The 57,671-nt window shown below is 60.9% G+C and carries 49 protein-coding genes and 2 pseudogenes; 28 read left to right on the forward strand and 23 right to left on the reverse strand.

Features of this window, described 5'->3' with window-relative positions; all coding sequences use genetic code 11:
- Positions 1–193: 193 nt before the first annotated feature.
- From mobA to P9230_RS00040, 8 genes are all read left to right on the forward strand, one after another.
- A complete protein-coding gene (gene mobA / locus P9230_RS00005; RefSeq protein WP_278118293.1) occupies positions 194–826 on the forward strand; it encodes a molybdenum cofactor guanylyltransferase MobA in 633 nt (210 codons plus the stop codon).
- Entirely contained in the window at positions 823–1,338 is a 516-nt protein-coding gene (gene mobB / locus P9230_RS00010) for a molybdopterin-guanine dinucleotide biosynthesis protein B (RefSeq protein ID WP_095780505.1), read from the forward strand. Before mobA ends, mobB begins: the two co-directional genes overlap by 4 nt.
- 153 nt (positions 1,339–1,491) lie before the next feature.
- Positions 1,492–2,277 (forward strand): ABC transporter substrate-binding protein, encoded by a 786-nt coding sequence (locus P9230_RS00015; protein ID WP_278116849.1) that lies wholly within the window; start codon positions 1,492–1,494, stop codon positions 2,275–2,277.
- Between the two features lie 79 nt (positions 2,278–2,356).
- Positions 2,357–3,073, forward strand: a complete 717-nt coding sequence (locus P9230_RS00020; RefSeq protein ID WP_066992752.1) for an ABC transporter permease — start codon at positions 2,357–2,359, stop codon at positions 3,071–3,073.
- Positions 3,070–3,894, forward strand: coding sequence for an ABC transporter permease (locus P9230_RS00025; RefSeq protein WP_067319992.1), 825 nt, complete (start codon positions 3,070–3,072; stop codon positions 3,892–3,894). The genes P9230_RS00020 and P9230_RS00025 overlap by 4 nt, the downstream gene beginning before the upstream one ends.
- Positions 3,895–4,011: 117 nt before the next feature.
- Complete coding sequence (locus tag P9230_RS00030; protein ID WP_127325069.1) at positions 4,012–4,881, forward strand: NAD(P)-dependent oxidoreductase; 870 nt, start codon at positions 4,012–4,014, stop codon at positions 4,879–4,881.
- A 6-nt stretch (positions 4,882–4,887) separates the two neighbouring features.
- Positions 4,888–5,592: a DNA alkylation repair protein gene (locus tag P9230_RS00035; protein WP_278116852.1), complete on the forward strand. Its 705-nt coding sequence runs from the start codon at positions 4,888–4,890 to the stop codon at positions 5,590–5,592.
- Positions 5,593–5,659: 67 nt separating this feature from the next.
- Complete coding sequence (locus P9230_RS00040) at positions 5,660–6,232, forward strand: DUF3299 domain-containing protein (protein ID WP_278110870.1); 573 nt, start codon at positions 5,660–5,662, stop codon at positions 6,230–6,232.
- Positions 6,233–6,274: 42 nt separating this feature from the next.
- Here P9230_RS00040 and P9230_RS00045 read toward each other — a convergent pair whose 3' ends face one another.
- The 4 genes and pseudogenes from P9230_RS00045 to P9230_RS00060 all read right to left on the reverse strand — a co-directional run bounded on the left by P9230_RS00045 (position 6,275) and on the right by P9230_RS00060 (position 8,872).
- Positions 6,275–6,766, reverse strand: coding sequence for an Lrp/AsnC family transcriptional regulator (locus tag P9230_RS00045; RefSeq protein ID WP_067319982.1), 492 nt, complete (start codon positions 6,764–6,766; stop codon positions 6,275–6,277).
- Positions 6,767–6,874: 108 nt separating this feature from the next.
- A pseudogene (locus P9230_RS00050) lies at positions 6,875–7,580 on the reverse strand (uracil-DNA glycosylase family protein).
- Entirely contained in the window at positions 7,520–8,131 is a 612-nt protein-coding gene (locus tag P9230_RS00055; RefSeq protein ID WP_095780510.1) for a glutathione S-transferase, read from the reverse strand. Before P9230_RS00055 ends, P9230_RS00050 begins: the two are co-directional and overlap by 61 nt.
- A 117-nt stretch (positions 8,132–8,248) precedes the next feature.
- On the reverse strand, positions 8,249–8,872 hold the full coding sequence (locus P9230_RS00060; RefSeq protein ID WP_278054388.1) for a thermonuclease family protein: 624 nt from the start codon (positions 8,870–8,872) through the stop codon (positions 8,249–8,251).
- 75 nt (positions 8,873–8,947) lie between these two features.
- Between P9230_RS00060 and P9230_RS00065 the strand changes: the two genes are divergently transcribed.
- Positions 8,948–10,468: a HAMP domain-containing sensor histidine kinase gene (locus P9230_RS00065; protein ID WP_278054387.1), complete on the forward strand. Its 1,521-nt coding sequence runs from the start codon at positions 8,948–8,950 to the stop codon at positions 10,466–10,468.
- Positions 10,469–10,504: 36 nt separating this feature from the next.
- Positions 10,505–10,969 carry a GNAT family N-acetyltransferase gene (locus tag P9230_RS00070; RefSeq protein WP_278118295.1) on the forward strand — a complete coding sequence of 155 codons (465 nt, stop codon included), beginning with the start codon at positions 10,505–10,507 and terminating at the stop codon, positions 10,967–10,969.
- 108 nt (positions 10,970–11,077) lie between these two features.
- Here the strand turns inward: P9230_RS00070 and P9230_RS00075 are convergent, their stop codons facing one another.
- Positions 11,078–12,073, reverse strand: coding sequence for a nicotinate-nucleotide--dimethylbenzimidazole phosphoribosyltransferase (locus P9230_RS00075; protein WP_278116855.1), 996 nt, complete (start codon positions 12,071–12,073; stop codon positions 11,078–11,080).
- Between the two features lie 162 nt (positions 12,074–12,235).
- Between P9230_RS00075 and P9230_RS00080 the strand changes: the two genes are divergently transcribed.
- Positions 12,236–12,466, forward strand: coding sequence for a DUF1289 domain-containing protein (locus P9230_RS00080; RefSeq protein ID WP_066992723.1), 231 nt, complete (start codon positions 12,236–12,238; stop codon positions 12,464–12,466).
- A 28-nt stretch (positions 12,467–12,494) separates the two neighbouring features.
- The gene (locus P9230_RS00085; RefSeq protein WP_066992721.1) at positions 12,495–13,199 is read left to right on the forward strand and encodes a TIGR02281 family clan AA aspartic protease; all 705 of its coding nucleotides are present in this window, start codon (positions 12,495–12,497) and stop codon (positions 13,197–13,199) included.
- Positions 13,200–13,294: 95 nt separating this feature from the next.
- On the opposite strand, the gene dusA is transcribed toward P9230_RS00085, so the two are convergent.
- The gene (dusA, locus tag P9230_RS00090) at positions 13,295–14,293 is read right to left on the reverse strand and encodes a tRNA dihydrouridine(20/20a) synthase DusA (RefSeq protein ID WP_278116857.1); all 999 of its coding nucleotides are present in this window, start codon (positions 14,291–14,293) and stop codon (positions 13,295–13,297) included.
- A gap of 115 nt (positions 14,294–14,408) precedes the next feature.
- On the opposite strand from dusA, the gene P9230_RS00095 reads away from it, so the two are divergent.
- On the forward strand, positions 14,409–15,470 hold the full coding sequence (locus P9230_RS00095) for a site-specific integrase (protein WP_278116860.1): 1,062 nt from the start codon (positions 14,409–14,411) through the stop codon (positions 15,468–15,470).
- A gap of 235 nt (positions 15,471–15,705) precedes the next feature.
- Here P9230_RS00095 and P9230_RS00100 read toward each other — a convergent pair whose 3' ends face one another.
- Positions 15,706–15,879 (reverse strand): hypothetical protein, encoded by a 174-nt coding sequence (locus P9230_RS00100; RefSeq protein ID WP_278116862.1) that lies wholly within the window; start codon positions 15,877–15,879, stop codon positions 15,706–15,708.
- A 1,416-nt stretch (positions 15,880–17,295) separates the two neighbouring features.
- Between P9230_RS00100 and P9230_RS00105 the strand changes: the two genes are divergently transcribed.
- Complete coding sequence (locus tag P9230_RS00105) at positions 17,296–17,526, forward strand: hypothetical protein (protein ID WP_278116864.1); 231 nt, start codon at positions 17,296–17,298, stop codon at positions 17,524–17,526.
- A 214-nt stretch (positions 17,527–17,740) separates the two neighbouring features.
- Here the strand turns inward: P9230_RS00105 and P9230_RS00110 are convergent, their stop codons facing one another.
- Positions 17,741–19,507 carry an adenylate/guanylate cyclase domain-containing protein gene (locus P9230_RS00110; RefSeq protein WP_278116866.1) on the reverse strand — a complete coding sequence of 589 codons (1,767 nt, stop codon included), beginning with the start codon at positions 19,505–19,507 and terminating at the stop codon, positions 17,741–17,743.
- A 316-nt stretch (positions 19,508–19,823) separates the two neighbouring features.
- Between P9230_RS00110 and P9230_RS00115 the strand changes: the two genes are divergently transcribed.
- Complete coding sequence (locus P9230_RS00115; RefSeq protein ID WP_278116868.1) at positions 19,824–21,575, forward strand: adenylate/guanylate cyclase domain-containing protein; 1,752 nt, start codon at positions 19,824–19,826, stop codon at positions 21,573–21,575.
- Between the two features lie 309 nt (positions 21,576–21,884).
- Here the strand turns inward: P9230_RS00115 and P9230_RS00120 are convergent, their stop codons facing one another.
- From P9230_RS00120 to P9230_RS00135, 4 genes are all read right to left on the reverse strand, one after another.
- A complete protein-coding gene (locus P9230_RS00120; protein WP_278116871.1) occupies positions 21,885–23,225 on the reverse strand; it encodes a (Fe-S)-binding protein in 1,341 nt (446 codons plus the stop codon).
- Positions 23,226–23,577: 352 nt separating this feature from the next.
- Positions 23,578–26,940 carry an adenylate/guanylate cyclase domain-containing protein gene (locus P9230_RS00125; protein ID WP_278116873.1) on the reverse strand — a complete coding sequence of 1,121 codons (3,363 nt, stop codon included), beginning with the start codon at positions 26,938–26,940 and terminating at the stop codon, positions 23,578–23,580.
- A gap of 243 nt (positions 26,941–27,183) precedes the next feature.
- Positions 27,184–27,636: a DUF4440 domain-containing protein gene (locus tag P9230_RS00130; protein ID WP_278116875.1), complete on the reverse strand. Its 453-nt coding sequence runs from the start codon at positions 27,634–27,636 to the stop codon at positions 27,184–27,186.
- 538 nt (positions 27,637–28,174) lie between these two features.
- Positions 28,175–28,690 (reverse strand): hypothetical protein, encoded by a 516-nt coding sequence (locus P9230_RS00135; protein WP_278116877.1) that lies wholly within the window; start codon positions 28,688–28,690, stop codon positions 28,175–28,177.
- A 425-nt stretch (positions 28,691–29,115) separates the two neighbouring features.
- Here P9230_RS00135 and P9230_RS00140 point away from each other — a divergent pair, with 425 nt between their 5' ends.
- From P9230_RS00140 to istB, 3 genes are all read left to right on the forward strand, one after another.
- The gene (locus P9230_RS00140) at positions 29,116–29,418 is read left to right on the forward strand and encodes a hypothetical protein (RefSeq protein ID WP_278116879.1); all 303 of its coding nucleotides are present in this window, start codon (positions 29,116–29,118) and stop codon (positions 29,416–29,418) included.
- Between the two features lie 112 nt (positions 29,419–29,530).
- Positions 29,531–31,090 carry an IS21 family transposase gene (gene istA, locus P9230_RS00145; RefSeq protein WP_278118297.1) on the forward strand — a complete coding sequence of 520 codons (1,560 nt, stop codon included), beginning with the start codon at positions 29,531–29,533 and terminating at the stop codon, positions 31,088–31,090.
- Entirely contained in the window at positions 31,032–31,766 is a 735-nt protein-coding gene (gene istB, locus P9230_RS00150; protein WP_278116881.1) for an IS21-like element helper ATPase IstB, read from the forward strand. Before istA ends, istB begins: the two co-directional genes overlap by 59 nt.
- Before the next feature lie 142 nt (positions 31,767–31,908).
- Here istB and P9230_RS00155 read toward each other — a convergent pair whose 3' ends face one another.
- The 4 genes from P9230_RS00155 to P9230_RS00170 form a co-directional block, all read right to left on the reverse strand.
- On the reverse strand, positions 31,909–32,100 hold the full coding sequence (locus tag P9230_RS00155) for a helix-turn-helix domain-containing protein (RefSeq protein WP_278116883.1): 192 nt from the start codon (positions 32,098–32,100) through the stop codon (positions 31,909–31,911).
- Positions 32,101–32,502: 402 nt separating this feature from the next.
- Positions 32,503–32,997, reverse strand: coding sequence for a response regulator (locus tag P9230_RS00160; RefSeq protein ID WP_278116885.1), 495 nt, complete (start codon positions 32,995–32,997; stop codon positions 32,503–32,505).
- Positions 32,987–35,674: a PAS domain S-box protein gene (locus P9230_RS00165; RefSeq protein ID WP_278116887.1), complete on the reverse strand. Its 2,688-nt coding sequence runs from the start codon at positions 35,672–35,674 to the stop codon at positions 32,987–32,989. The genes P9230_RS00160 and P9230_RS00165 overlap by 11 nt, the downstream gene beginning before the upstream one ends.
- A gap of 434 nt (positions 35,675–36,108) precedes the next feature.
- Positions 36,109–37,884 carry an adenylate/guanylate cyclase domain-containing protein gene (locus tag P9230_RS00170; protein ID WP_278116890.1) on the reverse strand — a complete coding sequence of 592 codons (1,776 nt, stop codon included), beginning with the start codon at positions 37,882–37,884 and terminating at the stop codon, positions 36,109–36,111.
- A gap of 591 nt (positions 37,885–38,475) precedes the next feature.
- Here P9230_RS00170 and P9230_RS00175 point away from each other — a divergent pair.
- On the forward strand, positions 38,476–38,868 hold the full coding sequence (locus P9230_RS00175; protein WP_278116891.1) for a hypothetical protein: 393 nt from the start codon (positions 38,476–38,478) through the stop codon (positions 38,866–38,868).
- Between the two features lie 92 nt (positions 38,869–38,960).
- Here the strand turns inward: P9230_RS00175 and P9230_RS00180 are convergent, their stop codons facing one another.
- Positions 38,961–39,122 (reverse strand): hypothetical protein, encoded by a 162-nt coding sequence (locus tag P9230_RS00180; RefSeq protein ID WP_278116893.1) that lies wholly within the window; start codon positions 39,120–39,122, stop codon positions 38,961–38,963.
- 223 nt (positions 39,123–39,345) lie between these two features.
- Positions 39,346–40,908, reverse strand: a complete 1,563-nt coding sequence (locus P9230_RS00185) for a winged helix-turn-helix domain-containing protein (protein WP_278118299.1) — start codon at positions 40,906–40,908, stop codon at positions 39,346–39,348.
- 239 nt (positions 40,909–41,147) lie between these two features.
- On the opposite strand from P9230_RS00185, the gene P9230_RS00190 reads away from it, so the two are divergent.
- From P9230_RS00190 to P9230_RS00200, 3 genes are all read left to right on the forward strand, one after another.
- Positions 41,148–41,453, forward strand: a complete 306-nt coding sequence (locus P9230_RS00190) for a hypothetical protein (protein WP_278116895.1) — start codon at positions 41,148–41,150, stop codon at positions 41,451–41,453.
- A gap of 529 nt (positions 41,454–41,982) precedes the next feature.
- Positions 41,983–42,654, forward strand: coding sequence for an ankyrin repeat domain-containing protein (locus P9230_RS00195; RefSeq protein ID WP_278116896.1), 672 nt, complete (start codon positions 41,983–41,985; stop codon positions 42,652–42,654).
- A 36-nt stretch (positions 42,655–42,690) separates the two neighbouring features.
- The gene (locus tag P9230_RS00200) at positions 42,691–43,188 is read left to right on the forward strand and encodes a YHS domain-containing (seleno)protein (protein WP_278116899.1); all 498 of its coding nucleotides are present in this window, start codon (positions 42,691–42,693) and stop codon (positions 43,186–43,188) included.
- Positions 43,189–43,223: 35 nt separating this feature from the next.
- On the opposite strand, the gene P9230_RS00205 is transcribed toward P9230_RS00200, so the two are convergent.
- Positions 43,224–45,413: a tetratricopeptide repeat protein gene (locus P9230_RS00205; RefSeq protein WP_278116901.1), complete on the reverse strand. Its 2,190-nt coding sequence runs from the start codon at positions 45,411–45,413 to the stop codon at positions 43,224–43,226.
- Between the two features lie 287 nt (positions 45,414–45,700).
- Here P9230_RS00205 and P9230_RS00210 point away from each other — a divergent pair, with 287 nt between their 5' ends.
- Positions 45,701–45,946 carry a hypothetical protein gene (locus P9230_RS00210; RefSeq protein WP_278116903.1) on the forward strand — a complete coding sequence of 82 codons (246 nt, stop codon included), beginning with the start codon at positions 45,701–45,703 and terminating at the stop codon, positions 45,944–45,946.
- A gap of 132 nt (positions 45,947–46,078) precedes the next feature.
- Here P9230_RS00210 and P9230_RS00215 read toward each other — a convergent pair whose 3' ends face one another.
- On the reverse strand, positions 46,079–46,990 hold the full coding sequence (locus P9230_RS00215) for an ankyrin repeat domain-containing protein (RefSeq protein WP_278116905.1): 912 nt from the start codon (positions 46,988–46,990) through the stop codon (positions 46,079–46,081).
- Between the two features lie 152 nt (positions 46,991–47,142).
- On the opposite strand from P9230_RS00215, the gene P9230_RS00220 reads away from it, so the two are divergent.
- Positions 47,143–47,484, forward strand: coding sequence for a hypothetical protein (locus tag P9230_RS00220; protein ID WP_278116906.1), 342 nt, complete (start codon positions 47,143–47,145; stop codon positions 47,482–47,484).
- Between the two features lie 693 nt (positions 47,485–48,177).
- Here P9230_RS00220 and P9230_RS00225 read toward each other — a convergent pair.
- Together P9230_RS00225 and P9230_RS00230 are read right to left on the reverse strand one after the other, a co-directional pair.
- On the reverse strand, positions 48,178–48,546 hold the full coding sequence (locus P9230_RS00225; RefSeq protein ID WP_278116908.1) for a hypothetical protein: 369 nt from the start codon (positions 48,544–48,546) through the stop codon (positions 48,178–48,180).
- A 182-nt stretch (positions 48,547–48,728) separates the two neighbouring features.
- A pseudogene (locus tag P9230_RS00230) lies at positions 48,729–48,965 on the reverse strand (adenylate/guanylate cyclase domain-containing protein); the annotation flags it as partial.
- A gap of 192 nt (positions 48,966–49,157) precedes the next feature.
- On the opposite strand from P9230_RS00230, the gene P9230_RS00235 reads away from it, so the two are divergent.
- On the forward strand, positions 49,158–49,346 hold the full coding sequence (locus P9230_RS00235; protein WP_128203316.1) for a DUF1059 domain-containing protein: 189 nt from the start codon (positions 49,158–49,160) through the stop codon (positions 49,344–49,346).
- Here P9230_RS00235 and P9230_RS00240 read toward each other — a convergent pair.
- Complete coding sequence (locus P9230_RS00240; protein ID WP_278118301.1) at positions 49,343–49,687, reverse strand: IS1 family transposase; 345 nt, start codon at positions 49,685–49,687, stop codon at positions 49,343–49,345. The two genes, P9230_RS00235 and P9230_RS00240, sit on opposite strands and share 4 nt — an antisense overlap.
- Positions 49,688–50,469: 782 nt before the next feature.
- Between P9230_RS00240 and P9230_RS00245 the strand changes: the two genes are divergently transcribed.
- From P9230_RS00245 to P9230_RS00255, 3 genes are all read left to right on the forward strand, one after another.
- Positions 50,470–53,853 carry an AAA family ATPase gene (locus tag P9230_RS00245; RefSeq protein WP_278116912.1) on the forward strand — a complete coding sequence of 1,128 codons (3,384 nt, stop codon included), beginning with the start codon at positions 50,470–50,472 and terminating at the stop codon, positions 53,851–53,853.
- Between the two features lie 13 nt (positions 53,854–53,866).
- Positions 53,867–55,183, forward strand: coding sequence for an extracellular solute-binding protein (locus P9230_RS00250; protein ID WP_278116914.1), 1,317 nt, complete (start codon positions 53,867–53,869; stop codon positions 55,181–55,183).
- A gap of 266 nt (positions 55,184–55,449) precedes the next feature.
- Positions 55,450–57,627, forward strand: coding sequence for an adenylate/guanylate cyclase domain-containing protein (locus P9230_RS00255; protein ID WP_278116917.1), 2,178 nt, complete (start codon positions 55,450–55,452; stop codon positions 57,625–57,627).
- The last annotated feature ends 44 nt before the right edge of the window (positions 57,628–57,671 follow it).

The following is a 57,671-nucleotide window of genomic DNA, read 5'->3' on the forward strand; positions in this document are numbered from 1 at the left end:
CCCCCCCCCCCCCCCCCCCCCCCCCCCCCCCCCCCCCCCCCCCCCCCCCCCCCCCCCCCCCCCCCCCCCCCCCGCGGCCCCCCCCCCCCCCCCCCCCCCCCCCCCCCCCCCCCCCCGGGGGGGCGGGCCCCCCCCCCCCCCCCCCCCCCGAAAGCGCTGGACCCGACATGGCGCCGGACGGCATATAGGCCCGATGGATCGAAGCGTTGCAGGCATCATCCTGGCGGGAGGCCAGTCGCGCCGGATGGGCGGCGGCGACAAGACGCTGCTTTCGCTGGGCAAGGTCAGGCTGATCGAGCATGTCGCCGCGCGTCTCACACTGCAGGTGGCCACGCTGGTGCTCAACGCCAACGGCGATCCGGCACGGTTTGCCGGCACCAACCTTCCGGTGCTTGCCGATACGATAGAGGACCATGCCGGCCCGCTCGCCGGCATCCTCACCGGCCTTGAATGGGCGGCAGCGGACACGGGCTACCGGTCGCTGGTCAGCGCGGCCGGCGACACGCCGTTCTTCCCTGGCGATCTCGTCGAGCGATTGGCCGTTGCCGCTCGGGCACGGCCGGGCGCGATCGCGGTCGCCAGTTCCGACGGCAGGTGGCACCCGACCTTCGCACTCTGGCCGCTCGGCCTGCGCGATGCGCTGCGCCATTTCCTGGTTGAGGAGGACAATCGACGGGTCTCGGCCTTCATGGAGCGGCATGGTTTTGTCGAGGTGGAGTTTCCGATGCTCGAAGCCGGAGGCGAGCGGATCGACCCGTTCTTCAACATCAACACGCCCGACGATCTTGCGGAGGCCGAGCGTCTGTTGCAAAGCCTTGAGCCATGAGACGCGTGTTCGGCATCACCGGCTGGAAGAACTCCGGCAAGACGACGCTGACCGAAAAGCTGGTCGCCGAACTGGTTCGGCGCGGCTGGACGGTCTCGACGGTCAAGCATGCCCATCATGACTTCGACATCGACAAGCCCGGCACAGACAGTTTCCGCCACCGCCAGGCCGGCGCGATGGAGGTCGCGATCGTCTCCGGCCGGCGCTGGGCATTGATGCACGAACTGCGCAACGAGGACGAGCCAACGCTGGACGACATCCTGGCGCGGCTGGCGCCCTCGGACATCGTGCTGGTCGAAGGCTACAAGCGCGAAGCACACCAAAAGATCGAAGCGAGACGGCTGGAGGCCAAGGACCGGACGCCGCTTTCGATCAACGACCCGAACATCGTGGCTGTCGCCGCCGACTTTCCGGTCGAAGGCGAAAAGCTGCCCGTCTTCAACCTCGACGACACGAAATCGATAGCCGATTTTATCGAGCGCGCGACCGGTCTCGTCAGTCCAGCCAAGTAACGCAGCGGCACACGGCGATTGCCGTTTGCTGTTGTTTTTGCAGTTGCTTTTTTCTTGCAAAGAGTGGGAGTATCCCGCGCAGCGGGCGGTCAAAAAGGCTCCGCCCACAAGAGCCGCACGGGACAGCGGCCATGACAATATGAGAGGATTATCATGCGTATTGCACTGCGTATCGCGCTTGCCGCTTCGGCCGCGCTGCTGACACTTGGCGTTGCCCAGGCTCAGGAAAACACCCTGAGGATCGGCACCGAAGGCGCGTACCCGCCCTTCAACAACCTGACCTCGGACGGCCAGCTGGTCGGCTTCGACATCGACATCGCCAAGGCCCTCTGCGACGAAATGAAGGTGAAGTGCACCTTCGTCGCGCAGGATTGGGACGGCATCATCCCGGCGCTCCAGGCCGGCAAGTTCGACGCCATCGTCGCTTCCATGTCGATCACGCCAGAGCGCCAGGAAAAGGTCGACTTCACCCACAAATATTACAACACGCCGTCGGCGATCGCCGTGCCGAAGGATTCGCCGCTCAAGGGCGTCACCAAGGAGGACCTCGCCGGCAAGACGATCGGCGTCGCCACCACGACGACCCACTTCAACTATGCCTCGAAGACCTACACCGACAGCACGATCAAGGGCTATCCGAGCAGCCCCGAGGAACAGGCCGATCTCGCCAATGGCCGTCTCGACGCCATCGAGGACGACATCGTCGTGCTGCAGCAGTGGCTGGATTCGCCCGACGGCGCCTGCTGCAAGATCCTCGGCCAGCCCTCGCCGCAGCCGGTCGAGATCTTCGGACCGGGCGCCGGCATTGCCGTGCGCAAGGGCGAGACCGACCTGGTCAACAAGCTGAATTCCGCTATCGACGCTATCCGCAAGAGCGGAAAGTACAAGGAAATCAACGACAAGTACTTCAAGTTCGACGTCTACGGCGCCGAGTCCTGATCATTTGCGCCCAGGGCGGTGAGGATCACCTCGCCGCCCTGCCTCCATTCCGGGATCGCCACGGAGACACGCCCCGCCAATGCCAGCCCAAAGCATTTGGACACTTCTCAGTTGGGGACCGGATGGCTGGAGTGACGACATTGCGTCTGGTGTGCTGGTCACGGTCGCGCTGGCGCTTGCGACATTGCCGATAGGCCTGGCGATCGGGTTCTTCGTCGCCTTCGCCAAGCAACACGAAGAGCCCGCGCTCCGGCTCGCAGCCAACATCTACACCACTGTTTTTCGCGGCCTGCCCGAGCTGGTGACGCTGTTCCTGTTCTTCTTCGGCATGCCGCTGCTGCTGCAATATGTCGTCCGCCTGTTCGAGCCCGAGGCGACAATCGACGTGAACAGCTTCATTGCCGGCATGATCGTGCTGGCGCTGATCTTCTCCTCCTACGCCAGCGAAGTCTTTCTCTCCGCCTTTCGCGCCATTCCCAAGGGCCAGTATGAGGGCGGCTACGCCATTGGCCTTTCGAAATGGCAGACGATGCGCCTGGTGATCCTGCCGCAACTGCTGCGCATCGCCTTCCCCGGTCTGGAGAATTGCTGGCTCAGCCTGCTCAAGGACACCTCGCTGGTGTCGGTCGTCAACCTAGCGGAAACCCTGCGCAATGCCGGTGTCGCGGCGCGCGTCACCAAGCATTCCTTCCTCTTTTACAGTGTCGCGGCGCTGGTCTTCCTTGTGCTGGCCATCCTGTCCTCGGTCGCCACCGGCTATATCCAGCGCTCGCTCGGGCGGAGGGAGGCTCGATGAGCGTCAGCCAGGCTATTGCGGTTGACAGGCCACCGCCCCGGGCTCGCGGCTGGCCGCGCGTGCGCATCATAGGCTACGCGCTGGTCTGCCTCTGGGGCCTTTTCGGCATCGGCATCGTGGCCTATCTGGTCCACGCCTGGAACGCCGATTTCTTCGCCAGATACGCGCCGGCCTATCTGCAGGGGCTCGCAACCACCCTGTCGCTGGTCTCCGTTTCGATGGTGGCGGGCGCTATTCTCTCGTTGCCGGTTGCCTACGGCCGGATGTCCAAGAACCGCATCCTTTCCGGATTGGCTTATTGCTACGTCTACTTCTTCCGCGGCACCCCGCTGCTCGTGCAGACCTACCTCGTCTATTACGGCATCGGCTCGTTCCGCCCCGAGCTGCAAACCGTCGGACTATGGTGGTTCTTCCGCGAGGCGTTCTACTGCGGCGTCTTTGCCTTTTCGCTCAACACCGCCGCCTATCAGGCAGAGATCCTGCGCGGCGCCATCGAAAGCGTTCCGCGGGGCCAGTGGGAAGGCGCGGCCTCGCTCGGCCTGCACAAGCTGCAGACGCTGCGCAAGGTGATCATGCCGCAGGCGATCATCGTGGCGCTGCGGCCTTACGGCAACGAGCTCATCCTGATGATCAAGGCTTCCGCGATCGTCGCCATCATCACCGTCTACGACCTGATGGGCAACGCGAAGCTCGCCTACGCAAAATCCTTCGACATCCAGGCCTATATCTGGGTGGCGATCGTCTACCTGGTGCTGGTCGAGATCCTGCGTCACGGCGTCGAATGGATCGAACGCCGGATCACCATTCACCTCAAACGATAGAGCGTCGTCAGCGGACGGGCCTGCACCAGTCGATGCGGCTTTGCGCGCCTTGACGAAAATTTCGCATAGCCTAGACCTTCCGCCACTGAAACCTCTGTTTTGTTGGAAGGCAGGCTTATGGCATCGGTTGCATTTCTCGGTCTTGGCGTCATGGGCTATCCGATGGCCGGGCACCTCAGGAACAAGGGCGGCCACGACATCACCGTCTATAACCGCACGACCGCCAAGGCCGAACAATGGGTCGCCCAGCATGGCGGCAGACTGGCGCTGACACCGGCCGAGGCGGCCGAAGGCAAGGATTTCGTCTTCTCCTGCGTCGGCAATGACGACGACCTGCGCTCGGTGACGACAGGCGCGAGCGGCGCCTTCGCCGCCATGAAGACGGGCTCGGTCTTCATCGACAACACGACAGCCTCGGCCGAAGTCGCGCGCGAATTGGCCGAAGCCGCCGACAAGGCCGGCTTTTCCTTCCTCGATGCGCCGGTGTCGGGCGGCCAGGCGGGCGCCGAGAATGGCGTGCTGACCGTCATGGTCGGCGGCGAGCAGGCCGCCTTCGACAAGGCCAGGCCGGTCATCGATGCCTATGCCCGCATGGTCGGGCTGATGGGACCCGCGGGCGCCGGGCAGCTCACCAAGATGATCAACCAGATTGCCATTGCCGGCCTCGTCCAAGGGCTGGCCGAAGGCATCCATTTCGGCAAGAAGGCCGGGCTCGACATTGAGAAGGTCATCGAGGTGATCTCCAAGGGCGCTGCCGGCTCCTGGCAGATGGAGAATCGCCACAAGACGATGAACGCCGGAAAATATGATTTCGGCTTCGCCGTCGACTGGATGCGCAAGGATCTCGGCATCTGCCTCGCCGAGGCCAACCGCAACGGCGCCAAGCTGCCGGTGACCGCGCTGGTCGACCAGTTCTACAAGGACGTGCAGGACATGGGCGGCAGGCGCTGGGACACATCCTCGCTGCTCGCCCGCCTGGAAAAATAGACAGCGATGGTCCTACCCGATCCGAGCTGGAGCGCCGACGAGATCGTCGCCCATCTGCGTTCGATCGGCAGCGAGAAAAACCGCGCCGGCATGGCGCGATTCGGCATCAACACGAGAACCGCGCTGGGCGTCGGCAATTCCGATCTGCGGCCGCTGGCGCGCAAGCTGAAGAAGAACCAGGAACGGTCGCTGCTCTTGTGGGACACCGACATTCGCGAAGCGCGATTGATGGCCGCTTTCACCGGCGAGCCGAAGAAGCTCGACATCGGTCAATGCCGGCGCTGGGCCGCCGATTTCGACAGTTGGGAGATTGTGGATACCGTTGCCGACCTGTTCGCCCAAACACCGTTCTGGCGTGAGCTGGTCGAGGAATTCGCCAAGGACGAGCGCGAGTTTGTCCGCCGCACCGCCTTTGCCATGCTGGCCTGGGCGGCGGTGCATCTGAAGAAGGAGCCGGACGCGAGCTTCCTCGCTGCTCTGCCGCTGATCGAGACGCATGCGGGCGATCCGCGCAACTTCGTCCGTAAGGCGGTGAACTGGGCGCTGCGGCAGATCGGCAAGCGGTCGGTGGCGCTGCACGCCCCTGCCCTTGCGCTGGCCGAGAAACTGGCGGCGTCGTCCGACAAGACGGCACGCTGGATCGGCAAGGACGCGGTGAAGGAACTTTCGGATGTCAAACAGCTCGAACGGCTCGCGACCACACGACTGTGATCTCAGCGAAGTAAGCTCACGACGCTTTTACTCGCTTCGGAAATGGAGCTGGCGGAGGATGACGACCATGAGCAGGCGTTTCAGATCAAGCGCGACGCTGGCGATCGTGCTTATGCTCGCCACCGCGAGAGCCGACGCCGCGGCCGACGTCGCGCATATCTTCTGGAAAGACTTGCGCCCGGCGACGCAGGCGGTCGCCGAGGACGTCAACCTGCCGATGATCGCGGCAAAACTGCCCGATCACGGTGAGACTCTGTCGCTCAATCTGCAGGACAAGACCGTTCAACTGTCCGGCTACGCCTTGCCGGTCGATCGCGAGGGCGACCTCGTCTACCAGTTCCTGCTGGTGCCTTGGACCGGCGCCTGCAGCCACATGCCGACGCCGCCGCCGAACCAGATCGTGCTGGTAACGCCGGCGCATCCTTACAGGATGGCGGAGGCATACCAGCCGGTCTCCGTCACCGGCGTGCTGAAGCCCGGTATGGAGAAGAGCCAACTCTTCATCCTGGACGGCGTCTTGATCGTGCAGTCCGGCTATACCGTGCGCAAGGCCGAGGTGGCTGATGTCGACAGCGTGCCGGACGCCGTCACGCTCCCGGTCAACTCGCCGTGGAATTTCCTCAACAAAAAGAAGAACTAGGTCTCGCAACTTCGCGCATAGCGGGAAGCGCGAGCGCCATGCTCAGGCCGCGTTGGCCCCCGACTCCTTGTCCAGGATCATGTAGTCGAGCGGGATCTCGGTCGTGTACTTGATCTGCTCCATGGCAAACGAGGACGACACGTCGCGGATCTCGATCTTGGCGATCAGCCGCTTGTAGAAGGCGTCGTAGGCGGCAATGTCGGGCACCACGACGCGCAAGAGGTAATCGACGTCGCCGCTCATGCGGTAGAACTCGACCACCTCCGGAAATTCCTGGATGACCTCGGAGAAGCGCCGCAGCCATTCATGGCTGTGCGAATTGGTGCGGATCGAAACGAAGACGGTGACGCGCACATTGACCTTCTCATGGTCGAGAATGGCCACGCGCCGCTGGATGACGCCCTCCTCCTCGAGCTTCTGGATGCGCCGCCAGCACGGCGTGGTCGACAGGCCGACTTTCTTGGCGACATCGGCGACCGCAAGCGTCGCGTCCTCCTGCAGGAGGCGAAGAATTTTTCTGTCTAGGCGGTCCATGGGAAGGCTCCAGCGGAATAGTTTGGCTATAATCCTTTTTATCAGGCCCTTTCACAAGAAAGAAATTCTGCCAATGCCGGCAAAAGCGAGTGATTTCTTGCAAGATGCCTAATTGAGGCGATAGCGGATTTCCGAGCGCAGGAATGGCAGCAAATCCATTTCAAACCACGGATTCTTCTTCAGCCAGCCGGTGTTTCGCCATGACGGATGCGGCAGCGGCAGCACTTTCGGCCCGGCTGCAGCATCCCAGACAGCGCGCCAGTTTCTGACCGTTTCCGTCAGCGACGGCCCACGCGCCGTGCCCATGTGCCAGGACTGCGCATAACCGCCGATCGTCAGCACCAGATCGATCTGCGGCATCAGCGCCATCAGATCGGCGCGCCAGGCGGTGGCGCATTCGCGCCGCGGCGGCAGGTCGGCGCCCTTGGTGTCCTGGCCCGGAAAGCAGAAACCCATCGGCACGATGGCGAATTTTTCCGTGTCGTAGAACTCGTCGGGGGTGACGCCGAGCCAGTTCCTCAAGCGATCCCCGGAAGCATCGGTGAACGGCATGCCCGAGATGTGGACTTTCGTGCCCGGCGCCTGGCCGGCAAGCAGGATGCGGGCCTTCGACGAAGGCACAAGCACCGGGCGCGGCTGATGCGGCAGGGGCCGGCCGCGCGGCTGCTCGACACAGATGCGGCAAGCCCGCACCTTGGCGGCAAGGCTCTCCAGCGCTTCGCTCATGTCCGGCGGGTTCTCCAAAAACAAGCCTCAAGCAGCAGCGCTTGGCCGGCTGGAGAGCGCTGCGTGCCAGCGCAGCACATTCCCGCATTCCTCAGGCACCTTGATGCGTGCCGGCTTCATGAAATCGATGGCGATCAGCCCGGTGATGTCGGCGACCGAATAGGTGTCGCCGGCGGCAAATTCCCTATCCGCCAACTCCCGGTCGAGGAGATGCAGGAACTCGATGGCCTTCGGCTTGTTGGCCTCGCCCCATTCCGGGATCTGCGGCACCTCCCATTCCTTCATTGCCGGATGGATGTGCCGGAACGCGGCGGCCACGCAGCTCATCAGGTTTAGCTCCAGACGCCTTTGCCACATCTCCACCATGGCCTTGCCGAGCGCGCCTGTTCCGAACAGGGCGGGCTCGGGATGCAACTCCTCGAAATAACGGCAAATGGCGATGGATTCGGTGATGATGGTCCCGTCGTCGAGTTCGAGCACGGGCAGCCGCCGCAGCGCATTGCGCGACGCCACCGGCTCCTTGCGATGCTCCAGCGCGCCCATGTCCACGGGCACCAAAGGGACGGCTAGCCCCTTTTCAGCCAGGAAAACCCGAACCCGCCTGGGGTTGGGCGCCCGGCCGCCATCGAACAGCTTCATTCCAGTCTCCGATCTTCATGCCAATCTTAGGGCGCGCTGCAATGCATGTCGCCCAAAACTGCATAGCGGTTTGGCAAGACCACATGTTGGCAAACAGAGCATCCCCCGAAGCGGGCATCACCAGAAACGAACAAGCTCACGCAACGCATCGCCGAGCGAAGCCAGTGCGCCGTGCTTCCTTTCGACGGGTTGATTGTGATGGCTGTCGCGCCAGTCCTGCGGCTGATCGAAGGAGCCAGCCCAGATGCCCACCTTGGCAGCCCGCGCGACGGCCTCCTCGGTTTCGAAGTCGCCGAAGGCGACGGCCCATCCGGACTGTACCTGCGCGCGGTTGAGGTCCGTGTCGCCCGCCTTGCAGTCGCCGAGCAACCGGCCGTAGCGGTCGCGCTGCCAGCCGCTGCAGGAGACCGGCCTGTCGGCGATCAGCCGCACCAGCGACTGCCGCGCAAGCCTGCCGCAGGCATAATCGGCCCCGTCCTTGCGGCACGTCTGTGTGTATTCCGGCGCGTCGATGCCGCGCATGCGGATGCGCTCGGCGCCAAGCGTGATCGAATCACCGTCCTTGACGATGGCCGTGCCTTGCTCCTGTCGCATCTCGAACCGGTCGAGCCGCGCCGCCACCAGGATGGACAGGCCAAGCAGGACCACGGCCAGCCCGTAATCCAGAAGCCTACGCAAAAGGCTTCGCGGAGGCCGCGGAACATAGCGCCGGCGCGGTCTTCGCGACCAGGAACGGCTCATATGGCAAACAGTCTCTTAATCATTCGAACGTAGCTTAACGAACTGAAAATCGCTGCGCGCAGAAATTGAACTTGCATGCCTTTGCTACGCTCGGACACAGCGGACAAATTCATTGTGGACCGCAGGAAACCGCATCGCAACAGCGATGTGGCTCGCGCGGTGCGCAGGACGCGTGACCGTCTTTCGCAGCAGGCCGGCAGCCTCGATTTCGACCGCGAACTGCTCAAGCTGCATGCACGCGCCATGGTGGTCAGTGCGGCGGCGATTCCTCTGCTTGTGCTTGTAGTAGCGGCCATCGGCCGCTTCGCGGGCCTGGGCAACCAGGTCGCCGTCTGGGCTCTCTTCATGCTGCTTTGCTACGCTATCGTCACTTTCATGGCGCGGCGCGTCGAGCGCGCGGAAGCGGCCGAACTCGACCCTGTGCAGACGCGCCGCGATTTCCTGATCGGCCATTCGCTTTGCGGCCTCGGCTGGGCCTGGTTCGCCTGGCTGGGCTGCTCCACATGCCAGGTCGACCAGTTCCATGTCGTCAAGGCCATGGTGCTCCTGGTCGCCATGGCGACGACTGCTGTGATGGCATCGTCCCTCGGGGGCGCGCTATTGGCGACCTTCGCCGTTCCCGTCGCGGTCTATGTCTATGCCGTCCTGCGCCTGTGGATGCCGATCGAAGGGATCATGGCGGCGCTTCTGGTCGCTGCCCTGCCCTTCTTCGGCTACGTCGCGCGCCATCTCAACCAGTCATCCTGGATGCTGCTCTCCTTCCGCTCCGAGAAGGACGCGCTGATCGCCGAGGTGGAGACTGCCAAATCCATGTCCGACGAGGCCAGGCGGCGCGCCGAGGACGCCAATCTGGCGAAGTCGCGCTTCCTCGCCTCGATGAGCCATGAGCTCCGGACGCCGCTCAACGCCATCCTCGGTTTCTCCGAAGTGATGGCCAATGAAGTGCTCGGGCCGATGAACAACCCGACCTATCGCGATTATGCGCATGATGTGCACGAATCCGGCCAGCATCTGCTCGATCTGATCAATGAGATCCTCGACCTGTCGCGCATCGAGGCCGGCCGCTACCAGCTCAACGAGGAGCCGGTGGCGCTGGTGACGATCGTTGAGGATTGCTGCCATATGATGGAACTGAGAGCCCGCAACAAGGACATCCGCGTCATCCAGGAGTTCGAGACCGCGCTGCCGCGCCTGTTCGGCGACGAGCGTGCCATCCGGCAGATCGCGCTCAATCTGCTGTCCAACGCCATCAAGTTCACGCCGTCGGGCGGCGAAGTGCGTGTGCGCGTCGGCTGGACGGCGGGCGGCGGTCAGTACATCTCGGTCAAGGACAACGGCCCCGGCATACCGGAAGAGGAAATCCCAGTGGTGCTTTCCGCCTTCGGCCAGGGCTCGATCGCCATCAAGAGCGCCGAACAGGGAACGGGCCTCGGATTGCCGATCGTGCAGGGTCTGCTCGACATGCATGGCGGCGAGTTCGAGCTGCACTCCAAGCTGCGCGAAGGCACCGAGGCCATCGCCATCTTCCCGCTGAGCCGAGTGATGGAGGAATTGCCCGCGCTGCCGACCAAGGCTGTCGCCGCCCGGCGGCGTTGAGTCCTTCGGTCCGATATGACAAAATTGCCCCCTGAGATGACGATCACTGATTGGGATCCAAGCCGCACCGAGATCAAATCGGAACGCCTATCCCTCAAGCTATTTACGCCCGGTGATGCCGAAGAGCTTTACGCCTGTGTTACGCCTTCAATCACCCGCTTCATGCAGTGGGAACCGCCACGATCGTCGGCCGCATTTGGCGCGGTCTGGCGGTCTTGGTTAGAACCGATCCTCGACGGATCGGACCTGCATTTCGTTGTGCGGCGTTCGCAAGACGGTCGTTGTCTAGGGCTTGTTGGCCTGCATGCGGCAAACACGGTATCTCCCGAACTTGGAATCTGGCTCAAGGAAGGCGCTCAAGGACAGGGCATCGGCCGGAGGCAATCGCCGCCGTGGTTGCATGGGCGTCGGAGAAACTCGCGCCGGACAGTTTTGACTATCCTGTCGCGGAAGAAAACATCGCTAGCAGAAAGATTGCAGAACGTCTCGGAGGCTCGGTAGTTGGAAGGCGATCCAATCCAAAATATATCGCTGTCGTCTATCGTATTCCCAAGCTCCGGCGTTGACTCCCTACCCCGATAACCTGCAGCCGATTTCTGCACACGTGCTTCAGCCACGAACCGCCGCCGCCATACCGGAGCTCGTGAGCGCCGCGGCCTTGACGAGACCGGCGGCAAGTCCAGCCCCAACTCCTTCGCCGTGACTGACAGCAAGATCGAGCAGTGGCTCGAGCCCAAGCCGTTCGGCGACTTTGGCTTGGCCCGGCTCCGGCGACAGGCTGGCGAGCAGGCAGTGGTCGATCGCGGAAGGATCGGCTTTGTGCAGAACCGCGGCGGCAGCCGTCGCGACGAACCCGTCGAGCAGCACAGGAATCTTCTGCATGCGGGCTGCGAGAATGGCGCCGCAGATTGCCGCGAACTCGCGCCCGCCGACGCGGCGCAAGGCCTCGAGCGGATCGCCGAGACCGGAGCCGTGGAAAGCAAGCGCCCGGTCGACCGCTTCGGCCTTGCGCGCCATCATCGCCGTGTCCGCCCCCGATCCAGGTCCAACCCAGTCGGAGCCCTTGCCGCCGAAGAGGGCAGCGCTGAGCGCGGCCGCGATGGTTGAATTGCCGACGCCCAGATCGCCAAGACAAAGAAGATCGGCGCCGCCCGCGACCGCTTCCATGCCGAAGGCCATGGTGGCGGCGCAGCCGCGCTCATCGAGGGCCGCTTCTTCCGTGATGTCCCCGGTCGGAATATCCAGCGCCAGGTCGAAGACCTTCAGGCCGAGATCGTTGGCGATGCTGATCTGATTGATCGCTGCACCTCCGGCGGCGCAGAGTTCGACGGCATTGGCGGTCGCCGAAACCGGCCGCGGCGAAATGCCATGCCGAACGGCACCGTGGTTGCCGGCAAAGATCGCCACAAGCGGACGATTGACGGCCGGCGGCGCACGCCCGCTCCAAGCGGCGAGCCATGCCGCGACATCTTCAATCCGGCCAAGCGAAGCTTTCGGCTTGTCGGCCTTGGCAAACAGGGTGCGAACGCGGGTTTCGGCGGCGGCGTCCCCCGGCGGCAGCGTTGCCAGCAGAGTGCGGAAATCGTCGAAAGGCTTTGTGGTCATATCGAATGCGGTCTCTTTGCAGGAACAGCCAGCGGCATAGCCGCCTTCACCGCCTGGGACAACCGCCCGGCAATGCCGCGAAAGCGCCGGTCGACGGCGCATCGCGAAGGGCTTGCATTGGCGTTGCGGTTGCACCATGTGGAGTGAAGGCAAGAGAACAGCATGACCGCCATCGAGTCTCCCTGCATACTCGTCTGTTCCATCGACATGAAAACCGGCTTCTGTTTCGGTTGCGGCCGCACGCGCGATGAGATCGCCGGGTGGATCGCGATGACGCCGGAAGTCCGGCGTGCAGTCATGGCCGAGTTGCCGGCGCGGCTGGAGACGGTCGAACGCCGGCCCCGCCGCGAGACGCGGCGCGCCCGCATGGCGCGCGAGCGCGGCGTGCTGTGAAAGAGCTGGCTGTAAGAAAGGGCTGGCCATGAATCGTCTGTTCTGGGTCGTCATGCTGGTGATCGGCGCCGGCTTGATCCTGCTGATGATGAATGATTCCGCCGGCCGCACCTTCGGCATCGAGAACAACGATTTCAGCAGGCTGATCTGGGTTGGAGTCCTGGTGGCGGTAATCGGCGCCAGCCTTATTCGCTCTGGCCGGCCGCTCGGTGACATGGCGCGCAACTTCGGCGTCTGGGCGGCAATCGTGCTGGCGCTGATCGCCGGCTACCAGTACCGCTACGAGCTGCAGGATGTTGTCAGCCGCGTCACCGCCGGCCTTGTTCCGGGAAGCCCCTTGGCGCTTGGCGTCGATAGTGGCCGTGCCACCGTGACGCTCGACAAGGCCGGCAATGGCCATTTCGAGGCGCGAATCCTCGTCAACGGCAGGCCGGTGCGCACGGTGGTCGACACCGGCGCGACCAGCACGGTGCTGACGGCGGAGGACGCCCAGGCGGCCGGCTTCAACCCAGCGGCGCTCAGCTACACCGTGGACGTCTCGACCGCCAACGGCATGGCGCGTGCGGCAACGGTCAGGACCGACGAGATGGCGATCGGCGGCATCGTGCGCAAGGATATGCCGGTGATGGTCGCGGCGCCCGGCATGCTCGAGCAAAGCCTGCTCGGCATGAACTTCATCGGCTCGCTGTCGGGTTTCGAGGTGCGGGGTGACCGGATGATCCTGCGCGACTAGATTCCCGCTTATCCGCCCCGAATTTCGTCTAGACAAACAGATGGAGCGGTTCGCCGTTTCTGTGGAACGGTGAAATGCTCTGCCGCCGATCCGCCTCAAGCGGCTTCGGTTTCCGCCGCCACGAAATCTATTGCCGCGAACGCCGTATTCAGCACCTCTGGCCGGGCGCCGGGTCTGTTGGCGTCGGTGGACAAAATCTGCCGGTAGCGGCGCGCGCCCGGGAGACCGTGGAACAGCCCGACCATATGGCGCGTGACATGGCCGAGCCGTCCGCCCTTCTCGATGTGACGCGCGGCGTAAGCGGCCATGGCGTCCATCAGCGCCTCGTAGTCGAAAGCGACCGGCGCCTCGCCGTAAAATGCGGCATCGATGCCGGTGAGGATGCCGGGCGTATGATAGGCCGCGCGGCCGAGCATGACGCCGTCGACATAAGCGAGGTGCGCCTCTGCCTCGTCAAGGGATTGAATGCCGCCGTTGATGCCGATGAATTGGTTGGCCTTCCTGGTCTTGAGCCGATAGACGCGCGGATAGTCGAGCGGCGGGATCTCGCGGTTTTCCTTGGGACTAAGCCCCTCCAGCCACGCCTTGCGGGCGTGCACCCAGAGCGCATCGGCGCCGGCCGTCAGCACGCCGTCTGCGAGCGTGTCGAGAGCGGGTTCGGGGTCCTGGTCATCGACGCCGATGCGGCATTTGACCGTAACGGGGATTCTCACCGCCGCCTTCATCGCCGCGATGCATTCGGCGACCAGCACCGGCGTCTTCATCAGGCAGGCGCCGAAAGTGCCCGACTGGACGCGGTCGGACGGACAGCCGACATTAAGATTGATTTCGTCGTAACCGAACGCCTCGCCGATCACCGCCGCTTCGGCAAGCTTTCGCGGATCCGAACCGCCAAGCTGAAGCGCAACCGGATGCTCGGCACCGTCGAAGCCGAGCAGGCGCTCGCGTGCGCCATGGATGACTGCGTCCGCCACCACCATTTCCGTGTAGAGCAACGTGCGACGCGTCAGCTGACGGTGAAAGAACCGGCAATGCCGGTCCGTCCAGTCCATCATGGGCGCAACGGCTATCCTATGCTCTTGATTTTTCAGCATTTTTTCTTTAACATCAAATCGTTAGACCCTGTCGAGTGCACACGAATTTACGCCGGAATACGCCCCTTTTCGCCACGTTTCGATCTCTCAGTGCACACGGAGCGCACACGAAAAAATGGCCACCTACACGAAGCTCTCGTCCGGTTCCTGGCGTGTGCAAGTCCGTCGCAAAGGTCGCTACATCAGCGAGACCTTCCTGCGAAGAGACGACGCACGCCGCTGGGCGACCGAAACCGAGCGCCAGGTCGATCGCGGTGAGACGCCGACGAAATCCCGTATAGCGCGCCTGAAAACTTTCGGCGAACTCATAGACCTTCATATCGACGACATGTGCGATGTAGGCAAGTCCCCTCGCCGCTCCAAGGCTGCGGCCCTCGCTATGCTGAAAAGACATCTCGGGAAGTGCAACGTCGCGGCGCTCGATCGCGAACGGCTCATTCGTTTTGGTCGCGACCGGGCCGCCCAAGGTGCTGGACCGATGACTCTTGGCATAGACATCGGCTTTATAAAACTTGTGCTGTCTCATGCTGCGGCCGTCCACGGTCTACCGGTCAAAGTGGAACCCGTCGATCTTGCGCGTATCGCACTTAAGCGCCTCGGCCTTGTCGGCAAAGGATTTGAGCGCGACAGGCGGCCCACGCAGAATGAACTCGACAGGCTAATCGCTCACTTCGATTTAAACCCGCTCCAGATAGCGCCGGTTGGCCGGATTATACGTTTCGCCATTGCAACCGCGATGCGCCAGGAGGAAATTTGCAGCGCTCGTTGGTCCGACCTGGAGAATAGGACGCGGATGCTTCTCATCCGCGACCGGAAAGACCCCCGCAACAAGAAAGGCAACAATCAGCGCATCCCGCTGTTCGCGGCGACTGGATACGATGCGTGGGCCATTGTTGAGGAGCAGCGCGCAAGGCGAAGCAATGACGATGATCGAATTTTCCCATTCAATCACAAGTCAGTCGGGACCGCATTTCGACGAGGGTGCGCTGAGTTGGACATCCACGACCTTCATTTTCACGACTTGCGGCACGAGGCAACGAGCCGCCTGTTCGAAGCTGGGTTCACAATCGAACAGGTGGCGCTGGTTACAGGGCACAAAGATTGGAAAATGCTGCGACGATACACGCACCTAAAGCCAGAGGCTCTTCACGCTATCCACGCGGCGAAGGCTGCATAGTTGAGGTGAGAGTGGTGGCAGCGTTGGTCAGACCGCCCTGGGGTGCTATGATCGCCGAACTCGAAGGAGCGGCGGCTTTGTAAACCGAAGGTCGCGGGCTCGATCCCTGCCAGGGTGCTCGTCCCGCTCTACATCGCCGCAATCGGCCTCGCCATGGCCGCCAGTGCGGTCTGGCTCTTCCGTCGTGGTTTTTCATCATGTGCAGGGCCTGCCTGCTGATCGCGGTGCTCTGTGCCTATTCACTAATGCTCTCGCCGGGCGCATCTAAGCCGACATTTTCGGTCGTCGCGCGCTGCGAGTTCTTGCTGCGAATAATGATGGATGGCTGACCTATAGCCGGCAAGCTGCGGTCGAACAGGCGGAGCCGCTGAAAGTCACGATCGAGTTCGAGACGCGCAACAGAACGCATGCCCCTCGGCTCGTGCGAGTTCGAGCAAGACCGAAGGCATATCAGCTTCATCACGCTTGATGGGCTGCGCAGCCAGGTGCCACCGGGATATATCGTTCTACACAACCCCCCAATTGGTTCTCGCGCGATGTGTCGGCAGCTAGTGTTTCCCCGTAAGGCCAGAAGGAGGGCAATGCCTGACGGAATCCGGCAGGAAAGCGAAAAAAGAAGACTATCGAACGAATAGATCCGACTATCTGCTTGCCCGAAGAAAGGTCGAGCGACTGATGGCCGCAATGAGATACTGGCACTGAAGTCCCTGTGCCTAAGAGGTTGGCGCTTAGCCGCATTGGCCGCAAACCCGTGTGACAGCTTGCCGGAACCGAAGCGGCCAAATCGCCCGGTTCTGTAGCAAACAGCCGACTGCGTGAGTTTAGCGATTACCAGCGAGCGTTCGTCTCCTCGTCCCACACCGCGCACGTATCCCGAATGGGCAATCGCCACCAGTTTGCCGGCTATCGGGCCCTGGCGCGTGAGTTCAGCTGTGGCCGGAAACGCCTATTATGAGCAAGGCATCCAGCCTTTGCGCCGGTCTGGCGTCAGTGCATGGTTGGTGAATTGGAGGTTCCGATCATCGCGGCCGGCGCCGCGGCATTCGTGGCAATAGGGCCGCCCTGCGATTTTGCCGTTAATGAACCAGCCTCGACGCGGCCAATACCGTTTTCAAGCCACCGGCAGTCGTTATGCCCGTTATGAAAAACATACGATAAGTCGCGCCACGTCGTCCCGTTCTTTGCCGGCGTGAATGCCGTAGGCCAAGCAGTGTGCCGTGAAAGCCTGGGTGAGCATGTCCAGATCGTCGGAACTCAGATAGCCCCAGGAAACCAAGCCTCTCGGGACGGCAGGCGGCTTTGGCGCGTGAAGCACGTTCCCTTTCACACGGCGACGATAATAGCTCGTCGCGCCTCGATCCCATCTGACTTTGATCTCTCTGGCATCGGCCAACCACTGTGCGGCCTTCTGAAGTGTCCTTTCGGATCACCCGTTGACCTAGCTGTAAGGTGTTTGATGTTGGCGCGTTCTTATGGACGCGTGAAGAATCGTTGAAGGGCATGACGCACTTCCTTCCCTCGTTCTGGGCGAACGCGCGATAATCACTCCCAACCGTCTGCGTGCCTCTGTTGGGTGCGGACGACCACGGTTAACCACGAAACGTCTATGGTTCCTGTTTAAGAAAATAAAAGCCCGTCGCCGAAGGGGAGGAAGGGCGACGGGCTATCCTGCGATCAATCAGCGGCTACATCCCTGAGGGATCGACCACTTCCCGATACAACTCGCTAGCCTTCAGCGGTGTTCCGAGTCAGACCAAAGGAATCTTGTTTTTTAATATTAGTTGATTCTAAAGTCAGATGTGGGGTGTCGCGTAAGGAGGACAAGATGTCAGGTAAACCAACCTCATTCCCCATTCCCGCCGATGTGCTGGGAAAGCTCCCCGATCAAGCTGCCAGCCATAATCCGCCAACCACCTTTGGCGTGGCTCTTGTGGCCGCCAGCGCGGGCGATCACTTCGCTCCACATGCGGACGTGACGCTGCCAGACGACGCGACGACCGCTCTTGCGGACCACGGCGCTCACATTCCCGCATTTGTGACTGACTTTCTGCTATAACGAAAAGCCCGCCGCCCGCTGAAGGCGAACTCATAGCCATAGGAGCGGATGGGCGTCGCATGACGGCCCGTTAGTACGCCCTGCACCCGCTCCCACCGCATGCCGTCCCCTGGGTGTCAGCTGTCGCCATCAACCCGCCAAGCGTTGCTGACCGATTGGTGAGCCCAAAACGAATATTAGCAGTTTCTTCAGTGACGAACCAGTTGGCAGGTGACTATTCCAGGCCTGCATTTCGTAGGCCTTCGATATATCTGGCACGGTCCTCTGACCGTATCAATGGGTGGTATTTCTCGACCCAGTCGATGCTGAGATTCGGCTGCAGCCGTTTGCATTCGACTAGTCCTTGTCGTGCGGTTTCCAGATCACCGGCCAGTCCTGCGGCTGCTGTGAGTGTACGCCAAGCGGTTCCAAAGTTTGGTCTCATCAGTACGGCCCGACGTTCAGCTCTCACCGCTTCGGCGTAGCGGCCGGCGACCAGATGGCAAAGGCCTTCGACCGAAAGATTGGCTGCTTGGGTTTGGTCAAGGGGGCTCAATCGTCGCGCAATTTCGAGCTGGCGGAGGCCATCTTCAGCAAGCCCCGCATAGCCGTAGGCTACCCCCAAGATTATGTGGACGAATGCAAAGTTCGGGTTACGCTGCAGTGCCTCGTTCAGTTCCTCCACCGCCGGCCCAAATCGTCTCGAAAACGCTGATATGTAACCTGCCGCGAAATGGGCCCATGGGTCGTCGGGATCGAGGTCTATCGCGCCCTGGGCAAGCGCGAGGGCACTGGATATGCCTGACTCAAACTCCAAATTGCCGGAAATTACACGGGTGGCGAAGGCCCACGCGAGCAGGCTGCGAGCGCGTGCATAGTGGGGATCGAGCTCAATCGCTCGCTTCAAAAGGCTGATGCCAGTGTCCTCGTCTTGGATTACCCATGTCCAGATATAAGGCATCGCTCGGACAACGCAGCCCCACGCGTCGAGACTCTCTGGCGCCTTACTTTGAAGGCGAAGGCGTTCAGCTGCGTAAATCTGCGGCTCTATCGCGGCGACAACGCTGTGAGTGATCTCGTCCTGCACTGCGAAAATATCAGACGCGGGGCGGTCATAGCGCTCTGCCCAGATGTGATTGCCGCTGGCCGCGTCAATAAGCTGGCCAGTTACCCGCAATCGATCACCCGCCTTGCGAACGCTGCCTTCCAGTACGTAGCGAACATTCAGCTCGCGCGCGACCTGACGGATATCTGGCGCCTTGCCTTTGTACGCGAAGGACGAATTGCGCGCGATAACGAAGAAGCCCCGCAGCTTGGATAAGGCGGTAATGATGTCCTCCGCGATCCCGTCGCCGAAGTATTCCTGTTCGGTGTCGCCGCTCATGTTCTGGAACGGGAGGACAGCAATCGACGGCTTGTCGGGCAGCGCCAGTTTTCCGCCGGAAGGGTCGGGCACTGTCGACACGCTTGCGATGTGACGGTCTAAGGCCACGCGATAGACTCGCACCGGCCGCGCAATGTTTTTGAGTTCTTTTTCGCCGATATCCTCGAAATCAACCTTCAGCTTGTCGCGCACCTGCTCATATGCCGCACCCGACAGGCAAATCCCGTTAGGTTCGGCGATACCTTCCAGGCGAGCGGCAATATTGACGCCGTCGCCCATCAGGTCACCGTCGCCCTCCTCGACGACATCGCCAACATGGATACCTATGCGGAACTCGATACGTCCATCGGGCGGCACCCCGGCGTTGCGTTCGAGCATGGCGTTCTGCACCTCGATGGCGCATCGGACGGCATCGACCACGCTACGGAACTCGACAAGGGCCCCGTCACCGGTGCGTTTTACCACGCGTCCGATGTGTACCGCGATGGTAGGATCGACCAGGTCGCTGCGGAGTGCCCGCAGGCGGGCGAGCGTCCGGTCTTCGTCCAAGCCAGCCAGTCGGCTGTATCCGACGACATCGGCGGCCAGGATCGCCGCAAGCTTGCGGGTCTCGCTCACGTTGCCCCTCCTTCACCTCCGACATAGCACAGACTCAGGAGGGCTGCTTCATTTAGATCGGCTCGACCTGGAGCCGCCTCGGGTCCGCGGTACCACACAACCGGCGATGTGTGTGTGCTTCCAGGAGGGCCAAGGCCGGGCTGCGTGAGTGACAAGTATGTCGATCGTCTATACGCAACGGCGGCTCTCTGGCTAGACGCGACCTCTAGCGCGGTCGCACTTTATCGGCTCCGGCACTGCACGCTCGCATTGGAGGTAGGACTGGAATACGCTCACCGCCCGGAGCTTCGGCCTACGGAACAGGCAGGACACGAGCATGGAGCGACGCCTCACCGCAATCCTTGCTGCCGACGTCGTCGGCTACAGCCGCCTCATGGGAGCCGACGAGGTTGGCACGCTTGCGCATCTGAAGAGACTTCTCGCCCAAGTGATCGAGCCCAAGATCACAGAGTCGCACGGACGCATCGTCGGTTCCGCTGGCGACAGCCTTCTTGTCGAATTCGCCAGTGCAGTCCACGCGGTGCAGTGTGCGGTCGAAGCTCAGGAGGTATTGGCCGCTCACAATGCAAGTTTGCCCGAAGACAAGCGCATGACTTTCCGCATGGGCGTGAATTTGGGCGACGTGATTGCACAGGACGATACGATCTACGGTGATGGCGTGAACATCGCCGCGCGGCTCGAGAAGCTTGCAGAACCTGGCGGCGTCTGCATCGCGAGCAACGTCTACGAGCAGGTCAAAGGCAAACTGGATTATGCCTACAACGACCTCGGCAGCCATCAGGTCCACAACATCGTGGAGGCGGTGCGAGCCTATCGGGTCAGTCGAGCGAAACCCGCTTCGCTATCCTCCACAAGGGTAGCGCTGACGCTTCCCGAAAAACCGTCCATCGCGGTCTTGCCATTCGACAACATGAGTGGCGACCCCGAGCAGGGCTACTTCGCTGACGGCATGGTCGAGGAGATCATCACCGCGCTATCCCGGACGCGCTGGCTGTTCGTCATCGCGCGCAACTCGAGCTTTACCTACAAGGGCCGGGCGGTGGACATCAAGCAGGTCGGACGCGAGCTTGGTGTGCGCTACGTCCTTGAAGGGAGCGTGCGCAAAGCGGCGAGCAGAGTTCGTATCACCGGGCAGCTTATCGACGCGACAACGGGAGCACATCTATGGGCCGACCGTTTCGACGGCGGGCTAGAGGACATTTTTGACCTGCAGGAGGAAGTGACCCGGAGCGTCGTCGGAGCGATCGCTCCGAAACTGGAACAGGCAGAGATCGAGCGGGCCAAGCGCAAGCCGACCGAGCACCTTGACGCCTACGACTACTATCTGCGCGGAATAGCAAGCCTCCACCAATTGACCAGGGAATCCACCGCGAACGCCCTTCAGTTGTTTTACAAAGCCATCGAACTCGACCCTGAATTCGCCTCGGCATACGGCATGGCCGCGTTCTGTGCTGTCATGCGCAAGGCGAACGGCTGGATGGCCGATCGTGAGCAGGAAACCGTCGAAACAGAACGTCTGGCTCTGAAGGCAGTGGATTTGGGCAGGGATGACGCGGTTGCGCTCTCACTGGGCGGGGAAGCGCTCGCGTTTGTCGTTGGCGACTACAATAGCGGGGCAGCGTTTATTGATCGCGCGCTTGCGCTCAATCCGAACCTGGCTACCGCGTGGCTATTCAGCGGCTGGGTCAGAGCGGACCTCGGTGATACGGAAGGCGCCCTCCAGCGCTTGGCTACCGCGATACGCATGAGTCCAGTCGACCCGTTCATGTTCGATATGCTGAATGCGGTTGCAATGGCTCATCTCTTGGCTGGTCGATTTGAGGAGGCATCATCTTGGGCGGAAAGGTCGCTACGGGAAAAGCCGGACTTTTTGGCGTCGTTGCGCTTCGCCGCTGCAAGCTATGCTCTCGCCGGCCGGACCGAGGATGCGCAAAAGGTGGTGAGGCGAATTCTCGCCCTCGACCCTAGCGAACGAATTTCCAATCTCGCCGAGGTCGTTTCAATCAGGCGCGCGGCCGATATGGCTCTGTTTTCAGAAGGTTTGAGAAAGGCGGGTTTGCCGGAATAGCGCTCCGGGCTGGCGCAGCAAGTTGGGAAAGCACCGGGATCGCAAAAGACAGCCCCGCAGGTTGCGTTGGCCCGGCACAAATCGCCGCAGGACGCCGTACATGAGAGGTCCTGATCCTAACTCGTCGCCTGGGCCGGAGATTGGGGCTCCGCCTGCTCGATATCAAGCCAGTCGGCAATCCGTATCCAAGCTAAGTGTCTGATTGCCCGATGCGTAGAAAGCGCGCCCCACAGCTGACAGCACCGCCTCCTCCGGAACCGACCAAATTGCCACGGTCCCCAAACGATACGTTGGCCAGGAAGCCAAAATTCAACCTGGCGTGCTGGTCTTCAGAGGAAGCGGCTGATCGCCCAAGAGCACCCTGACAACGAAATTACGAGCATCTTGGGGGTCGAGGGAATGCTTTGCTATGAGGTCCCGACACTCGTTGACGATCTGATCGGCGTCTTGCATGACCTTGAGCTCTTTGTAGCGATCGTGCCGATGCAGCCCCATGCTTTCACCAACCACTTCAAGGATATTGATGATGCGGAATGGCCAATCGCGCTCGTGGGCACACAGTTCGCGATGATCGGAATGATAAACCGCAACCAAGGCGTCGACACCCGCAGCACGCGCCGCTTCAAGTTCTCTCAGCTGCAGCTCGCGCTTGAACTTTGGAAGCACACCGACATGCACGCTCTGCAGACCCACAGCCGGCTGGTTCAGATCGACAAGCGAGATTCCGGGGACCATCTTAAGGATTTCGGTGGCGGCCTCCACGATCCCCGCTACGCCAGGATGCTTGTGCAGCGCGACGCGCATCTCGAGCCTGTGCTGGAGATGCGGCTTTAACTGCGCCAGCCGCTGGCCGAGGAATCTTAGGAATGGGTTCATCTCGAACGGGCGGGAGCCGCGCTGTCGTTCTACTGTCGGCAGGATGGTTTCCGTGAATTGAACGTAGCAGGTCGGACACCAGGTGATTACCTGTCCCAACCTAGAGTGCGACAACTTCTCCATCGAGCTCGACCCCATGCGACCGCTCATCTCGGCATCACCGGACTTGAGCTGCACGATGCCGCAACAATGGCTGGGACCGCCCATGACCCGGTAAGTGACGCCGAGCACATCCATGATATCGAGCGCAAGCAAGGCAATGTGCGGCGTCTTCAGCACATTGCAGCCGGTGTAAAACACGAAATCCGCCGGCTCGGCGGGCATGGATACCGACGCTGATTTTTGGCCGAGCCGTTCCAGGACTTCCGTCTCGAGTTGCAAGCGCGACAGCATCGTCACACCGCGGCTGACCTCGCGGTACCTCTCGACGGCTATCATGCGTCTCTCAGTAAGCTCTTTGTCGGACTTCGCAACACCGAGGCGTGCCATTGCGAGGAGAAAGCGCGGATTGACGCCGTAATCGCACGCCTTGATACATTCTCCACTGAGCATGCAAGCGGCTGCCCATTTGCGGGACGCTTCCGGACCGCTACCGTTTCGCACAAGATCGAGAACACCGCCGATGAGGTCTCCGGGCCTCGCGTCCGAGATGCCGGCGGGCGCTACGCTTGGACAAACCTCAACGCACTTGCCACATCGCGTGCAAGCGTCAACCATATCCTGGACACGTTCGCCCAGAGCCGTCTCGAAGGATGTCTCGTTCACCGGGGGCATCGCGCGCTCCTAGCCTGCTGAAGAATGGGCCGTACGCGAGCATTGGCGGCTCGTAAATTAGCATAAGAACCGGCAATCTTGAAGGACAGGCGTTCGTCCTCCGCCGCACTCGCTCGACCGTGCGAAGTGAGGTCCGCAGCCTAATGGAAAGAACTTAAAGTACTCCAGCATGAAGTACTGGATATCACGACCTGCGTACGGGCAGAATAAAGATCACAATCATCTGAAGGAGGGCTTGCGTCGGCGGGCTTGCCGGAATGACGGGAGCCGGGTGGCAATCGCGGCCGCGTCATAATCCTTCAACAATGTCTGCTTTCCGGCGTCGTGCGTCTCACTCCTCGTTCCACTACAGTTAGTCTAGACGGGGGCGCTTGCGTCGCATTTGACACAGCAAGTCCAGCGCCCTTTGCGCTGCGATGAGGTCGACGACTGGATATCTGGTTTCAAACGCCTCGATCACGGATCGTAGCCGCGTCTCGGCGTCATTGACGCGACCTTGTCGCGCGAGAACTGGTGCTAGTTGCGTTGTGGCGCGCAGCTCGAAGAATCTTGCTTGCTGCCGACGGGCAGTAGCAATCGCTGTTTCGAATAGGCGCGCGGCACCAGCTAAGTCACCACTGTCCGCGGCGATTTGGCCACGGAGCCGCATGCATTCTGCCAGATAGCTCGCTTCGTCTGTATCGAAAACGAGGGTATCGACATCATCAAGCATCTGCGATGCCTCCTTGAGGCGACCGGCCCGCAGAAGAAGATCGCAAAGTTCGCATGTTTTCTCAGGTGTATGAAATACGACGCCCTGCCCACGCCAAACGATCATGCTCTCTCGGACGTCATCGATACCTTCGTCCAGTTCTCCTAGATGCGAGCGGGCATGGCCGCGCCACCTGATGCCGCTGCTTCGACGGGCCGTGTAGCCATGCAGTTCGCAAATCTCGATGATCTTCGTAGCGTTATCGAGTACTTCCTCGTATTGACCGAGCAGCGCGCACAATTGGCACTGCACGAGAAGATTCCACGCGAGGTCGAAAGGCTTATCGAGCTGGTCGCAATTGCGCATCAGGCGCTCTTTCTCTTCGACTGCAGCATCAAAGAAACCCAATATGATGAGCGATTCGCTGAAATATGCTTGGGCAGAGACACGTTGATCCGCACCGGCGAACGAAATACGATGACTTGGGTCAACCCGATCAATCAGATCTAAGGCCTTCCGCAAGGCCTCCGCTGCCAGAGGCTCTTCTCCCCGGTTGGAATGAGCGATCCCCTTTGTTGCCCAAAGACCACTCAGATGGGCCGTTGGAAGGAGATCGGCACAGTTTTCGAGCTGCTCTTCGGCTATGGTCAGGTAATCCTGATTGCGCCCAGCGGCATAAAAAAATGGAGCGAGTGAAAGCGCAACGTCACATTGCAATTCGACCGATGCAGTCTTCGCGGCTGCAAGACGTGCATCTTCAAGCGTCTTCCCAAGGCGCTCAGAACGATACCCTTCTGCCTGCATCAAGGCATTGGCCAGCGCAAGATGGAGACGTGTCACCCGTTCGGCGCCGCCGGGGACGTCGCCAAGTCTCCTGCTGCAGTCAATAGCACTGGCAAAGTGCGACACGGCCTCCCGGGTAGCCGCTCTGGCCAGAGCGGCCCCTCCCGCCTTTTGCCAGTGATCGACCGCGCTCGCCCAATCCCCCGCTTCCTGAAGATGGTGCGCGAGCAGTTCGGGTTGCGCTTCAGTGATCTCTGGCCACTTTTCCTCCAAACCGTCAGCGACTCGCTTATGTAGCTCCTGGCGTTTAGCGCGCAGCAGCGTGCCATACGCTGCGTCCTGAACGAGCGCATGCTTGAACAGGTATGTGGCCAGCGGCCGCGTCCCGCGGCAGAACACCAGACCGGCGCCGACGAGCTGATCCAATGTGTCATTAAGCTCAGCAGCATCTCGTTGTGCGACCGCTGCCAGCAATTCGTAGGAGAACTCCCGACCGAGAACCGCGCCGACCTGTGCGACCTCCTTAACGGCTGAACCGAGGCGATCGAGCCGCGCCATCAGCGAGGCATGTAGCGTGGCGGGCACGTTCAACGCAGTCGCAGCAGCTTTTGAGAGCAATGTCCTGGCGTTGCCGCCCTCCAGCACAGCCTTGGTCAGCTCCTCGACGAACAGTGGCACCCCATCCGTGCGCTCGATGATCTCCGCGACAACGTCGCTCGGCAGCTCTCCGGTACCGACGACCCGCTGGACCAGCGCAGCGCCTTCACGACGGTCGAGCCGATTAAGAACAAGAACCGTGACGTGCGCCTGCCCCGTCCACGGCGGTTGAAACTCGGGGCGGAACGTGAGGAGAAGCAGCACTGGCAGGCGCTGCACCCGCTCGATGACTAGGTCGAGCAGTTCGCGCGAGCTGGGGTCAATCCAATGCACATCCTCGAAGAGCATCAGCACCGGCGCTCGTCTCGCCAGGACTTCGAGCTGCCGGAGAAGCGCATCGAAGATTTTCTCTTTCTTACGCTGGGGCGTGAGCTGGAGAGGCGGGAAGCGACCTTCGGTCGGCAACGACAACAGCTCGGCCAGCAGCGCCCCGTCCTCCGGCAAAGCCGGGGCGAGCAGGGCCGCAAGCTTATCCAGCTTCCTATCAGGCGGGTCGTCGCGCTCCAACCCGGCAGCACGTTCTAGCTGCGCAATGGTGGGGTGGAACGCGCTGTCTTGATGGTGCGGCGAACAGAAATAGCGCAAGCGGGTGTGTGGCTCATTCTGGATCCGCTCCTGCAACGCGATGGCTAGGCGCGACTTTCCGATGCCAGGCTCGCCGCACAACAGCACCACCCGACCTTCCCCGCTTTTCGCGCGATGCCATTGGCGCTGGAGCATGTCGACCTCCTCCTCACGCCCGACCAGCGGCGTGAGCATCGCGCCATGCAGCGCCTCGAACCGGCTTTCAACAGCGCTCTCACGAGCCACTTGATAGGGATGGATCAGCTCCGGAAAGCCTTTCACTTCCAAGTCGCCAAGGTCGCGGTATTCGAAAAGATCGCCGAGGAGCTGCCGCGTTTGCGGGCCGATCACGACCGCGTCGGGCTCGGCAAGAGCTTGCAGGCGGGCGGCGAGGTTTGGCGTCTCGCCCACGACGCCTCGCTCTTGCCCCTCACCGGCGGTGATCAGATCGCCAACGACGACCTGGCCGGTGGCGATGCCGACGCGAACCCGCAATGCCTCGGACAGCGCGAGTCGTCCGACATTGTCGACGAGAGCGAGGCCAGCGCGCACCGCCTGTTCCGCATCGTTTTCGTGTGCCTGCGGGTAGCCGAAATACGCCAACACGCCGTCGCCCATGTACTTGGCAACAAAGCCGCCGAAGCTGGCGATCGTGTCGGCCGCGCAGCTATGGTACGCCCCGATGATCTCACGCAGATCCTCTGGATCGAGACGCGACGCGAGCGCCGTCGAACCAACGAGATCAACGAACATGACCGTCAGCTGCCGGCGCTCGGCAACCAGTTCCGAGGCGCCAGGTCGAATTTTGGTCTCGACAGTGCTCGGCTTGGAGCGGTCTGTGGGCCGCCCGAGCTCTGAGATTGCCTTGAGGAGCCGCTTGCGATGGCCGAGTAGAATGCCGAGTTGCTGGAGGTCGGTGTCGGTCAACTCGGGCAGAACTTCGGCATCGATCGCGTTGTCGCGAAACGCCTGCTCGTAGTGCTCCAGCCCGAGATGTCGCAACCAAGCGGCAATGTCCACGACAGTTCCCCCAAGGGCCGTACCTCGGCACGCGATATTAACTCAAGTTCCGGGAATTTCGAAGGAGATCGGCTTTGAGAGCTCCGGTACCGCCGCGAGGTGTGACGGCTTACAGCCGCAAGGCCTAGTTTACCCTGTGCTCCCCGGAGTGATCCGCTTGGGTGCCGAGCTGCAAATGACCTCCACGAAATTGGCAAGGGCCGATGATAGTGATCATAAGGCGCCCCCATCGAATGCTAACCTTCATTTCCCGGGATCGGAGTTCCATATGTCCCGGTAGAGCTTCCAGCTGCCGTCCTGTCCCTTCTTCCAAACCACTACATACTTCCCGGTGGCATCCACGAGCTTCGAATCCTTGCCCGGTGCTTTGAGGGAGAAAGTCCCGGACTCAAAAGCGAAATCCCCACTTTCCTGGATCTCACGCGTGGTAAGCGCGAGCTCCGATATTCCCATATCGATCGCGCCCTGCCATAACTTTTGAATATTTTGGCGGCCGTCGACCCGCGCCATATCTGGCGGGAATGCAGCCGCATCATCCGCGTAGTGCGATGCGACCCCGGCTGCGTCCTTACTGTTGTATGCTTTCACGAACTCGGCATTAGCGGATTCAATGGCTTCTTTCACAGACTGGGCCTGGGCAGATCCGAAGCAGAGCAACGTGACGGCACCGACCAGCAGGCAATGCTTGAAAGTCATTTGCTCCTCCCGTGTCGGTCTCTAGTTGGTCCCCGTTGAGGGTATCACACGACCTTCTGGTGGTCGCCCGGCCGCAAGATCATGACGTCGATCTAGTATCCCGCGCATTCCCTGGCGACCGCATCGCCGTGACGGGCAGCGGCCGTGGCCACCACGCTGGCCAGCCGTGCGTATCGTCGTGCACCGAAGTTGCCAAACGGCAATCACGGTCGTCATCACAGAGCACCGGCAGGCCACATGGCCAGTCATACTTTGCGCTGAGGATGCGCGCCCTCAGCTTGCGTTTTAGCATTCACTAATGTGAAAAGCAAACGCGAGGGGCAAAACGGCGACATCCCAATCAGCGATACGACTGTCGATGGCTTCTCGTCATTGACACGGTGTTCTTTACGCCAGTCCCACCGGCTTCGAACCCCTAACCCAGCTCCGGCAGGGTTCGACCAGGGGTCAGGGTAGCGGGATCGGCTTGTCGCTTCAGTGTACGCAAGTAGGCCATCAGGTTAACCCGCTCAGTCTCGTCCGGCACACCAGGGAGCGTTCACTTGTGATGTCTGCTTTTGGAAAGCAGCGGAGGCGGCCTTGACGGGCTGCAATGCGGCGCAAAGCGGAGACCGGTGAAGCTTCGACGCGCTACTGCCAGCGAGACGGCCAACTTTGAGTGGACAGGGGCGCTAACCGGCGCGGCCAGTCTTATGTCTTCGACATCGTCGAGCGAAGAAGAGCCTGAATGTACTGTGGGCAGGTCGAGTTCGCCGCGGGCTTCGATCTCTAAAAGGTATCGGGCCTTGGCGAAGCGATCGCCATCGCTGACCGCAGGATAAGCGCAGACAGCCAGCAGCACTTTGTCCTCCTCCCGGCTTGCCCTGTCGCAGTCACCGCTGCTGCCACCCATTTCATGGACTGCCCTGACGAACCCGACGTATGCCGTCATGTGCGCTTCGATCAGTGCCCGCAACGTGTTGGGAGGCACTCGGAATTGGTGCGGCGGCTCAGGCGCGCGACCCGTTTCCGCCACCGTCGAGGCGAAGACGGCGGCGCCGGAATGGAACAGCAAGGCGCGGCGGTTGATCCTGGACGTGGTGACCTCTCCTCTTCCTTTCATGCCGAGTCATCCCGGGTACCGTAGCACGACGGCTCGCGCACTCATGTCAGGATAGATAGCCCATGGCCGAGCCAGGCGGCTCCGCTTCGGACTCGCCCCTTCTCGGCTTCAACCCCTGCCGATGATGGAGGAACCGCACATTGCATCAAACAACGGATATAATTCAGGAATCATCCTTGCCGCGATGTGCAGGTAGTGCGCACACATTGCGAAATTTCCTTGTAACTCACTGAAATACAACGACCGTACGAGCGCGCAATGTGCGGGCTTTTATCTTGCCATCGCAACTTGGTGAGTAAGCGTCCGGTCCCTGCACCCAATGCGGATAGTGCAAAATCGCAGCATGTGGGGTTCCTTCGTAGCATGGAGGATCTCCGATGAATTTGAGACATTTCGAGAACGCCGCGCGGCAATCCTGGTGGCTGGTTCACATCGAGGCATGGCGTCAGAGCGGTCTGGATCGGACGAACTATTGTCGTCAGCACGGCCTTTGGAAGTGCACGTTCGATCGCTGGCTGAAGTATCTAGCCGGCAAGGAAGCGGCGCGCAAACATGTGGAATATCAGGCGGAATTGCGCCGCCAGAAGAAGCTCGAGGCGCAAGAAAAGCGCCGGCTGAAGCGTGTCCGGCTGCGTTTCAGCGTCAGCACGAACATGCGTCATCGCGGTCTTCAGGTGTGATTTTTCGTGGAATGAGGACCCTGTTTGAGGGGTGATTTTCGTCCAAACGGGACCCCTTAACGATGGGGTCATCAAGATGCCTCCGGTTTGATCGGAGGCATTTGTGTTTTGGATGTTGGTCGTGGAGACGATTGCAAAGATACGGCGCTTGTCGCTGGTGCAGGGGAAGTCGATCAAGGCGATCTGCCGGGAGTTGGGGATCTCCCGGAAGGTGGTGCGCAAGGTTCTGCGTTCGAGCGAGACGGAGTTCCGCTACGAGCGCAAGCATCAACCTTATCCCCGGATGGGCGCCTGGCGTGACGAGTTGGATCGGCTGCTATCGGCGAATGCGGCCAAGTCTCAGCGGGAGCGGCTGACACTGATCCGAATCTTCGAGGAGCTTCGCGGCCTCGGCTATGACGGCAGCTACAGTTCGGTATGGCGGCATGCTCAGAGCTGGGAGGCGGATCGCGGCAGCGCCGCGGCCGAGGCCTACATTCCGCTGAGTTTTGCGCCCGGCGAGGCCTACCAGTTCGACTGGAGCCACGAGATCGTCCTGCTCGACGGCGTGACGGTCACAGTGAAGGTCGCGCACATGCGGCTCTGCCATAGCCGCATGTTCTTCGTGAGGGCCTATCCGCGCGAGACGCAGGAGATGGTGTTCGACGCGCATGACCGGGCGTTCGCCTTCTTCCGTGGCGCCTGCACGCGCGGCATCTACGACAACATGAAGACGGCGGTGGACGCGATCTTCATCGGCAGGGATCGCCGCTACAACCGCCGCTTTGCCCAGATGTGCGGGCATTACCTTGTCGAGCCGGAGGCCTGCACGCCGGCGGCCGGCTGGGAGAAGGGTCAGGTCGAGAACCAGGTTGGTCTGGTGCGCGAGCGCTTCTTCACGCCGAGGCTGCGCTTCAAGACGCTGGAGGATTTGAACGGCTGGCTGGCCGACAAATGCGTCGCCTACGCCAAGGCGCATCGCCATCCCGAGCAGGGGGATCGGACTATCTGGGAGGTGTTCGAGGAAGAGCGCGCCAGCTTCATTCCCTATGCCGGACGTTTCGACGACTTCCACTGCATTCCCGCATCGGTGTCGAAGACCTGCACGGTGCGCTTCGACAACAACAAATACTCGGTGCTGTCGAGCGCCGTCGGCCGGCCGGTCGAGATCCATGCCTATGCCGACCGCATCGTCATCCGCCAGGATGGCGCGGTCGTCGGCGAGCATGCACGCTCTTTCGGCCGCAACGAGGTCGTCTACGATCCCTGGCACTACGTGCCGGTGCTGGCCCGCAAACCGGGCGGCCTGCGCAACGGCGCGCCTTTCCGGGAATGGGTTCTGCCATCAGCCATGGAGAAGGTGCGCCGCAAGCTAAGGGCGGCCGATGACGGCGACCGGCAGATGGTGTCGATCCTCACCTGCGTCCTGACCGACGGATTGAGCGCGGTCGAGGCCGCCTGCCAGGAAGCGCTCGAGCATGGCGTCTCGTCGGCGGCGGTGATCCTCAACATCTTGGCCCGCAGCCGCGATCCGGCGCCGGGCATGATCCTTTCCATTCCCCAGGCGCTGAAGCTGGCTCACGAGCCGGTCGCCGACTGCGCCCGCTATGACAGTCTCAGGAGGACGAACGGCCATGGAACGCACCGAAGTACTGGAACTGATGGGAGCGCTGAAGCTCTACGGAATGCGTAGCGCCTATGACGAGATCATGGGCGTCGCCATCAAGCGACAGCACGAGCCGCCCAGGATCGTCGGTGATCTCTTGCAGGCCGAGATATCGGAGAAGCAGGCCCGCTCCATCAAATACCAGCTCGCGGTCGCCAAGTTGCCGCTGGCCAAGGACATCGAGGACTTCGACTTCGCCGACACGCTGGTCAACGAACCCCTGATCCGCGATCTCGCCGGCGGCGCCTTCGTCGCCGATCAGCGCAACGTCGTCCTGGTCGGCGGAACAGGCACGGGAAAGTCGCATCTGGCGATCGCCATTGCCCGCTCACTCATCCGCAACGGCGCACGCGGGCGTTTCTTCAATGTCGTAGACCTGGTCAACAGGCTCGAGACCGAAGCCCGCTCCGGCCGCCCGGGCCGCATTGCCGATCACCTGACCCGGCTAGACTTCGTCGTGCTTGATGAGCTCGGCTATCTGCCCTTCGCCCAGGCTGGCGGGCAGTTACTCTTCCATCTGGTCTCGAAGCTCTATGAGCGCACCAGTGTCATCATCACCACCAACCTCGCATTCGGCGAATGGCCAAGCGTCTTCGGCGACGCCAAGATGACGACCGCGCTGCTCGATCGGCTTACCCATCATTGCGAGATCGTCGAGACTGGAAACGAATCCTGGCGCTTCAAAAGCCGATCTCAAAGCTGAAGTCGAAAAGCCAATCAGCCGCACCCGATCAGGCTGCGCAACCCAGACCAGCTTCGCCTGATCGGGCGCTAACCGGCGTGCCCTTCACTAACCACAAACCGGGGTCCCTTTTACATGAAAAACCAGGGTCCCGATTCCGTGGTCATTGACACACCATCGCCGGATCGATCGAGGCGCGGCCTGCGATATCGCGTATCGATGCACCGTCATAGCCATGCTCGGCGAACAGTTCTCTGGCAGCGTCGAGGATCGACGTGCGGTCGGATTTGCTCAGCTTTTTCGGCTGATTCGACGATGCCGTGGTGCTGGGAGAACTGCTCGGCGACGTGATCAACGGCGTCCGTCCGGAAAGCGAGCTTGACCTGTATGAGGCCTTCCGTCGCCCTCGGCGCAGGAGGTGATCGAATTGGCGGGAAGATTGACGAACATGGCGATTACTCGCGCCCCGCTGTTGCGCGTCCTGCGCAATGTCGCTTGGTCTGGTCAACAGGATCCCTCCGATCAAGCTCGGGATCACCTTAAAACTTTCAGGCCTCAGTCGAGCAAGAATGGCGACCCTGCCAGCGCACTCGCAGCCTGGCCTGCGCAAACAGCCGACGAGGAGCAAATTCAGGCTCGTCGCCTGAATTAGAGCGGGTTTAGAAAAACACCGGGGGGCAACGCCGGCGTCTGGCCTGCCGGTCAAAGGCCCGCGCGGACATACCTCCCGGCGTGGCCGGGCGGTAGAGCCCCAACCTCAGCTATGCTTTTCGATCTCCTGAAAGCCACTGCGGATGGCATCAATCAGAGTCGCTATCGAATACGGCTTCTGCACCCAGCCGAGCGGCTTGGCAGCTTCCGCTCGAAACCTGACGTCGCGGTCGCCATGGGCAGTTGTAAAGATGCACCGTATACCTAACTCGCGATACAACTCCAGCGCCGCATCGACGCCGTCCCGCTTGCCAAGCAAGCGAATGTCCATCAGGACCAGCGCTGGCTTGATCGAAAGCGCAAGACCAATTGCTTCATCGGCGGTAGTTGCCGGCCCTGCTACCTGGAAGCCAGCGGCATGGAGCCCAGCCTCTATGTCCAGAGCGATCAGATAGTCGTCTTCGACGATCAAGATCATCTGGCTCGGCCTGCTTTCGGCCTGTCCGCCGCTCAGATCGTCTCGAGAGAAGACCACCTGAGGCCTGAAGCCGCTCGCCCCCGCGCTTTGGCTCGACTCGGGTATCGCTGCTTTAGGGCGCAAGGCCATTCTCCTGGGGCATCTGAGAAAAGGTCACGGTGCATCTGGATGGGTGTCGCTTGACTTCGAACCTTCCGCCGATTTGACGCACCAGACCTTCGACGAGTCGCAGGCCCGAGGAAGACGAGCGCACCGAATTCAGTTCGAAGCCGTGGCCCTCGTCCTCGACCTGCACGCTGACATCTTGATCGCTACGTCTGATGGAGACGCGAATGACTCCGCGCCCATTTGCCGACAAGCCATACTTTACGGCGTTGATCAGAAGTTCGTTGATGATAAGCGCCAGCGGCATTGCAATGTCGTTCGGCAGTTTGATTGGATCTACCTCGCAGACCAATTGAACGGCCGGTGGAAACATCTGCTTTGCCGTCTCGCAAACAGCTCCCAGAAAAGGCTCTGCGCCGAAGTTTACGGCGTCGGGAGTGTCATAGAGGACCCTCTGAGCGGCAGCCATGGTCGCCACCCGCTTGCTGGCTTCATCGAGAACGGCTCGAGCTTCCGAACTCTTGCTGGTCCTGGCTGCCACCGAAAGCAGGGACTTCAGCATCATCATGTTGTTCTTCACACGATGGTTGAGCTCATCGAGCAGTATCCGTTGCTGAGTTTCAGCCTGCTTACGCTCGCTCACATCGACCAGCATGTTTATTGCGCCGGTGATGTTTCCAGCGGCATCCCGCATCGGTGTCGGATAGGGAATGAAAGGAATCCTGGTCCCATCCGGCCGCTCGGCAACCGCTTCATATCCCCGGATGGGCCGGCCTTCCCGAAGTGAGACGGCCATCGGACATTGATCGTGAGGAAGCGGCGTACCATCGGGGCAGTAGAGCTTCCATGTCACGCACCATTCGTCGGTCCCAATCACAGGGGTTCGGCCGGCGAGTTGCACAGCCGCCTCATTGAAATAGGTGATCTTTCCGTTGCGGTCGGTCGTGTAGATCGCGGCAGGAATGGCGGCGAGCAGGTCTTCAAGCTGGCGTTGGCTGTCTTGTATCTTCGCTTCGGCGATCTTTTTGTCCGTTATATCCCGGGCGATTTTGGAAGCTCCGACGATGCGGCCTGACGCATCGCGCACCGGCGATATCGTGAGAGAGATATCCACCAGCGTTCCGTCTTTGCGGCGGCGAACCGTTTCGAAATGATCCACCAGTTCGCCGTTGCGGATGCGCCCCAATATCAGCGGCTCCTCATTCAGTCGATCCTTCGGAATGATAGTGGTGATGGACTTGCCGATCATCTCCGCAGCGGTATACCCAAACAAGCGCTCGGCACCGGCGTTCCAGGTCGCGACGATACCGTTGAGATCCTTGCTCACGATGGCGTCGTGGGATGATTCCACGATTGCCGCCAATCGCTGGGTCGCTATCTGTGCCCTGAAGCGCTCAAGGCCGAACCCGAGCTGGCGCGCGATTGTGCGGGCGACTTCAATTTCTTCTGCTGGGCAATCGTGCGGCTCGTCGAAATAGGCCATGAACTTGCCGAGCAGACGCCCACCTTCCATTATCGGCACGAAACAGACCGCACCGATCCCTTCTGTTTGAATTGCCTGCCTCAAACTGCTGGGGAGATTGGCGCGGCCCACATCGGGAATGCATATGGGCTGCGGATCTCGATCCGACGCGGACCACGGCGAATGCCCTTCCACTGCGTCCCGATAGGAGTCCGACAGACCCCGCCAGGCCACAAACTTCATGCGGTCGCCTTCCAACAGCAGAACCGAAGCACGCTCACATCTTAGCCCGCGCTGGATCGCGTCAAGCGCGGCCTCGTAGACATCGTGCCGGGTGTGGGCATGCTGCAGCATTTCCGTCAGTTGATGCAACGCAGCCTGCTCCTCGGCCCTTCGGGCGAGCGCCGCCTCAATCTCTTTTCGCTCGGAGACATCGTGCTGCACGCGTACCGCGTAGCGAAACTTACCGTTGCGGTCGAGAACACTCGAGGACGTTACGACAGCCCAAAACAGCGACCCGTCTTTGCGTACGAACCGCTTCTCGATCGCGTAGCTTTTGATCTCACCGGCAACCTGCTGGCGATATCTCGCGCGATCCGCCTCGACGTCGGCAGGATAGGTCCAGTCGAAAACCGGTCGACCAATCAACTCCTCCTGCGCATAGCCCAGGAGATGGCACAAATGCCCGTTTACCCGCAGCAGCCGGCCCTCCGCGTCAGCCTCCACGATTCCCACGCCGGCGCTGTTATAGGTGAGGGCAAGCCTCTGTTCCTGTTCGCGCAATAACTCTTCCGCCTTGACCTTTTCGGTCACGTCGATGGTGATGCAGCGGGTGTTGAGGAAACGTCCACCGGCGGTGCGCACATTGGATGTTATCTCAACCCAGCGGGCGGAGCCGTCCCTGGCGCGCAATCTGGCGCGATAATGCTGAATGTTCTCGTACTGGGAAAGGCGGCCCAAAATGTCCTCGATTGCCGCGGGATCGGCGTGAACTTCGCGGATGTTGCGGCCGATGTATTCGTGCGGGGGATAGCCGAGCAGGTCCAGTTCGGCTCGATTGGCGCGCAAGATGGTGCCGTCTTTGGCGACAATGTGGAGAGCCACGGCTGCATTCTCGAAGAAATCCTCCAACTCGCTACCGGAGAGCAGGGCCGCACGGTCAGCTTCGACGTTCCCGGTACGCTCGAGGGAACTCGCGCCAGAAATGCCGGAAGGCAAAGCTCGTTGTTCCATGAAATCGTGATATCCCCTTAACTCGTCTTAACAGCTGATCTCTCAATAGGTTCCAACAAAGCTGCCGGCGCTAGGCAGCAAGCCCGGCGTCATGATCATGCCACCATTTCGAAACCGTTTGCCGGGGGCTTACACGGCATGGCGGCCCTGACTTTCCGCCGCTACGGCATCAAATCGTGATTAGAATGGGATACCAAAGCCAAGGATCGAATACGGCGCCCTTCCCGGCCTCGAAGTCTGTCTAGATTTTTAGCATCTGACATTCATTGCGCATCGCTGAGCTTAAGCGACGGTAACGGTCGGCAATAAAGACAATCACTTAATCTTAAAGGCGCATTAGCGCCATTCTGGACGCTGCGTGCCTTCCGCGTCAGCGCCCCATCGCCGCTGAGAACCCAGCGCCATCTGCGGCCTGCAAGTCAGGCGTGTGGGTGTCATTCGGGTAGACCAGAGGCGCGCATTGCTTCGATAAGAGGTCCCGCGAGCACCGGCACGCAACCGATGGCGGAGCACTGACCGGTGCTGCTGAAGTTAGGTTGAAGTTGTGTCACGCGCTCGGCAGCCGCTTTCGCATCCTCCATTCGACCGAGTTTAGCAAGCGCTGCTGCGAGGAACATGTGGGAGACACTGAAACCTGGTTTGCTACGAATGGCCCGTTGCGCGGCCACCGCAGCATCTTCATAGCGACCCCGAAGAAAGTGACCCATGCAAATGCCGTGCAGCGCCGCGGTAATCCACGGATCGAACGGACTAAGTCGGATGCCCCGCTCGCCCCAGTCGATTGCACGCTCTGCTTCCCCTCCCCAGCCCAAAATCAACGCGCCCCAAGAATATGCCCACGCTGCCGACGGGGAGATTGCAAGAGCGGCCTCGAACGTCTCCTGAGCCAGCGTACGGTTATGTTCGACAAGACCAATCGCGATTGCGGCATAGACAAGCGCTGGTGCATCGTCGGGGCCAAGCGCCACTGCAATATGCGCGTGCCGTATCGCCGCTATGCGATTGTCCTCGCGCCTTCCCGCTCGGAGATACAGTATCTCATTGCAAAACGCCGTTTGGCCATGCGCGAGTGCGTAGTTCGGCTCAAGTAAAAGTGCGCGTTCGAGGAGTGGCATTGCCTGCGACGCGCCTTCCGGCATTCCAGTATCCACCAAAGGGGTAGCACGTAGCACAAGGTCGTAGGCGTCGAGATTTTCGGGGCGTTTGCGCTTGGCGCGTTCAATTTCGGCTTGGCGCACGCTGGGCTCGATTGCGGCGACGGTGCTTAGTGTAATCTCATCCTGCAAGGCAAAGATGTCATCAACGGCGCGGTCGTAGCGATCTGCCCATATGTGTGCGCTGGTCTCCGCGTCAATGAGCTGGGCTGTGATCCTTACTCGTTCGGTCGCCTTTCGCACGCTCCCTTCCAACACGTAACGAACACCTAGTTCCCGTCCAACTTGCCTGATGTCAACGGACCGTCCCTTGTATGTGAATGTTGAATTGCGGGCGATCACGAACAGCCATTTAAAACGGGACAGCGCGGTGATGATGTCTTCCACCATACCATCGGCAAAGTATTCCTGTTCTGGATCCCCGCTCATATTCTGGAAAGGCAACACGGCAATGGAGGGTTTGTCAGGGAGCGACAGAGGCTTGAAAATCTCTTCGGAGGGAATTGCCACCCCACCGACAGTGTCACCGAGCCCAGTCGCTGCGTACGTCCTCACCGGCTCTTCGATGTTCTTGAACTGCTTTGCCCCAAGATCAGTGAAGGCGATGGGCAGAACCTTTCTGACTTGCCCATAGGTCTCACCAGAGACGCAAACGCCTCCCGGTTGCGCCAAGCCTTGCAACCGCGCGGCGATGTTAACGCCATCGCCGAACAGATCGCCAGCGCTTACCATCACGTCTCCCACGTGAATGCCGATACGGAAGTTGATGCGTTTATCAGATGACAGTCCGGCATTCGCTTCAGCCAAGGCGGCCTGCGCTTCCACGGCGCACTGCACGGCATCCACAGCGCTCCCGAACTCCGCAAGCACACTGTCCCCCGCCGTATTGGCGATGCGGCCCCTATGATCCGCAATGGCCTTGTCGAGGATCGCACGGCGCTCGGTCAGCGCCTTGAGCGTGCCGACCTCGTCAGCACCCATCAGTCGGGAATAGCCTTCAACGTCAGCCGCGAAGACCGCCACCAGGCGTCGCCGCACATCGCTTGATTCCACCACTGCGTGCCCCTAGGTGCGCCAAGGTATTTTGGCGCAAGCGGCGGCTCAGTCAATCGATCGCCGCGACCCGGCACCAAAATCTCCGCTTTGGGTCATCCGCCACCGGGTCGAACCGACTGGCAAATCCGGCCAAGTCCGCTTTGACGCGCAGAGACCTTCCAAGCTAACCAAGCAGCGGATCTAGTGTCCCACTTTGTTCAAAAGCATCCGCAATTCGGACTTTCCGACCGAGAAAGTTCGAAAAGCTTCCAGGAATCCCAATCGATCGCGAATTGTAGAACTAGTTGACGACCGATGTTGGCCGGAAGCGGAGCGGCGGTTTTGGCTCCTGAGATGAAAGCGGACCTTCGGAAGCGATCGGTTGACCCGATGTCCTGCCTGTCCCGCGTGTTGAGCAGGTAGCCCGGCTTCGCGCTGTGGTTAGCGGAATTTGGCAGACGGCGTGACTACAGCGCGCCTTGTGATATAATGCGTCCCTAGGTTCGAGGAGGCTTCCCTGTTGGGGTCGTTCGCTGGCGTCCGAAAGGTGTATCTCCAGTGAAGTGATCGGCAGCTCACGTTGTTAGGCATTCAGCGAGGGCGGGGACTGTCATGACAGCTTCAGTAAAAGTGCGGCGGCTTCGCGCGGACGCCTCGGGGCTCAGTCGTTTTGACACTTTCGAGATCGAACGGGCGATGACCATTTTTGCGCCGCCCGCCCTTCCTTTCCCGGTCTCGAAGCCTACATCGGCGTCTCGCTTCGTCTTGCTTCAGTTGCCTGCCGGGTGGATTGGAGAACGTCATCCGTCGCCCGCCCGACAGATACTTTTCTGCTTGGCCGGTTGCGTTCGGGTCACTCCGGGGGCCGGCAAGCCCGTCACGGTCGGCGTCGGCGACACGTGGCTTATGGAGGATACGACCGGATCCGGTCATAAGACGGAGGTCATCTCGCACGTGCCTTTCGAGGCGGCTGTAGTTCAAATCCCCGACGAAGAGCTGCGTTAGCAGCGCAACTAGCTCGCTCGGTGTGAAATTGCGCGCCTAGCACTGCTTGATGCGGTTGTCTCGGAAATGCTTGTGTAGCCAGATGATGTCTATCACGACGCTGGCCGGCCAAAGCTTCCCGGTCTGAGAATCTTCGCCTCGCGGACGAGCGAATTCCAATCGAAGCCCCCTGAGCGCCACCAGTTCGATCGCTTGGCTTCGGTGATGCCGGTGTGCTTCGACAGTTTCGAAACGCCATCATTTTGGGGGATCATCAGGCATCTCCCGACGAACGGCATCCAAGGTTTGTTTGGTCGGCCCGCCACAGAAAGCCGCGCCTTGTCGCCGCCGCAATGCCCTGGATGAGCGATCTCAGGGCTGCCCATTCGGCCAGTAGAAACTTCCGGTCACGGCCACGCGCGGCAGCACAACAGCGACGTCCAGGATCGCTGTCCGCTTGCACGCCAGACAGTGGACATACATGCCCCTGTAATCTTATCAATGAGGAAGACCAGCCTTGCGATAACCATCGGCAAAATGGTCCAACACTCCAGCGTCCCGGACCGGTTGGCGCGATGCCCATTGGGTAATGGTAAAGCCGGGATTGTTTGCAAGAAAAACCTGGGCTTCGCGAATTGCTTCGTCGTGCCGTCCGAGTTGGGCAAGGCTCGCCGCGAGAATTCTCCGTGACCCCGTTCTATACGTCGCCTCCGTGCGCAACGTTTTGACGGCCGCTTCATAGTCTTGCGCCGCGTATTGAACCAGGCCTAGTTCCCAGTAATACCAACCCGACGGGTGTGGATTGAGCCGAAATGCCTTCGTTATGAGCTCGGCAGCCTCCTTCGGTCTTCCCGCCATCACGGTCAATTCTGCACGCATAACCATCGCATCGGCATGGTTCGGATCGAGCTCGAATGTTGCGGCGAACTCTTTCTCTGAATCTGCCCAGCGGCCTGCGGAAGCCAGCAGGTAGCCGAAGATCCAGTGATTTGAGCCGTCATTTGGATCGAGCGATACCGCTCTTTCCGCCAGGCTGATGGCCTCTGCCAAGTTCGAATCGGCACTGTCGATGGCGTTGCTCCAAAGCGACCAAAGATTGAAGCCGAGCCACCGAATGGCTTCGGCATAGCCAGGATCCAGGGATATCGCCTGCTTCAACAGAAGGATCGATTCGCGAACCGCTTCCGGAGAACCGCCCATGGATGCAATCAACGCTCTTGCCTTCACGCATAGTTCGTAGGCATCGAGGTTTGCCGGACGATTGCGGACCGGCAGAGGCGTTCTCAACTTGCCGATCAACGCCTCGACGATCTTGCCTGCCACTTCATCCTGTACGGCGAACACATCCTCGATGTTCCGGTCGAAACGATCGGCCCACAGAAGGTCGCCGGCAATCGCATCAACCAGTTGAGCGTTGATGCGAATCCTGCCGCCCGCCCTTCGGGCGCTGCCCTCCAGCACAAATCGGACACCCAGATCGCGCGCAATGACGCGCACGTCGGTCGTCTTGCCCTTGTATGCCAGTGATGATTGCCGTGCGATCACCAAGAGCCCAGCGTATCGCGACAGATCCGTGATCAAGTCTTCGGTTAAGCCGTCGGTAAAGATGCCCTGCTTGGAGTTCCCGTCTAGGTTGGCGAACGGCAGGACCACAATCGAGGCTTTGGCCGGCATTGCGGGATCGGAACGTCTCGTCTTTGCATCTTCAGTCGCATGCACCCGATCTTCGTCGACAAGATATCCCCGCCGCGGCAACGTTCTGATCAACCCGTACGCGCCCGGGCCTAAGGCGCGTCGAATGTCCATGATGCATTGGGCGAGAGATTCATCGGAAACGGTCACCGTCGGCCAGACTGCCGAGACGAGCTCATCTTTGCTCAATATCCTGCCAGCGTTCTCGATCAGGTAGATCAGTAGCGCGAGCGACTTGGGCCGCAACTCGACGTCGGCGCCACCTCGCAGAAGCCGCCCTTGACGAAGATCAAGCACAAGGCCGTCAAACTCAAAAAACATGCATGACCATGTCTGAATGTCGAGAAGTTGTCGACCGGCGAATTCCACCTTTTCCAACTGATGCGGCTTTAGTCCGCCGCTCTTCCGACGTTTCTGCCGATCCAGATACGCTTCGGCCGGTCGGCTCGATCAACCCGCCAGGTTCATCGAGACAAATCGAAATTTCATTTCGATTTAAGGCAAGTTTCATGGGGCTCTCACGACGCCGAACGGCCGAGAGCGGATGATCTCCGGGTTCCCCCAGCGCGAGGTTTGCGACTGGGACATCTCTGGATCGGAGAACATCAATGTCTTCAACCAAAAGTTTCCAGTTGTGGAAAGGCGACCAGCTTCCTGCCCGCCCCCTGTCGGCCCGATTTACCGCAACCGTCGCTCGCGCCGCCAGCTTGCTCATGAAAGGCCCAATCCTGCTATGGCAATTCTGGTGTATGCGCAGCGACTTGGCGGTGCTCGCCAAAATGGATCGGCGTGAGCTCGCCGACATCGGGTTGTTACCGACGGATATCGGCAACGCGCTGGCAAGTATCGGTCCAGACAAGACCGGCATGCTGGCCCGCGTCGTGAACGAGCGGCGCCACCGCAGAGAACAGTAATTGCGGCCCGGGAACAATCCATGCCGACGTCGTGGCCGGTCAGCAGCGAGCCACCCCAACACACGGGTTCGTTCTGCTCCCGGAAGCGGTCATCCGGCCGGAAAACGCTTGATTCCCGAGCTCCCAGAAGGAAAAGTCACGCCGGTTTGTTAAATCCGATGCATACTGCCGGCCGGCCCCGCTGGCTTTTTTTGGCGATGATCGCGCCCTGCCCTTGCACGTCCGCTTTGGTGGGCAGCAGCGCTGACCACACGTAGGAAGACCGACACCGTCGAAACTAAACCGGATCTAGTGCACCACCTTGTCCATGAGCACCCGCAATTCGGGCTGTGGCGCGACCCAGAATGTTCGAAAGCTTTCCAGGAACCCCAGTCGGAGTCCAATTGTCGAACCGTACAACGGCCACTTTGGGCTGACAGCATCGCCGATTACCCTTTGGTGAATGACGGAATCCATAGCCCCCGCGCGACGAATGGAGTAGAGTGTCCCACAAATCGGTCTGCGAGCGAACGTCGCCCGGAGGTTTGTCGTGACCGTCACCAAGCGAATACGGTTGCCGATGGCCTCGCTGAGGGTCAAGCCCGTCAGACTAGCATCGGATCGGCTTATGTGTATTGTCGCGCTCTTTGCGTGCATTGCTTGGCTCGGAATTGCTAGCGGTGCGGTGAGCGCAGGGCCGCTTCATGACGCTGCGCGGGAAGGCGATGTCGGCAAGATCGCCGCGCTGCTGGCACAAGGCGCCGACGTGAATGATCGCGACGAGAACCGCGAGACCCCGCTTATCGATGCCGCGCTTGCCGGCAAGACCGCTGTCGCAGTAGTGTTGATCGAGGCCAAGGCCGACATCGAAGCCCGCAACGACCGCGGCTTTACCGCGCTGCATGCGGCAGCCTACTCAGGAAGCCTGGACATTGCAAAATTGCTGCTCAACCACGGAGCCGAGGTCGACGCGTTGAGCATGCACAAGATCACGCCGCTACATGTGGCAGCAGAAGAGAACCAGGCGGCCGTCGCCGAGCTGCTGATTGCGCGCGGTGCACAGGTGGAGGCAATCCAAGAGTACGGGTTTACGCCCCTGAGCCGAGCGACTTTCTTTCAGAGCGCGGAAGTGATGGTTTTGCTCAAGAAGTACGGGGCGAAGTGCCAACCCAGGGCAAAGATCGGGGCGTCGTATGTGGACTGCCTCGCGGCCGGCGACTGACTGGAGGCCGCCCCACTAAGACCATCGGAGGATGATATGACAGCGAACCGTTCCAGAGCGCCTTGGAGTTTCCTAACGTTCGCGTGCCTTCTGGTCGTTAGCACCGGTGAATCCTACGCTGACGGTGTGAATACGGGATACTTCGGCAACGTGGCCATACTCGGCTACGATCCGGTAGCATATTTCACAGACGGTCGACCGACCAAGGGTTCACCGGAGATCGCGAAGAAATGGCTCGGGGCGACGTGGTATTTCGCAAGCGCAAACCACCGCGACGCGTTCGCTTCCGAGCCCGTCCGCTATGCCCCTCAATACGGCGGCTTCTGCACGCTGGGCACAGCATTCGAACAGGCATCCGCGAATATTGACCCGGAAGCCTGGCGTATCGTCGACGGCAAGCTCTACCTTTTCTCGGGTAAGGAGGGCCTGGAGGAAGACTTCGATGCTGCCCCGGCCCCCATCATAGCGAAGGCCGACGCCCAATGGCCAGGAATCGAGGCAAAGGAATTCAAGGCCAGAGCTGGAGCCAACTGAGCTAACTCAAGGCCCTCTGAGTTGAACCGGGTGTGTCACGGCGACACCGAGAAATACCATACCGCGACAGAGTCCGGCAAAACATACTCGTCGCGCTTTTCGCTGCTCCCTTGGGGATTGCGATAGACCGGGGCGCAGAACTTGCGGCCGAGTAGAGTCGCCGAGGATCGAGTGCAGAAGAGGTTGTTCTCCAGAGTGAACACGCCGGCGATTATGCCGTTTTGGGAGCTCATGGCGAAATCTCCATTTGCACTCAGCTCCATCACAAACGGTGCACCGTTGTGTTGATGTCCGACCCAGGTCCGAGCATCCGCCAGAGCCCGTATAGCGGAGGCATCCAGGCGATCCTCATCCCACCCGCGGAAATCGAAGCACCGCTCCGGAAGCCCCGCCAAGCGAAGGGCGTCTATCCGATGATCGAGATCCTGTTGCCGCCGATGGTGGGCATAGACGACACGAAAACCAGCTAGGTTCTGGACGGGGATCTTCTTAAGGATTGCCGCAACCGCGTCGTGCGCCACGGCCATTCGGCCCAACCGAGCGTTAGCCATGGCCAGGGTTTCGAGGCCGAGGTCGCTACGCTCTTCCGGCTGGACCTGGCTCAGCGCCTGCAGGGACTTTTCGTATTGACCGTTCATGTAAAGCACGAAGCCGTAGTAGTCGAAGACCTGCACCCGCGGCTTGGGATCGAGTTGCAGCACACGTTCCATCGCCGCCAGCGCCGCCGGGTTCTGGCCGGCATAAGTCAGCACGATCGCCAGGTTGAGCTCTGCCTCCGCGCTATTCGGGTCGAGCGCGACAGCTCTCTGGACCGAGACGAGAGCCTCATCCCATTCGCTATCCAGCATCTGCAGGATACCGAGCACGGCATAGGCGCGCGAGGACTGGGGGTTGAGCACCAGCGCTCGACCTGCCGCCTCGTAGGCGCGCTGGCGAGCGACGGCGCTCAGCATGAGGCGCTGGAAGTCGAAGCCTAGCACGTCCACCGTCGCCCGGGCATATCCCGAATAGGCGTCCGCGAATGCAGGATCGAGCTTGATTGCGTTTTGATAGAGGGAGAGTGCCTCTCCGAGAGACTTGTAGTCGATTGCATACACTTTTTGCTCGGCTCGGATATAGAAATCATATGCTTCCAGATTTTGGGTCGGGAGGCGGGCTATCTGAGTTTTTTCACCTGCTGTCAGACGTATCGAAAGTGCCTCAACGATTTGCCCGATCACTTCGTCCTGAAGGGCAAATAACTTGGAATAGTCGCGGTCGTAGCGCTCTGCCCAGATGTTACTTCCTGTTTTAGCGTCGATGAGCTGGACATTGATCCGAACTGAGTCTCCCTCTCGGCGGACGCTACCTTCGACCACGTAGTGGACATTCAACTGCTCAGCGATCTCGTGGATGTCGAAGGATCGATCCTTGAAGGAGAACGAGGAATTGCGGCCGATGACGAGGAGTCCAGAGATCTTCGAGAGATCGGTGATAAGATCGTCTGTGAGCCCTTCGGCGAAGTAATCCTGAGCCGGGTCGTCACTAAGATCGCCAAACGGCAATACAGCGATGGAAGGCTTGCCCGCCGCTGAATCGACCGTATCGGGACCATCGCCCCGAAGAAACGCAATTGCTTGCGGCCAAACCGTCAGCGCAACCACTGCCGCCAGAGCAAGGAAGAGCACCGCGGCGCCGATTACAGGCCATCGTCGAGAGCGCGACTCTCGGGTGATTGTCGCCTGCTCCAATAGCACCCGGTAAACGCGGACCGGCTCAGGGATGTTCTTGAGACGCTGTTCACCCAGTGACTTGAAAATGAGGCCGAGCTTGTTGTGTGCCTGATCGTAAGTCGTTCCGGAGATGGCGATACCACCGGGATCACTCAGCCCCTGCAGCCTGGCGGCGATGTTGACGCCGTCGCCATAGAAATCGTCGCCGTCGATGATCACGTCACCCAAGTTGATCCCTATGCGGAACACGATCCGGATATCTTCGGGAAGGTCGAGGTTCTGCCGTGCGACGATCCCCTGAATTTCGACCGCGCACGCCACTGCGTCCACGACGCTGGCGAATTCGACCAGTGCCCCATCGCCTATGAGTTTGACGACGCGGCCGTGGTACCCACCGATCAACGGTTCGATGATTTCGCGGCGAAGCGCCTTGAGCCGGGAAAGTGTGCCCGTCTCGTCCAGGGCCATCAGGCGGCTGTATCCCACCACGTCGGCGGCGAGGATAGCGACCAACTTCCGTTCCAGATGCTGAGCCTGTTCCACTGGGGAGAATTATAAGGAAAGCGCAATGGCAAGACCATACGCACCGGCCAACGGAAGCTAGCAGCCAACAGTCTCTTCTCCGATGAGCTACGTTACAAAATCGGCTACAAGCGTTCGCCTTTGAATTCCGAAAAGGTGATGTTCGACGGAAAGTCGGCTCCTGGCGCAACCGCGACATACAGCGTGTGCCGACGTCAACTTTCGGGCGACGGCAAAGCTTGCCCTTACGGCCGACATCGGCACGCTATGGAATGGCAATGAAGGACCGCACGCCCGCCTTGGCTACGACTCATGAATGCAAGGGGTCAAATTCCACCTCGCGTTGCGGTGGCGGTTACGTGTGGGTCTCGACGCCGGGAACGCCGGTCGCCCAGATCGATCCCAAAGCCAATACACTTGTCCGCAAGTTCAAAGGTAACTCGTTCGGCGACGCTATCCGTCACGGTGCCGGTTCGCTCGGGGTATCGGGATCGACCATCCACCGGATAGAGCCTCCAAAATAGGGCGATTGCATATTTGACAGACCCAGAGCGATTTAGCGGCGTGTCCGACCGCTCGGAGCAAATACGCATCCTTGATGACAACGCCATCCTTAAGCGATTATGAATATCACATGGCCGTGCTAAACGCACCCCCTACGGCAGTGGCACCGGTGTGTCGGCGAGTGTTCTGAGATAGGCGATCACGTTCAACCGGTCGGCCTCATCAGGCACGCCGCGAATATCCATGTTGACGCCGGGCGTCGTCAGCGTGGGACCGGCCAGGAAGATGTTCAAGTCCTCGTAGGTCCAGTTTCCCTCCCAGCCCAGCAAGGTCTTGGAGTAACGCTCGAATTTCGTCGATGCCTTGTCCCGCCCAACTACGTTCCATAGGTTCGGCCCGATGGTAGGAAGTTCCTTTGGCCGCACGACATGGCAGGGTGCGCAAGTGCTTTCAAAAAAGGCCCCGCCTTTGATGGGATCGCCTTTCGCAAACCGGGCGGAAATCGGCTCCGGCTTCAAGATGACGACGCCATGCTCCAAAAGGTAGGCGGCGATGTCCTCATGATCGTCATGCTTTGCCAGATGGTAGGCCGTGATGATGCTCGGCCGTTGATTGGGATCGCCCTGGACCCAGATGGCGTTGACGTCAGCGCCGGCCTCGACCAGCACCTTCACGCAGTCGAGGCAGCCACTCGCGACCGCGAGGATCAGCATTGGCTCGCCCCGCGTCTTGTCATTGGCGTCGGCGCCATGCGCCAGCAGCAGCCGGATCATGGCGGCGGCGTTTTTCAGCACGGCCACGGTCATCGGCCGGCCGAGCTTCGCCTCCTTGTTGACATCGGCACCGCGTTTGATCAGTAGCGCCGCTGCATCGACGTGTCCGCCGCGCACCGCCAGGAACAGCGGTGTTGCCCCCTTCTCCTGCTCCTCGATGTCGGCGCCTGCATCGAGCGCCGTCGTAATTGCGTTCAGGTCTCCGCTCTTGGCCGCGTCGTGGAGCGCACCGCCATGCGCTGTTGTAACGGCACATAGCAAGAGTAAGAAGCTAGTGAATAAGCCCTGCATTTCGGCATCCCTCCGCCGACAAGTAGAAAGTACACCCGATGGGCGCCCGGTTCTATGTATATTAGCTGGCACTAATGGTGTACAATGACCTCGCCAATGTCAGTTGCCGTTGAGGGGCGGCTCCGTCGATGCATGCGGTCGGGACAAGACAGGTGACCTGCTTTGCAGGCGTGATCGCCACCGCCGCGGTAATTGAGGGAGGTGCGGCGTTGGCCCACGGTCCGGATCGGAATTGGGGCTATCCCCCAGCTTGCTGCCATGGCGACCCGGTCACTGGCGACTGCGGGAAAATTCCCAGTTCAACCGTGACGCCCCGGCCAGACGGCTACGTGGTTATCCTGCGACCGGGCGACCATCGAAAAGTCACTCATCAGGACCGCTACTTCGTGCCGTACGATGTCGTCATCCCCTCGGGGGATGGCAACTTCCACATCTGCTTACATCCCACGGAAGAAGACGAAAACTGCTTCTTCGCACCGCCCGATGCGATGTGAATGTACCTCTATCTTCGCGCGATAGAGCCTGTGCCCGGCGGGGCGAAAAAGCACGTCCACCGAAACCTGTGATAGGTCTCGAAACTCATGTGCGGCGCCAGCGACCGATAGAACGTCATCAGACGCTCGCAAATATGATATTGATCATCTGGCGAGGGCTGGACGCGCGTTCTCGGGATGAACCACTCCGGCTCCTGTGGTTCGTTCAGATAGAATGGACGTGGCGGCCGGACGAAATAGCCGTCCTTTGACATCCTCACATAGTCTGGATCGATTGAGTGACAGTCTTTATCTCCGCAGCAGTCATAGTGGAGAACTGGGTCTGTCTTACCGGTATACCATTCATGGGCCTCTGCGTTGCCGAACAGCGCGAGCCAAGCCAATGCGAAGCAGCACTTTCACTGCACCATCAAAATCCCCTCGCAGTTCGCATATCATATTAATACATCGCTAATAATCAGGCTGGAGGTCAGCATCGGCCGCCGCATAGGTCGGACGATTGCACTCTCTGGTCCGTCTCCCAAAAGTCCTTAGGGACGCATGGCGAAGCTTCTCTTCACCCTTGACGAACTTGACCTGCCCCACCAGACCCGGCTTGAGCCCCTTGGCCTCGTTCGGTGAGCCCTTTCGGCGTTGGAGCCGCATCCGTGTCGCGCGATCCCATGCACGCGCGTTCGTTCTCCAGACGGGTGCTCAAGGGTGGTCAACCCGCGCGAGCAGCGCCTGGACCACGGGGAGCATGTTTATAACGGTGATCGCATCACCCGCTGCATTTGGGTGATCCCTGTCCGCTTGCAGCAATTCCGGGTGCCCAGTCACGCCTTCCTTGAAGTCGGGGTAGAGCAAGTCTCCATGCTTGGCCGCCAGCTCGGAGAACATCCTTGAAAACGGCCCGGCATAATCAGCCCCGTGCCCAGCAGAGAGGGTAGACGAGCAGTAGTCATAGGCTGCCGTTCCAACCACAAGCACTGGCACCCGCTTCTCGGCGAGGATAGTCAGAATGTGATCAATGTTCGCTCGCGTCTCATCCAGTCTGATACGGGCGCAGTCGTTCTGACCCAACTCAAGGACCCAGCATGGTTGGCAGGGTTCGCCTGCAGGTCAAGGCCCTCCTTAGTTTCCGCCAGCCACGTGAGACTCGTTTTACTGGTCGCTGTGTATCCCAATTCGACAATTGTCCCCGGGTGCCCGGCAGCGATCAGCGCGGCCTTTAGCTAGACGCAAAGGTCCCCGGGGCAGCTACTCTCGGCAGCGCAGGCCACCGCATCAACCACGCTGTCGAAGGCAACAAGCGCGCCGTCGCCCATCAGCTTGACAATCCGGCCACGGTGCCGCGCGATGGTCGGATCGATCAGTTCTGCACGGATGGTTCTGAGCCGCGCGAGTGTGCCGGCCTCGTCGGTCTCCATCGCCTTCGAATAGGCGACCATGTCTGCCGCCAAGATCGCCAGCAGCTTCCGATTGAGAGAAGGAACCGCCATATGCGCCTCTTTACGGCAGAAACTTACACCCTTGGAAACGCCGGAGCCAGAACGGACCGTTGGCAGCGCGGTCAGTGGTGGGGCTACAGCGGACCGGAATGTCAGGCTGCGGGTTGTTCTGAAATTCACAGAGCGAGTTGACATCTTTCGCGCCTAGCCGCTCCATTAGTCGTTCCTAAAATGGAGGGAGCGATGGCGTACACATATCGATGCAAGGACTATCCGGGAATGGAGGCGTGTCCCGGTAGCTTCACGGCCGAAAGCGCGGAAGAGGTTATGAAGCACGTTGAGCTTCACGCCAAGTCAGCGCACGGGGAAGACCCTAGCCAATGGTCCAAAGAGGATCGGCAACAGCTGCAGGCGATGATGATTGCCAGCTAGGCCCGCTTCTTATAGGGCCCGCGAAGCATTGGCTTTTCGGCCTCTTTCGCCTCGATTAGCGCAACGATGTCGGTAATCTCCCAAAGTTTGTCGGCAACGCCAGCGGCCATTGCCGGCGTAACTCGCAGCGTCTTATGGGTGCGCACGAAGTTGTAATACATGAAGTGCAGAGCGACCGCGTTGGCGTGAGCCTCCACCTTCTTTGAGAAGCCGTTAGTCAGGCGGGTGAAGCGGCTCATATGCATGCGCATGGTGAGGTTCTGGCGTTCGGCAAACGACGTGCTGACGTGCTTGGGACGCTCGGTCAGCTCCCTATCGCACAATTGAGCACCCTCCGTAATGGTTACTTTAGTAGATACTGATATGCTTACCTGTGGCCGGGCTGACTCACAACATCCTGGCTAGGCACGGCAGTCACATAGCCGCACACCCAAACGGCGCTGTCGGGCCGCCTATGGGCATCGCGTCCAGCCTTTGCTCTTCTCGGGTTTGTGAACTGTAGGTTTCGATCGCTACTATCGCCGCTTGATAAAGCTCCCTGCCCCTCGGCAAAGTATCGAGTGTCGGGTACCGCCAATCCGTGTTTCACCAGGTCCCATCCGAGATCGATGCCTCCCACGAAGCAGACGCCGACGTCGTCGTTGTAACCGTTCTTGCGCTCAGCGTTGCTCAAGAGGAAAGATGACATTCCGAGTTTGGCGCCAGGTGTCTAAGGCGCGCCATGTCGCTGGCCCTCCGGAAGATCTCCAATTGCCGCCCGACGCTTAGCTTTAAAGCCGCGATAAGGCGCGCTTGTACGCCGCACACTCGGTTGGTCCATCCAGCGGAAACGGAGGCGCAAAAAAGAGCGCCGCGGGGTCGTTCGGATCGAGTGTCTGAAATGGAGGCCGGAAGCGGACGGTCCGCTTGTAGTAGAAGGAAGACCCGACACGGACGTTAGATCTCAGGATCCGACGTTCTGACCCAGGCGGACGTTATGGGTCCAATGCGCTTACGACATCCAGCGTGATAGGATAGCGCACGGCCCAAAGCTGGCGCTGTTCCTGGCACGAGAGGCGCGACCCACCTTAGTGTTTGAGGTATAGTGTTCGAGCAAAGCCTCCACCGCCTGGGAGGTAGGCACGTGGATATTCGGGTATGGCTGGTGAGCCTCGGCCTCGGCGAATATGCCGACGCCTTCGGTAGCCATGACATCGATGAACAGGTTCTCCCGAGCCTGACCGCCGACGATCTAACGGCGCTCGGGATCACATCGATTGGCCACCGGCGCAAGTTGCTAAGCGCTATTGCGGCCCTCGCCGAGACCCCTGCCCGGCCTATGACGACCGAACCCCCGCCCGCACCCGCGGAGGCTCGCGTAGAACGGCGGCAACTCACTGTGATGTTCGTCGACCTCGTCGGCTCGACCGAGCTTGCGCAGGCGCTCGACCCGGAAGACATGCGCGAGATCATTCTCGCCTATCAGCAGGCGGTTGCACGTGAGATCGCCGGCTACGACGGGCGCGTCGCCAAGCTGATGGGCGACGGCGTACTCGCCTATTTCGGCTGGCCACAGGCGCACGAGGATGACGCAGAACGCGCGGTGCGAGCCGGCCTCGCCGCTGCTTCGGCCATCGGCCGGTTGAACGACCCTGGCGGCAGGCCGCTAGCGGCGCGAGTCGGCATCGCCACGGGGCTGGTTGTCGTCGGCGACCTGATCGGCGAAGGTGCTGCACAAGAGGAAGCCGTTGTCGGAGACACGCCCAATCTCGCTGCGCGTCTGCAAGCACTCGCAGAACCAGGCACAGTCATCATCGCCGACACAACGCAAAAGCTGACAGCGGGGCTTTTCGCGACAGCTGACCTCGGTGAGCGTCTTTTGAAAGGCTTTGCCACCCCGGTGCGATGCCGGCGCGTTGTCGGCGAAACAGCCGTCGAAAGTCGGTTCGAAGCGCGGCATTCCGTGCTTTCACCTCTGGTCGGGCGAGACCGTGAGCTGGCACTCCTGCTCGAAAGCTGGCACCGCTCAGCAACGACAGAGGGTCGGGTCGTGCTTCTCAGCGGCGAGGCGGGCATTGGCAAGTCGCGCCTGATTGCGGCCCTTGCGGAGCGGGTTGCCGCCGAACCTCACACTGACCTGCGCTTCTTCTGCTCCGCGCATCATACCAACAGCGCACTTCATCCTCTCATAGCGCATCTCGAGCGAACGGCGGGTTTCGTCAGTGACGACAGCGCCGATAGCAAGTTCGACAAACTCAAGGCACTGTTCGCAAGGCTCCAGCTGGAGACGGACGAAGCGCTGCCGCTGCTGGCGATCCTTTTGTCGATCGATGCAGGCGGACGCTACCAGCCTCCCAGATTGCCCGCGCCGACGCTGAGGGCGCGCACGCTCGCGGCGTTGATACGGCTGGTCGAGGTATCGGCGACGAACAAGCCAGTGCTTGTGCTGGTCGAAGACGCCCATTGGATAGACCCGACGACGGCGGAGTGGCTCGGGATGCTGGTTGAGCGCCTCCCTGGCCTGCGTACGTTGTTGGTGGTGACGGCACGACCGGAATTCGAGCCGCGCTGGAAGGCGCTATCGTCTGTCGAGATAATGATGCTCGGACGGCTCGAACAGGAACACGGCATAGCGATTATGGAGCGCGTTGCGGGCAACAGAAAGCTGCCGCGCGATATTGCCGACCGGATCCTTGCCAACACGGAAGGTGTGCCGCTGTTTGTCGAGGAACTGACCCGCACGATCCTCGATTCCGGGCTGCTGCGAGAGGTCGAGGGGCGCTATCGCGCGATCGGGCCGCTGCCCGACTTGGCAATTCCATCGACCCTGCAGGACTCGCTGATGGCGCGACTCGACCGGCTGTCGCCGTTCAAAGAGACGGCTCAGATCGGCGCCTGCATCGGGCGCATCTTCGGCCACCGGCTGCTCGCTGCGGTGAGCGGTACCGACCATGCGCGGCTCGAGGATGCGCTCCACCAGCTCGAACGGGCAGAGCTGGTGTTTCGCAGCGGCGCCGCGCCGGAGGCAACCTATACGTTCAAGCATGCGCTTGTGCGCGACACTGCCTACCAGACGCTGCTGAAAAGCCGGCGCCAGCAAATCCATGGTCGGATCGCAGAGGCGCTCGAGGCCGATTTCGCCGAAATCACCGAAGCCGAACCCGAGACGGTCGCGCAGCACTACACACTGGCCGGACTGGCGGGTAAGGCCGTGCCATGGTGGCTGCGGGCGGGGCAGCGCGCGATGGCAAGGTCTGCCAACCGTGAGGCCGCAGCCCACTTCAGCAAGGGGCTTGAGCTTATCGCGTCGCTGCCCGCCTCCGAGACCCGGCTCAGGGAGGAAGTTTCACTGTGGACTGCGATGGGCTCGGCCCTCGTCCCCGCCAAAGGTTGGGCCGCCCCGGAGCCCCTGCAGGCGTTTTCGACCGCGCGGGAGCTTGCCGCGCGGCTCGGCGACAAAATCCAGCTATTTGCAGCGGTGCGCGGCGAGAGCGGCTGCCGAACGATCTCAGGCGACCTGCGCGCCGCCGATGCTCTTGCCCACCAGTGCAAGACGCTCGGGATGGAGCTGGCTGAGGCATCCGGCGATTCTGAATACCTGCTTGAGGCACACCATCAGCTCTGGGGCGTCAATTTTTATCTCGGCAGGTATGAGTCCGCTGAATCGTTTGTCAGATTTGGTCTTGCGACCTACGACTATGAGCGGCATCGCCACCTTGCGTGGGGCTATACCGGGCACGATCCTGGCGTCTGCTGCAGGTCTTTCCATGCGCAGATGCTCTGCATATGCGGCAAGCCTGACGGGGCGGTCCAGCAGGCAAGGGAAGCCGTCGCTCTGGCCCAGCGCGACTCGCATCCCCTTAGCCTGGCCCAGGCACAGATGGCCCTCGGCGTTGTCCACCTCCTCCGGCGAGAGCCCGCAGAGGCGCGACATTGGACTGAAAAAGCCATTGCGGTGTGCACCGAGTTCGCCCTCCCACTGCTGCTGGGGCAGGCTCGCGCCTTTTTCGGTTGGGCGCTTGCCGGTCTGGGAGCGTTGGACGACGGGATTGGCGAGATGCGTGGTGGGATCGCAGCGATGGCCGCGACCGGCGCCGACATGGGGATGGCCGCTTATCTATGCGCGCTCGCCCGGGCCTGTGGCGAGCGCGGCGAGGCAAGCGAGGGACTGGCCGTTCTGGAGCAGGCGTTCGGCACGCTCGCCAAATCAGGCTCCACATATCAGCTGCCCGAGCTATTGAGTGCGAAGGCGGAGTTGCTGTCGCGGCTGGACCCGCGTGGCGACGTCGCCGAAGATCTTTTGCGACGATCTTTGGCCGCCGCCCGCGAGCAGGGCGCGATATTGGCCGAGCTGAGAGCCGCTTTTCGCCTCGCGGGACTTTGGGCCAATCGCGGCCGCGACAAGGAGGCGCGATTGTTGCTCGCACCGGTCTATGCGGCTTTCAACGAAGGCCTCGACACGCCTGACCTGAGGGAGGCCGGACGCCTACTGCAACGGCTTCCGCAAGGAGCAACTGTGAAACCCTAGGGAGGAGTGCGACATGATCAACCGAATGTGGATCGGCCTGCTGGCGGTCGTTGCACTGCTGCCACTTGGTGGCCGGGCTGTTGCGACTAGCGAACTCACGATCCTGTGGGCGGAATGGGATCCGGCCAACTATCTGCAGGAACTCGCCAACGAGTATGAGAAAGAGACCGGGGTCAAGGTCACGGTCGAGACTGTGAACTGGCCCGACTTCCAGGATAAGGCGTTCATGGAGTTCAATGCCCACGACAACGCCTACGACATGGTCGTCGGCGATTCGCAATGGCTTGGAGCTGGCGCCACGGAAGGCCACTACGTCGAGCTGACCGATCTCGTGAAGGAGACCGATCTGACCAAGGTCATGACCCCGGCGTCGATGACCTATTATTCCGAATATCCAAAGGGCAGCGGACGCTACTGGGCTGTTCCGCTAGAGGCCGACGCGGTCGGCTGGGCCTACCGCAAGGACTGGTTTGAAGACCCCGCCGAGAGGAAAGCTTTCAAAGACAAGTACGGCTACGACCTCGCCCCGCCGAAAACCTGGATGCAGCTCCGCGATATCGCCGAGTTCTTCTACCGACCGCACGCCAACCCGCCGCGCTATGGTGTGGCGATCTATACCGAGCAGCACGGCGATGGGCTGATCATGGGCTTCATGTCCGAGTTGTTCAGCTATGGCGGCGAGCTCGGGGACTACAGCACTTGTACGGTCGAAGGCATCGTTAACTCGCCTCAGGCGATAAAGGCGCTTGAGGCTTACAAGAAGCTCTACTCCTTCACGCCGCCAGACTGGGGCAATACCACCAATCGAGAGGAAGACCTGGCGATCACAGGGAGTCTGGCGGCAATGAGTATGAATTTCTTCGCCTTTTTTCCAGCACTCGCGAACCCAGCGATAAATCCGAACGCCTCCGCGACGGGATTCTTCGCGAGCCCGGCTGGACCAGGCGGAGATCGATTCACGGCGCTGGGTGGCCAAGGTATCTCGATCGTCTCTTATTCGCGCAAGCAAGCGGAAGCCAGGAAGTTCCTTGAATGGCTCGTTCGCGATGACACTCAACGAAAATGGGCGGACCTTGGCGGCTATACTGCCGACGCCCACATTCTGGAGTCGGAGAAATTCCGCAACGCTACTCCGTACAATGAAGCGTTCTACCAGAGCCTATTCGTGGTGAAGGACTTCTGGGCAGAACCTTACTACGCCAAGCTCATCGAGCAGATGAACGCACGTCTGGCACCCTATCTGCTCAAGGATGGCGGATCGGCAAAGGGGACGCTCGACGGGATCGCAGCCGATTGGAAGACGACGATCGCCGAAAACGGCTGCAAATAGCCGGGACCAGCAAGGCCGCTTCTTGCCAGAGAAGTAAGATAACGGACCTTCAACCTGCAAGGTCAGACGTCGTCACTTGATCCACGCCAGCCACACGGCAGCAGCCGTTTTGTCTCATAAGCTGACCCATGTGAGCAATGGCCGCAGAAAGCGATGTGGTTGCATTGATCACTATTCCAGGGGGCCGAGCACGCTCGCATTCCAAATACTAGTCGAATACACTCGTCGGCGATGCTTGACGGGTGGACGAGGCAGGACACCAGCATATGGAGCGACGGCTCACCGCAATCCTTGCAGCCGACGTGGTGGGCTACAGCCGCCTCATGGGAGAGGACGAGGTCGGCACGCTCGATCGACTGAAGAGTTGCCGTCGCGAACTGATCGACCCCGCGATAGCCGAATTCCACGGCCGCATTGTCAAGCTAATGGGCGACGGTACGCTGGTCGAGTTCGCGAGCGTCGTCGATGCGGTCCAGTGCGCTGCCATGATCCAGCGCCGGATGGCCGATCGCAACAAAGACACCGCGGATGCCCGGCAGATCCGGTTTCGTGTCGGCGTCAATCTCGGCGACGTGATCGTTGAGGACAATGACATTTACGGCGATGGCGTGAACGTCGCCGCGCGCCTCGAGGCTATGGCTGAGCCGGGGGGTGTATGTATCTCGGGCACGGCGTTCGATCATGCGCTGCACAAAGTTGACGTCGGCTTTGCGAGCCTTGGCGAACAGCGGCTTAAGAACATCGCCGATCCGGTTCGCGCGTATCGGCTGCTGCTGGATCCCGCGGCATCGGGCAAGGTCACAGCCGCGCCACACCGGCCGGGATCGCGCATCAGGATCCTGGCAAGTGTCGCCGCCCTGGTGATTGCCGCGATTGCCGGCTTTTTCGCATGGGAGAAGTTCTCGATGCCATCGCGCCCATCGGTTGCCGTGCTGCCGTTTGCAAATCTCGGCGGCGATCCGAGCCAGGACTATTTCGCCGACGGCATCACCGAGGATCTGATCACTGACCTCACCAAGCTTTCAGGTTTGGACGTCATCGCGCGCAACTCGGTGTTCGCCTACAAGAACAAGCCTGCGGCGCTGGCGGACGTCGCGCGCGACCTTGGCGTCCGCTTCGTTGTCGAGGGCAGCGTCCGCCGCACCGGCGAGCAGATCCGCCTCAATGCCCAGCTCATCGATACGGCAACGGGCGACAATCTGTGGGCCAACCGGTTCGACCGTCGCATGGCCGGCGTGTTTGCCGTCCAGGAAGAGATGAGCGGGGAGATCGCCAAAGCGCTCGGCATGCAACCTTCGGCAGCGGAAAGCGAGCGCATGGCACGCCCGCCGACGAACAATCTCGAGGCCTACGACTTCTACCTTCGGGCCGAGCAGACGGCACGGACCGGCCGGCGCGACGGGCTGCGGGAGGCACTCACGCTATACGACAAGGCTGAGGAGCTTGACCCCGCCTTTGCCGAGGCCTTTGCGGCGGATGCAAGCATGACAGTCTATATCTGGCGTGAATCTTTCAACGACATCATGCAGAGCGCGCCCGCGCGCAAGCGCGCCTATGAGAAGGCAAGCCGTGCGCTGCAACTCGATCCGGACCTCTCGTCGCCTTATGCGATCCTTGGCATCATGCAGGTCGTGGATCGCCGCTACGAGGAAGCCATCGCTTCGGTCGAGCGAGCTGTTGCACTCGGCCCCGGCGATGCGGAGACGCAGATAGCTCTGGGATACGTGCAACTGTTCGCTGGCAATCATGCCGAAGCAGCCGCAGCGGTCGAGACGGCGCTCAGGCTCGATCCCAACCTTTCACCCATCAACCGACAGATTGCCGGTCTGGTCTTTCTCATTCAAGGTAGCAACGACAAGGCGATCGAGGCGCTCGAACGCACCCGCGACGATGCGCCGTCGGTCGGAGATTTCACGATCACGCTTGGTGCCGCCTACGCCCGCGCCGGCCGCCTGCAGGACGCCAGGGCGGCGGTCGCCGAGGGACTCGGTGCCATGTCGACACCGGGGTTCGATTCGTTGTCCGCATATCGGGTCAACGGTGCGCAATACCGTAACCAGCAGGATATGGCTATCATCATCGACGCGTTGCAGCAGGCGGGCTTGCCCGAATGGCCGTTCGCCTTCACCGGCGACGAGCACAACCGCTTGAAGGGCGAAGAGATCGCCTCGCTAGTGCTGGGCCACACTCTGCAGGGCCAGCTTGAACCCGGTCTCCAACCAGCCTTCCTCCAGATCGGAAGCGACGGCAAGGCGGCCTTCCGCTCCACAACGAGGCTTGTCACCGAGACCGTCCATCTCGATGGCGACCTCTTGTGCGAGACGAGCGAGAATATGTTCGGGCGCCCCGACTGCGGACCTGTCTACAAACGCGGCGCCGATGGAAGCGGCGGCTACTCCTTTGTCAATTCAAGCAAGGTGTTTCACTTCACGGTGGTTCAGTAAATGCACGCGTCTCTGTAATATCTCAGGACTCGCGGATGAAAGAT

The organism is Mesorhizobium sp. WSM4887 (genome assembly GCF_029625865.1).
Classification (GTDB): Bacteria; Pseudomonadota; Alphaproteobacteria; order Rhizobiales; family Rhizobiaceae; genus Mesorhizobium.

Coding starts and splice junctions, on each gene's coding strand:
- mobA (WP_278118293.1), top strand. CDS start 194: ATGGATCGAAGCGTTGCAGGCATCATCCTGGCGGGAGGCCAGTCGCGC.
- mobB (WP_095780505.1), top strand. CDS start 823: ATGAGACGCGTGTTCGGCATCACCGGCTGGAAGAACTCCGGCAAGACG.
- P9230_RS00015 (WP_278116849.1), top strand. CDS start 1,492: ATGCGTATTGCACTGCGTATCGCGCTTGCCGCTTCGGCCGCGCTGCTG.
- P9230_RS00020 (WP_066992752.1), top strand. CDS start 2,357: ATGCCAGCCCAAAGCATTTGGACACTTCTCAGTTGGGGACCGGATGGC.
- P9230_RS00025 (WP_067319992.1), top strand. CDS start 3,070: ATGAGCGTCAGCCAGGCTATTGCGGTTGACAGGCCACCGCCCCGGGCT.
- P9230_RS00030 (WP_127325069.1), top strand. CDS start 4,012: ATGGCATCGGTTGCATTTCTCGGTCTTGGCGTCATGGGCTATCCGATG.
- P9230_RS00035 (WP_278116852.1), top strand. CDS start 4,888: ATGGTCCTACCCGATCCGAGCTGGAGCGCCGACGAGATCGTCGCCCAT.
- P9230_RS00040 (WP_278110870.1), top strand. CDS start 5,660: ATGAGCAGGCGTTTCAGATCAAGCGCGACGCTGGCGATCGTGCTTATG.
- P9230_RS00045 (WP_067319982.1), bottom strand. CDS start 6,766: ATGGACCGCCTAGACAGAAAAATTCTTCGCCTCCTGCAGGAGGACGCG.
- P9230_RS00055 (WP_095780510.1), bottom strand. CDS start 8,131: ATGAAGCTGTTCGATGGCGGCCGGGCGCCCAACCCCAGGCGGGTTCGG.
- P9230_RS00060 (WP_278054388.1), bottom strand. CDS start 8,872: ATGAGCCGTTCCTGGTCGCGAAGACCGCGCCGGCGCTATGTTCCGCGG.
- P9230_RS00065 (WP_278054387.1), top strand. CDS start 8,948: ATGCCTTTGCTACGCTCGGACACAGCGGACAAATTCATTGTGGACCGC.
- P9230_RS00070 (WP_278118295.1), top strand. CDS start 10,505: ATGACGATCACTGATTGGGATCCAAGCCGCACCGAGATCAAATCGGAA.
- P9230_RS00075 (WP_278116855.1), bottom strand. CDS start 12,073: ATGACCACAAAGCCTTTCGACGATTTCCGCACTCTGCTGGCAACGCTG.
- P9230_RS00080 (WP_066992723.1), top strand. CDS start 12,236: ATGACCGCCATCGAGTCTCCCTGCATACTCGTCTGTTCCATCGACATG.
- P9230_RS00085 (WP_066992721.1), top strand. CDS start 12,495: ATGAATCGTCTGTTCTGGGTCGTCATGCTGGTGATCGGCGCCGGCTTG.
- dusA (WP_278116857.1), bottom strand. CDS start 14,293: ATGCTGAAAAATCAAGAGCATAGGATAGCCGTTGCGCCCATGATGGAC.
- P9230_RS00095 (WP_278116860.1), top strand. CDS start 14,409: ATGGCCACCTACACGAAGCTCTCGTCCGGTTCCTGGCGTGTGCAAGTC.
- P9230_RS00100 (WP_278116862.1), bottom strand. CDS start 15,879: ATGCGTTCTGTTGCGCGTCTCGAACTCGATCGTGACTTTCAGCGGCTC.
- P9230_RS00105 (WP_278116864.1), top strand. CDS start 17,296: ATGTCAGGTAAACCAACCTCATTCCCCATTCCCGCCGATGTGCTGGGA.
- P9230_RS00115 (WP_278116868.1), top strand. CDS start 19,824: ATGGAGCGACGCCTCACCGCAATCCTTGCTGCCGACGTCGTCGGCTAC.
- P9230_RS00120 (WP_278116871.1), bottom strand. CDS start 23,225: ATGCCCCCGGTGAACGAGACATCCTTCGAGACGGCTCTGGGCGAACGT.
- P9230_RS00130 (WP_278116875.1), bottom strand. CDS start 27,636: ATGACTTTCAAGCATTGCCTGCTGGTCGGTGCCGTCACGTTGCTCTGC.
- P9230_RS00140 (WP_278116879.1), top strand. CDS start 29,116: ATGAATTTGAGACATTTCGAGAACGCCGCGCGGCAATCCTGGTGGCTG.
- istA (WP_278118297.1), top strand. CDS start 29,531: ATGTTGGTCGTGGAGACGATTGCAAAGATACGGCGCTTGTCGCTGGTG.
- istB (WP_278116881.1), top strand. CDS start 31,032: ATGGAACGCACCGAAGTACTGGAACTGATGGGAGCGCTGAAGCTCTAC.
- P9230_RS00165 (WP_278116887.1), bottom strand. CDS start 35,674: ATGGAACAACGAGCTTTGCCTTCCGGCATTTCTGGCGCGAGTTCCCTC.
- P9230_RS00175 (WP_278116891.1), top strand. CDS start 38,476: ATGACAGCTTCAGTAAAAGTGCGGCGGCTTCGCGCGGACGCCTCGGGG.
- P9230_RS00180 (WP_278116893.1), bottom strand. CDS start 39,122: ATGATCCCCCAAAATGATGGCGTTTCGAAACTGTCGAAGCACACCGGC.
- P9230_RS00190 (WP_278116895.1), top strand. CDS start 41,148: ATGTCTTCAACCAAAAGTTTCCAGTTGTGGAAAGGCGACCAGCTTCCT.
- P9230_RS00200 (WP_278116899.1), top strand. CDS start 42,691: ATGACAGCGAACCGTTCCAGAGCGCCTTGGAGTTTCCTAACGTTCGCG.
- P9230_RS00210 (WP_278116903.1), top strand. CDS start 45,701: ATGAAGGACCGCACGCCCGCCTTGGCTACGACTCATGAATGCAAGGGG.
- P9230_RS00215 (WP_278116905.1), bottom strand. CDS start 46,990: ATGCAGGGCTTATTCACTAGCTTCTTACTCTTGCTATGTGCCGTTACA.
- P9230_RS00235 (WP_128203316.1), top strand. CDS start 49,158: ATGGCGTACACATATCGATGCAAGGACTATCCGGGAATGGAGGCGTGT.
- P9230_RS00250 (WP_278116914.1), top strand. CDS start 53,867: ATGATCAACCGAATGTGGATCGGCCTGCTGGCGGTCGTTGCACTGCTG.
- P9230_RS00255 (WP_278116917.1), top strand. CDS start 55,450: ATGGAGCGACGGCTCACCGCAATCCTTGCAGCCGACGTGGTGGGCTAC.